Origin of the sequence: Rheinheimera sp. 1928-s (assembly GCF_029269265.1) — a bacterium.
GTDB lineage: Bacteria > Pseudomonadota > Gammaproteobacteria > Enterobacterales > Alteromonadaceae > Pararheinheimera.
This window is the reverse complement of the sequence record NZ_JARIXP010000002.1, coordinates 575,760-633,430: the sequence shown is the minus strand read 5'-3', so window position 1 is coordinate 633,430 and position 57,671 is coordinate 575,760. Positions and strand designations below refer to the sequence as shown.

Here is a 57,671-nt window from a genome sequence, read left to right as displayed (position 1 = left end):
GCTATTCATCCGGCTGTATCGGGCCAAATCACACTGGATTTAAAACAAGTTACGTTAAACGAAGCTTTTGCTGTGATAGAGCAACTCTATGGCTACCATATTCAGCAGGTCGGCTCCATTTATAAAGTGATGCCTGGTGGCTTGCGTACCGAAACCATACCGGTGAATTATTTGCTGATGCAGCGTTCCGGCAGTTCTTCTATTTCTGTGACAGCAGGTGGTATTTCTTCGTCGCAAGGCGGCAACAACAGTGGTAGTTCAGGCAACAATAACCAGAATAATAACAGCCAGAATAACAACAATCAGAATAACAACCAGAACGGTAACCAGAATAGTCAGGGTGGCCAGGGTAATGGCAGTTCAGTGCAAAGCACCAGCCAGACTGATTTCTGGAAAGATTTAAAAGAAGCTATTACCGGTGTGATGGGCTCAGGCCCGGATCGTGCTGTGGTGATTAGCCCACAGGCTGGCTTAGTCACAGTCCGGGGTTTACCTGCAGAAATAGAAGCTGTGCGTGCTTATCTGGGGCAGACTGAAGAAAGCCTGCAACGTCAGGTGATACTGGAAGTCAAAATTATTGAAGTGACGTTAAATGATGATTACCAGCAAGGTATTAACTGGAGCCAGATAGCAGGCACCATAGGCTCGACAGACATCAACTTCAGCAATAACACTTTTAGTCTGGGCAATAATATCACTGCTCAGATCGGTGGTCTGGGCAGTATAGGTTTTGACGGCGACGACTTTAGCGGTGTGATCAACCTGCTGGAAACCCAAGGCAATGCACAAGTGTTATCCAGCCCTCGTGTGACCGCTATTAACAATCAGAAAGCTGTGATTAAAGTGGGATCGGATGAATATTATGTGACAGGGGTCAGCAGCAGTTCAAACCTGACCGACACTACAGGCACAGGGACAGGCATCACTCGCGATGTTCCTATCCCGGAACTGGAACCCTTTTTCTCTGGTATAGCGCTGGATGTGACGCCGCAGATTAATGTGGATGGCGATGTCATTTTACATGTGCATCCTTCAGTTTCTGAAACGACTGAACTGAATAAATCCATTAATCTGGGTGGCACTAGTGCCTATACCTTGCCATCTGCTCAAACCAATATCCGCGAGTCTGATACTATTATTAAAGCCCGCAACGGTGAAATTGTGGTGATTGGTGGTTTAATGCAATCCACCATCAGCGACAGCGAGTCCAAAGTGCCGGTGCTTGGTTCCGTGCCTTTGCTGGGCAAGTTATTTACCAATATCAGCAAAATAGAGCGGAAAAAAGAACTGATTATTCTTATTAAACCTACTGTATCGTCAGGCAATGCTATGCAGCAACAGCTGAAGCAATCTGCTGATTTGATTGATCAATGGTATCCGAAGAACTGATTATGTTGTATTTACGCCACTTTGGTTTACAGCAAACCCCTTTTAGTTTGACTCCAAACACGGCGTTTTATGTCGACTTGCCCCAACATCATGAAGCCTTAGAAGTCTTAACCACAGCCTTGAATGTAGGCGAAGGGTTTATCAAAGTGACTGGTGAAGTGGGCACAGGCAAAACCATGTTGTGCCGGAAGCTGATGAACGAAGCTGCGGACGACTGGGTCATTGCCTATATTCCGGACCCTTATTTGTCACCAGTTGAATTACGCTGGGCCTTTGCCACCGAGTTGGGATTAAAGCAATCCGATACCATCGACAATCAGCAATTAGTACAGTTGTTGCAGCATTGCCTGGTTGCATTTGCGGCTGAAGGCAAAAGAGTGGTGCTGATTATTGATGAAGCACAAGCTCTGCCGGACGATACGCTGGAAGCCCTGCGTTTGCTGACCAACCTTGAAACTGAACAACGTAAGCTGTTGCAGGTGGTGTTGTTTGGCCAACCCGAGCTGGATAAACGTTTAGCCAGCTATAAATTTCGCCAATTACGCCAGCGCGTCAGTTTCTCCTATTTTTTACGGGGCATGTCCTATTACGAAGTGCAGGCCTATGTCAGTGCCCGCATCGATATAGCTGGTGTGCGCCAGCCATTGTTTTCGCCTGGCGCATTAAAAGCGATTTGGAAATACAGCAGAGGGATCCCACGTTTAGTGAATGTATTAAGTCATAAGGGCCTGATGCTGGCTTTTGGTGAAAATAAACTGCAGGTTGATACCAGGCATATACGTTATGCGGCAAAAGATACCGAAGATGTCAGAGATCATATGTCAGGTTTTAATCCTATATGGCAGGGAGTGCTGCTGTCTTTACTGATGATTACGGTTGCCACAGCCTGGCATTTCAGGGAGCTGTGGTTATGAGCGTGATCAATAAAATGTTGCGTGATTTAGACAAACAGCAACAACAGCAACAGCACAGAGGTTTTGCCAGTTTCAAACCTCAACGCAAAACACATTTACTGTTATGGGGCGCAGTGCCTCTCGCTTTATTCGCAGGCTGGTGTGGTCAGGCCTGGTATATGGAACGCTTTTCTATTAAAACCGAGCAGACGGTGACAGCTGCTGAAGTGCAAAAAGGGCAAGTGCATCCGTTAGCTGCTGTTAATCAGTTGGTCCCTGCAGCTCAGGGTCTTGCTGCTGTATCGAGCCCGGCCGAACAAGTTGTTAGTTTGCAGGATGTAGTCGCCAGCCGAATTTCACCAGAATTGGCCGCAGAGCTGGGTAAATCAAAGGCTAATATGCCCGAGGTTGTAGCTGAGCCTAAACTGAAACCCTTTGCCAGTCAGCCGGTCGCAGAAGAACGGGTAGTGCAAGTAGTTTTAGCTGAGCCTGTTGCTGCCAGCAGCACGGATTTTTTAGCCGATACTGTTGCGACAGATGAAGTTCAGATCTCCGAATTTGATCAAAGCAGTGACTTTGCCGCCGAGTCAGAGACTGTGATTGAACCTGACTGGAATGAGGCGCCGCAGCCGTCAGACAAACCCCGTTCTCTGGCGATTGAAAAAGTACAACTCAGCCCGGAGCAACAAAAAGATTTGCTGGTGCAAAAGGCAAAAAAGGCTGAATCTGTTGGCAATCTGAATCAGGCAGTCAATCACTGGCAGCAAATTCGTCAGTTGGAACCCCGATCCAGCCAGGCTTATTTAGAGTTATCGCGTTTGGCGCAAATTCAGCGCAATGATGCAGGCGCAGTACAGATACTGGAACAGGCCAATGCTGCTGGTATACAGGATCCTAAAGTCTCTATGGCATTAGCGGCCTTAGCGGTTAAGCAACAGGACTGGGTCAAAGCCCTGAGTTACTTAGAGTACGAGCCTGATATCTTTAACTACACTGATTTTTACGCCCTCAAAGCTGCAGCTTTGCAAAAAACCAATCAGCATGCGCAGTCAGTGCAGGTGTTTCAGCAACTGGCCAGGCAGCAACCAGAACAGGCGCGCTGGTGGTTGGGTATGGCATTAAGTTACGACGCCATGCAACAGAACGAGCAGGCATTGCTGGCGTATCGCCAGGTGGCAGGGAATGGTTTTGGCTTATCGGTAGCCAGCCTGGACTATGTAAAAAAACGCATCGCGGCGTTAGAGTGATTTTATGTTAAAACCCAGACTAAAAATGCGACTTGGTGACCTGTTGGTGCATGAAAACATCATCAGTGAACAACAACTGCAGCAAGCATTAGCACAGCAGCAAAAAACTGGCCGCAAGCTGGGTAGTAGCCTTATTGATATGCAGTTTTTAACTGAAGATCAGTTACTGCAGTTTTTGTCACAACAGCTGAAAGTAGATTTACTGGATATAGGCCAGCAGCAAATTGACCCTAAAGCTGTTGCCTTGTTGCCCGAAGTGCATGCCCGTCGTTTCCGCGCTTTAGTGCTGGAAGACAGGGGCAGCTCCGTGTTGCTTGGCATGAGCGATCCGGCCGATTTATCGGTACTCGATCAGATAGCGCCTATGTTGGCGCCTAAAGAAATTTCCATTGCGATAGTGCGGGAAAGCCAGCTGATCAGCGCTTTCGACCGCTTGTACCGTCGCACTAAGCAAATCGAAAACTTTGCCACTCAATTAAAAGAAGAGTACGCCGAAACCGATATTCTGGATTTCGGTGCTTTAAGCGACCCGACAGATAACGACAACACCATCGTCAAACTGCTGCAATCTATTTTTGAGGATGCTGTGCAGGTCCGGGCTTCGGATATTCATATCGAACCTGACGAAAAACTGCTGCGTATTCGCCAGCGTGTTGATGGTGTATTACAGGAAAACGTGCTGAAAGAAGTCAGCATAGTACCGGCCCTGGTGTTGCGCTTAAAGCTGATGGCGCAGCTGGATATATCGGAAAAGCGTTTACCCCAGGACGGTCGTTTCCAGATCAAAATTAAAGGCCGCACTATAGACGTGCGTATGTCGACCATGCCGGTGCAGTATGGCGAATCTGTGGTGATGCGTTTGTTGGATCAGTCGGCAGGTTTGCTGACGATGGAGCAAACAGGCATGCCGGATGCACTGCTCAAACGTTTACGTCGTATTTTAAAAACGCCTCATGGCATGATTCTGGTCACAGGGCCTACAGGTTCGGGTAAAACTACCAGTTTGTATGGCATGCTCAGTGAACTGAATAAAGAAGGTAATAAAATTATTACCGTCGAAGATCCGGTCGAATACCGTTTGCCCCGGATTAATCAGGTACAAGTGAATCATAAAATTGGCCTGACCTTCAGTAATGTGTTACGAACCAGTTTACGTCAGGATCCGGATATCATCATGGTGGGTGAGATGCGGGATCAGGAAACCGCAGAAATTGGTTTACGTGGTGCTTTAACTGGTCACTTAGTGTTGTCCACTTTGCACACCAACGATGCCATCAGCAGTACCTTACGTTTAATAGATATGGGCGCAGCCGAGTATTTGGTTGCCAGTGCGTTAAGAGCTATTCTGGCACAGCGGCTGGTTCGGCGTTTATGCTCCCATTGTAAAAAGCCTTACACGCCGGATTCTTCCGAAATCAGCTGGTTGCAGCATAAACATATAGCGCCGGGCCAGCAATTCTGGGCTGGCGAAGGTTGTCAGAATTGCAATCACACTGGCTATTCAGGCCGTATTGGTGTGTTTGAATTGCTGGTGATGAACCGTGAAATGGCAGATGCGTTGCGCCGCAGTGATGCTGAAGGTTTTGCTATAGCGGCCCGCACTAACGAAGGCTTCCGTCCTTTGGGAGATATGGCGCTGGATTATGCGATGCAGGGGCTGACCAGTATAGAGGAAGTCATTAAGGTTTCAGAATACCTTGAACTGGAAGAGCCTGTCAGCACAGTGACGGCAGAGCAGGTACTTAACTAATGGCCACCTTCAGCTACACAGCCAGAGACAGACAAGGTCAGTCCGTCAGCGGTAGCATTGAAGCCAGCAGTGAAACCGCAGTGGCTGATATGTTGCTGCAACGCAGTCAGATCCCTATCAAAATAAAAATGCAGGATGAAAAGCAGGCTAGTTCCGCTATTGTCTGGCCCTGGCAACGGGTCAGTATGACTGAGCTGATTATTTTTTCCCGCCAAATGTATTCGCTGATGAAGGCCGGCATACCTATTATCCGGGCTATTATCGGCTTAGCAGAAAGTACCAGCTCTACAGCGTTAAACACAGTGTTGCTGGATTTAGCAGACCAACTGGAGAAAGGCCGTACTTTGTCTGCAGCAATGGCGCAGCACCCGAAAATATTCAGTCGTTTAGTCGTTTCCATAGTGCATGTGGGGGAAAATACCGGTCGTTTAGACGAGTCCTTTTTACAACTTTCCGGCTATTTTGAGCAGGAAATGGAAACCAAAAAGCAAATTAAACAAGCCACGCGCTACCCCACTTTTGTGCTAATAGCCATCACCATAGCTATGGTGATTATGAACATCATGGTGATCCCTCAGTTTGCTTCGATGTTTGCCAAGTTTAATACTGAATTACCCTGGGCCACTAAAGTGTTACTGGCCAGTTCCAACCTCTTTGTGAATCATTGGCAAACAATGGCTGGGGTTGCGGTAGGGCTTTTATGGGCGCTGCGGCTGTATTTACAATCTGACAAAGGCCGTTATCAATGGAGCTACTGGAAGTTAAAAATGCCACTGATGGGTTCTATTTTAGTGCGAGCCACTTTAGGGCGTTTTAGCCGTAGTTTTGCAATGATGCTTAAAGCTGGTGTACCTTTAACTTCAGCCTTAACACTGGTAGCTGAAGCGGTCGACAACGATTATATGGCGGAGAAAATCCGTGAGATGCGAAAAAACATCGAACGGGGTGAAAGCTTATTGCGGGTTTCGGTGCAAAGTGACTTATTTACTCCCTTAGTACTGCAAATGTTAGCTGTAGGTGAAGAAACGGGGCAGGTTGACGAGATGTTGACGGAAGTAGCCTCATTTTACGAAAGAGAAGTGGCATACGACTTGAAAGGACTCACAGCAAAGATAGAACCTATTCTGATTTCAGTTGTATCTGCTATGGTGCTTATTTTAGCTTTAGGTATATTTACACCTATGTGGGATATGTTGAATGCCTATAAAGGTGGTTAGTAAATAATCGGTAAAAATGAAAAAAACAGAAGACAAGCTGATAATAGTGAGTAAAATGAGAGCTATTAGCGATAAACTAACAAATAAAAGTGTGGAGTTAACAAAATGAGACGACAAAGTGGTTTCACTATTATCGAAATTATCATTGTGGTGATAATCTTAGGATTATTGGCAGCTACTGCTTTACCGCGGTTTTTAAATGTCACAGAGCAGGCTGAACAGGCATCTATTGACGGTATAGCGGGTGGTTTTGCGTCTGCTATAGGTTTAGTGCGTGGTCAATGGGAAGTTGAAGGCCGTCCATCCAACAATATAGGTGTGGGTCAGACCGCAGTTACGATTGATGGTATTCAGATAGGCATTAACGTATTGACTGATGATCTTCCTGTATTAATTGTGCCGGGCTATCCAACTGGTTTACCAACTAATACGACAACAAACTTTACTACAGCTTCAATCACCAACCAGAGTTGTGTAGATGTGCTGAATTTAGTGTTACAAAATAGCCCGTCCGCTGTAGCAGGGACACCAGTACCGACGGCGAACCAATTATCCCAAAATGCACTATACGTTCGTGAGGGTACAGGGGATTTTGCTAACGTCTGTTTTTATATCCAGACTGCTGGTTTAACTGCAGTTCCTGCAGCAGCAGCCACAGCGTCTGATACCGGTTTAACCGGATCTAACCTGAACGGTTTCTTTTACAGACCAGCCACTGGTGAAGTACGGGTTTTTAAATTTAAAGCTTAATTTTTAGATTAAACAGAGGTAAGAAAGTATGAAAACTATCAATAAAACTCAACAAGGTTTTACCTTGGTTGAATTGATCATCGTGATCGTAATATTAGGTATTTTAGCGGTAACAGCAGCGCCAAGGTTTTTGAATTTCCAGGGTGATGCAAGAACATCTGTCGTTCAGGGGGTTGAAGGTGCTGTAAGAGCTGCAATTTCTTTAGTGAATGGCAAAGCTATTATCGCTGGTGCTACTAATGCAGAACCAGATGCTGCAGGTGATGCTGACACAAATGCGGCTAATACTATTGAAGGTGTGCGATTAACTTATGGCTACCCAAAACCAACTGATGGTGGTATTCGTGCTGCTATTGATTTCCCTAATGGCTGGGTAACAAGTGAAGACGCTACAACTAACCCGACACCTGCTCTTGCCGGATTTATTGCAGAAACTGTAGTAGGAACAACTACGACACATACCACCGCAGGTACTATCCGTATTGCAGCTGATTTAGCTTCATTACAAGACAACGGTTGTTATGTTCAATATGTCGGTGCTGGCAAAACTGTGGCAGGTGGTACCGCTACTTTGCCAATTATTACTGTTGAAACTGCTGGTTGTAACTAATAACGAGATATAGCCGTGAAAACATCTTACGGCTTTACTCTTATAGAGCTGATTATTGTAGTTATTTTACTCGGTATCATCTCTGCCACTGCTTTACCCAGATTTTTGGGTAAAGGCGGTGTTGAGGAGTCTACGACGCAGGACCAGATGATTTCTATCCTGCGCCGTATGCAAACTCAGGCCATGCAGCAGACTGATTCTGCTGCTTTCTGTCATCAGCTTATTCTTACTCAGTTCCAGTTAGGTTATCCGAATATTTTGCCTTGCGACCCAACTGAAACTAATACTCAACTAACCGCTGCTGCTAATCAAAACTCTGGCCTACAGTTTATGCGCCCGGCCAACAGCTCTCTTGGATTAAGCTTGTTTAATACTGCTTTACCTACGGGTGGAACAAGTCAAACCTTACCTTTTCTGTTTAGATTTAACTCTTTGGGGCAACCTGTAACTAATGCAGGGGCAGTGATCTCCAGCGGCTTGCGTATCGAAATTACTGATGTGTTGACCTACCGCATTTGTATTGAACGTGAGGGGTATATTCACTCATGTTAGCTTCGTCTTTGTCCTCATCAGGCAAGCAACAATCAGGCTTTACACTAATTGAGGTGATAGTTGGCATTGTTGTATTAGCTATTGCTTTAGTGGTGATTACCGGAGCTTTAGGGCCACTTTACAAAAGAAGTGCAGATCCCTGGCATCAGGTCCGCGCTGCCGAGCTTGGTCACAGTTTATTAAATGAAATTATGGCGCGTTCTTTTGATGAAAATTCGGACCGCTCTGGTGGCGAGTTCCGTTGCGGTGAGGCTGGCTATCAGGCTTGCAGCGATTTCTGTAACAATCCTGTTGCTGTGAATCTTGCTGAAAACGAGACTCGCGCCGGTTTTGACGATGTTGACGATTTTAATGGTCTGCAACTAAACGGCAGCGACATTGTTGGCAGTGCAGGTAGTTTAGCTTTGAGTAGTTTATATGTTGGTTATCAGGCTAATGTGGCGGTCAGTTGTGTTGGAACCGATGGCCAGGTAAATAATGAAGTGAAAGAAGTTATCGTCACTATTACTACCCCTTCTGGTGAAACTTTGGCGTTTTCAGCATACCGGAGTAACTGGTAATGACTAACAGCCGTAGCGTCGGTTTTACTTTGATTGAACTGATTCTGGTAATTATCGTGCTTGGTATAGTGAGCATTGCAACAACCAGTTATCTGGGATTAGGGGCTACAATGTATGCCGATGCTGCGGGCCGGGATCAGTTATTAAGTCAAAGTCGCTTTGCGGTGGAGCGTATTACCCGCGAGTTACGTAATGTGGTGCCCAATAGTGTCCGGACCTGGAGTGAGGGAAATGGCAGCAGGCAATGTATTGAATTCGCGCCTTTGCTTCAGGCCGGGCGGTATCAAGGTAGTGTAGCGACTGGCGCTGTCAGTTTATTTAGTGCCGCAGATGACTGGAATAATTTGGTTCAGCTCGCAACTACGACACCAGTTTTTATGACGGTATATCCGACCAATGCTCCTACAGATATCTATCAAAAGGAGCGGGTGGCTACTACATTGAATATGTCGGTAAATGGCGGTGATTCCAGAGTGCTTGATGTGACCTTTAGTTTTCCAGCCACTGTTCCAGACTCTCCTAGCCAACGTATGTATTTTATGAGAGCTCCTGTGGTTTATTGTATTGAAAATAATCAGCTGTGGCGTTATCAGCGCACGGATATAGTGAGCTCCCAAGCCGCTGCGAATTTACCCACTGGTGTATTAATGGCTGACGACTTAGATAATTCCCCCGTTACAGGCTTTTATGCAGCTAATAGTACTCTGGCATTTAGCTTTGAGAATAGTGTGGTGTTAACTCGTAATGCTGTAGTGCATATTCGTTTGGCATTCAAATCCGGCATTTCTGATAGTTTGGTGTTTAATCAGGAGATCCATATTCCCAATGTACCCTGATTTTTCTACTTTCCATCCAAAAAAACAACAGGGCAGCGCTCTGATCGTCGCTGTTTTTATTATTGTAGTGATGACGCTGTTGGTGGCTGCTTTATCTAAATTACTGACCAGCAGCTCTGAAAGTATCAGTTATGAAGTATTAGGCACCAGGGCCTTTTTTGCTGCTCAATCTGGTATGGAACAAGGACTTGCTCAGCTTTTTCCGCTAACAACACCATCCACCTACTGCGCTATTCCGCCGGCAGCAGACAGAATATCAGCAACTGATGTTGTAGTGTCCCTTTCGGGTAATGGGTTGCAGGGCTGTAGTTTTACCTTAAGTTGTGACGCTGGTCGTGCCAGCCCTGATGCGGCTGAAACTATTTATTACCAACTTACCAGCACCGGAACTTGTGGAGATCCTGCTTCTGTCCAAACCTCCCGCACTATAGAAATGGAAGTCTGGCAATGAGCATGCAGAGTTTTATTGTTAAAGTTGGGTTGGTGAATAAATGAGCAGAGTTCAGTTGTTTATACACTACTTTACTCGCATGGTGGTGGCGACGCTGCTGCTGGCTAGTCCTTCCGTTGTTGCTGCCACTATTAACTTTAATAACTCGATATTCCCTAATTTAACCGAGTTGAATAACAGCGGTACCTGCAGTGGTAGCTGGTCTCACAACTTTTTTAACCGGACTTTTACCTGTTCTGGCCAGATCAGTTTTCAAAGTGGTGATCAAATTACCACTAACAGCACCGCTGGTATTATTTTGTCTGCGAATGCCGGTATTTCCGCATCAAATAATGTGATTGGCAGTAGCAGCAACCGAATCAGTCTGGTCAGTAGTTATGGCCAGATCCAAATTTACGGTCAGACGCAATTGTATGGTCATATTCAGACTGAAAGTGGTGGGGTTTTAGTTCAGGGAACCAGCAATGCCGCAAGGGCGATGATTTCCGGCAATATCACTTCAGAGGCCGCAGTCAGCGTACAGAATCTGAATCAAACAGGTAATATTCAGGCTACTTATGGAACTCTGACTGTCACCAATGTCAGTTTAAGCGGGACCCTGACCACATCTGGAGCTGGCGCAGTAACGGGTAGCTCCTTAGGTGGCGCTGTCAGTATTCGTAATGGCTTGACAAGCTCAGCCAGTCAGTACAACTCCACCCTCACAATCAGCAATGGTGCTTTAAATACCAGCAATAGTACCTACAACGGCAATGTCATCGTGAACAGTAACATCACAACGAACAATGATGTGTTTTTAGCTGATGTCACCAGTACTAATGGTAGCTTGAATCTGACTGGCGGCTCTGTCACCGGTATGATCACCACCCCTTGCTGTGCTTTGACTACAAATAATACTAATCTTGCCGGAGGCGCTACTGTGCAGTCCGGTATCAGCATTACGGGTGGCACTATATCTGGCGACTACACTATGACGTCGGCGAACCCGGCAGTAGTGAATAATGTCACTATGACCAGCGGTACTATTACCAGTGCCAGCACTGTCACCATTAACAACAGTAATTTGGGCTCAGATACTTCTCCGGTATTAGTGACATCGGTTTCCGGCAATATTACCGTGAATAACTCACAGGTCTTTGGTGATTTAACCACGCCTGGCTACGGTGTGGTTCAGGTGAATGGTTCAAGTCAAGTGATCGGCTCCTGTGTGCCTATTGATGACCCTCTTTATGCTTGTGGTGGTGTTGCGTCGATCAGCCGGGAATCCTACTGGCGTTTTGATGAGACGATTTGGAATGGCGCCACTAATCAGGTGATCGACTCTTCGCTGGAAAACCGCCATGGTACAGCCAGAAACAGTGCTGTGGTGGCACAACTTTTTCCGTCTCCAGCCTCTTGTACTTATGGAGATTTTCAGGCTGTTGGCACTTCTGCACATCCTTTTGTTGAAATCAACAGAAACGCCTATTTCCATGACAGCGACGATTTTGGTTTTACCTTGTGGTTAAAAATGAGTGCAGCAGCTCAGGCTACCGGCAGTCAGACCATTATGGCCTACGGCGGTCCGGTCAGTGCTTCGAGCGGACGCTTTCAGTTAACCCGCGAGTCCGATGGCGATTTAAGATTCTCAGTCCGAATGGCTAACAACAACACACGTTTTGTCGAAACCAGTGGTACAACTATCTTTAATGATCAATGGCAGCATATTGCTTTTAGTTACAGCAGAAGCGAAAGAAGAATGCGGCTGTACGTCAATAATCAGTTGGTTGACGACACTCCAAACAGCAGTATAGGTACTGGTAATACCGAAAGAACCCCCAATGACGGTACTGGTAATTTTGCGATAGGCGCATTACCCGCCGGTACTTCAGGTATCCGTGGCCAAATTGATGAAGTACGGTTTTTTAATCGGGAGCTGAGGGTTGCCGATGTCAAAAATATGTATGAACAAGTCACCACCTGTATTAACGAATGTTTTACTGAAAACTTCAGTAACGATACTAACTGGTATCTGACACAGCGTAACAGCACCCCTCCTTCGTTAAGAACTGCTCCTAGTCGTTTGCGTTTAACTGAAAACAGTCAGAATCAGGCTACCTCTATTACGTTTAAACGGAGTTTCCCCGCTGCCGGCAATAAAATGACCATAGAGTTTGACCATTATGCTTATGGTGGTGGTACAAATGGAGCTGATGGTATTGCTGTGGTGTTGTCTGATGCTGCTATTAGTCCGGTTCCCGGTAGTTATGGTGGCAGTTTGGGTTATGCGCAGCGCACTAATGTGAATCCAACTCAAAGCGGTTTTGCCGGTGGCTGGCTGGGTATAGGTTTTGATGAATATGGCAGCTTCTCGCAGGCTACCGAAGGGAGAGTTGGTGGCACCACCGCGCGGCCTCAGGCTATTGGCGTCAGGGCAGCAAGTAGCACCAATTACTCCTGGCTGGGTGGTACAAATACTTTGTCACCGATATTGAGTTCAACTGGCAATACTCTGGCTCGTGGCGACAGATACAGAATTACTATTGATTCCAGAATCCTGAGCCCACAAACGGTTTCTTTTCAGTTGGAAAGACGGCTGGCTGGCGGCACCACATACAGCACCTTACTGACATCGGCGAATTTACTTGCTTCAGGTCAGCCTGCGCCTCCGGCTAACTTATTGCTGTCTTATACAGGTTCTACTGGCGACAACACCAATTTTCATGAAATTACTAATATTCAGGTGTGTACCCAGCAACCTTCAGTTCCGGTAGAAATTGGTTCTCAGTTGCACCATATTGAATTCAGTTATCCGGCGTCTCCTTTAACCTGTAATCCAACAGAAGTGACCATTAAGGCTTGCGCTAATGCGTCTTGCACTGAATTGTATACTTCTCCTGTGACATTAAACCTTGCCACTGTCGGAGGGAGCTGGGTTGGCGGAAACGCTGTAACCTTTACCGGGTCCACTACAAAAAGTCTGAGTAAAACGACACCAGGAAATTTCACTCTTGCCGTCACATCTTCCAGCATACAGCCAACTAATGCATTGCAATGTTTGCAAAATGGTGTTGCCGATGACTGTATTTTTACTGTTGCGGACAGCGGTTTTGTATTTGATGTGCAGGACATGATTGCAAACCAGTCACAAAATGTTTTGATCCGTGCTGTGCGCAAAGACAATGCCAGTCAGCAGTGTGTACCTGCATTCTCCAATACCACCAAACCAGTGAAATTCTGGTCTGGTTATATTGACCCTGTGGCAGCCGGCCGACCAGAAAGTCGTTCTGTGTTATTAGACACAGTCGCTGTTGCGCAGTCTGAAGTCGCGGCACAAACAAGAAATCTGAATTTTAATGCCAGTGGTCAGGCAACGGTGTCGCTGAACTATATTGATGCAGGCCAAATGCAACTTAATGCCCGCTATGATGGCTCAGGTGCCGATGCTGGGTTGGTGATGACAGGCTCTGATCAATTTATTGCCCGTCCAGCCGGACTTTGTGTGCAGGAAGGAAACACCAGTGTTACTCCGATCAGTTGTGCTTTACCTTATGCAAACTGCGCCGCATATAAAAAGGCTGGCGAAACTTTTCAGTTGTCTGTCATTGCTAAAGCCTCTGCCAATAACGGTGACTCTAATTTATGTTCCAACCCACTGAGTACTCCAAATTTCAGGATGAATACTGTTGGATTAAGTCATAATTTGCTGGCTCCATTGGCTGCTGATGGTGCCAGCCCTGGTACTGCAAGTTTAACGTCATACAATCACCTGGCTGCCCCTGGTGGAGTGACCACTGTAGCTCAATCTGTGTCTGAAGCCGGGGTCTTTAGCTTTACCGCAGCTCCTGTGACAAATGGTTATTTTGGCTACAGTATTCCTATTTCAACCAGTGCTGCAATTGGACGGTTTATTCCTGCATATTTCACCGCAACTCCGGGACCAGCAGAGATCCCAGCTCTTGACGACTGCACTAATTTCCACTATTTGGGTCAGGATATGAACTACCAGACAAATCCAACAGTGGTTTATGAAGCCAGAAATATGCAAGGTGCCACCACACTAAACTATGCTCATAGTTTTTTCCGGGCAGGCAACTGGGCTACAGATGCCACAGCCACGAATACCTCTTACACAGATGCTGCGGTGGATGTCAGCATAAGCTCTCCTGTGGCGGTGACTCGGGGAGATTTTAGTCTGAGCAATCAGAATAATGCCTATGATGGCCTATTCAGCCTTACGTTAACTGATGATGTGCTGAGGTACTTGAGGCCCGTGGAACCAGAATATCCGGCTCCTTTTTTGCCACAGTTGAAACTGGATTTAGCAGAGGATGCATGGGCTGATCAGGACGGTGTCTGTGTAAAAACATCAGATGCAGGCCCATGTTTGCCTGTGCAGATCAATGTCACTGCTCCTGTGCAAAAGTATGGCCGTTTAGTGCTAAAAGGTGGCAATGTGGCTGATGCTGCCGTTGCCCCAGCCTCAACTCTGGTGCCATTGGAGTTCAGAACTGAATTCTGGTCTGGTACAGCTTTTGTTGTGAATACAGAAGACAGCTGTACCGCTATAGATCCTGCTTCAATCAGTTTTGATACCCTAGGTTTGCCTGTTGCTGGCAATGGCTATAAGTTAAGTTCAGGTTTAACCGGATCTTCGGCGATCAGTGCAACAGTGCCAGCCGGGTTAACTGGAGTCTGGCCAGTATTTTATGCAGCGCCCTCTTGGTTGCAATACAACTGGCTGGAGGGGACTGCTGGTAACCCGTCATCCGAATTCAGTGTTGGCCGCTACCGTGGCAATAAACGCCAAATTTTCTGGCAGGAAAGGCTAAATTAATAAAAACGAGGGCAGATATTGAACGTGGGCGAAGACCAGCCCACGCCCTTGCATTTTTATATTCTCGTCACAACAAAACTTAAGTTCATCTGCCTTGTCTGACAACTAAATATTTGGCTTTTCAATGGCTTTGGTTTAATTTGGTAAAAACTAAAGATAAAGCTATTTTCTTGGCGTTTTGTTACTTAAAATAAGCGACATTTTCTTGGGCACCTTGTGTCACCACCTCTTAGTTAAAAGGATTAGTCTGTTCCATGTTAAATAAACTGCGTGGTCTGTTTTCAAATGATCTGTCGATCGACCTGGGGACAGCCAATACACTCATCTATGTAAAAGATCAGGGCATAGTCCTGAACGAGCCTTCAGTAGTTGCTATTCGTCAGGAAAGAACTGGCGGACCTAAGAGTGTTGCGGCCGTCGGCCACGCCGCCAAGCGTATGCTTGGCCGTACTCCTGGCAATATTAAAGCCATTCGTCCAATGAAAGACGGTGTAATTGCCGACTTCTATGTGACTGAAAAAATGCTGCAGCATTTTATCAAACAAGCGCATAGCAACAGCTTCCTGCGTCCAAGCCCACGTGTACTGGTTTGTGTACCTTGTGGTTCTACTCAGGTTGAACGCCGAGCTATCCGTGAATCAGCTCAGGGTGCAGGCGCCCGTGAAGTCTACTTAATTGACGAGCCAATGGCCGCTGCTATAGGTGCAGGTTTACCTGTGTCTGAAGCTACTGGTTCTATGGTGGTCGATATTGGTGGTGGTACTACTGAAGTTGCTATTATTTCTCTGAACGGTGTGGTGTATTCCTCATCAGTTCGTATTGGTGGCGACAAGTTTGACGACGCCATCATCAACTATATCCGTCGTAACTACGGCATCCTGATTGGTGAAGCCACAGCTGAACGTATCAAAACAGAAATAGGTTCTGCTTACCCAAGCGACGAAATTCTGGAAATTGAAGTACGTGGCCGTAACCTGGCTGAAGGTGTACCTCGCAGCTTTACCATGACCAGCAACGAAATTTTAGAAGCTTTACAAGAGCCTTTGGCTGGTATCGTTTCTGCTGTTATGGTTGCACTGGAACAGTCTCCGCCAGAACTGGCTTCAGATATTTCTGAACGCGGTATGGTATTAACAGGTGGTGGCGCTTTATTGCGTGACTTAGATCGCCTGCTGATGGAAGAAACCGGTATTCCTGTGGTTGTAGCTGATGACCCGCTGACCTGCGTAGCTCGTGGCGGTGGTAAAGCTTTAGAAATGATCGACATGCATGGCGGTGATGTGTTTAGTTACGACTAACAAGTCAGTCCTGAATGAAACCTATCTTTGAGCGTGGCCCATCTCTGCCAATACGGCTGTTTTTTGCAGTCTTATGCAGCGTTGGGCTGATGACGCTGGATCGATTTACCGACAGCTCCACACAGTTGCGTAGTTATTTAACTGCAACTGTGAGCCCTTTGTATTATCTGGCCAATTTACCCCAGGCCATGATGTCTGATGCTTCCGAACAATTTATGTCTCACCAGCGTTTACTGGAGCAAAACCAGAAGCTGCGTGAAACTTTGCTGCGGCAAAATACCCAGATGCAACGCCTGCAATTTTTACAGCAGGAAAACGACAAACTACGTTCCCTGTTAGGTTCTGTGCCTGTTGCCGAAAGTAAACGTTTGGTGGCTGAAGTATTGGCGGTCTATAGCCATCCGTTCAGTAACCAAATTGTGATTAACAAAGGTAGCAACGATGGTGTAGTGGCACAGCAGCCGTTGATTGATGACTTGGGTGTATTGGGGCAGATTGTCAGCGTGGGGCCTACCAGCAGCCGGGCTTTACTGATTTCTGATACCACTCATGCTATCTCGATGCGGGTTGAACGCAACGGTGATCATGTGGTGGCTGAAGGTTTAGGCCAGGCTGACGAAGTACGGCTGATGCATATTCCACACAGTGCTGATATTCAGCAGGGCGATAAGCTGATTACCTCTGGTCTGGATGGTGTTTTTCCTGAAGGCTATCCTGTGGCTGAAGTGGTGCGTATCAGTCGCAATGCACAGCAGCCTTTTTTACAGGTGTATGCCAGACCTTATGCTCAGTTGGACCGCATTCGTTATGTGTTATTAGTCTGGCCGAAAGCTAAACCGGAAATTGACGAGAAAATAGCGCCGCCTGATGCCGAAGCTGCTGCAGTGGCAGGAGATTTCTGATGGAAAAGTCGCATCGTTTAATTCTGGTGTATTTGTCCCTGATGTTTGCGTTGGTACTGGCTGTCGTGCCACTGCCAGCCATTGTTAAGTTATTCCGGCCCGACTGGCCTTTACTGGTGCTGTTCTACTGGGCTTTGGCTTTGCCATTTCGCGTCAGTATAGGCACAGCTTTTGTTACAGGTTTTTTACTGGATGTATTGGTCGGCACCGTGCTTGGCGTGAATGCGCTGGCTTATTCAGTCATTATTTATTTCTGCTCGGCGCATCATTTAAAAATCCGTAACTTCTCTATTTTGCAGCAAAGCTTAGTCATAGCGTTGTTTTTAGCTTTTTATCACTATTTTATCTTTTGGCTCAGTCATTTCTTAACAGGTGTGGTCTTTACTATGGCCTATTTATGGCCCGTAGTGACAGGAGCTGCGGTCTGGCCATGGATCTTCTGGTTACTACGTCGTATCCGCCGCCAGTTTAAAATTCATTGAGTACCGCTATGATAGCCCTTGCCTCTGCTTCACCTCGTCGCCGTGAATTATTAGCTCAGTTACAGCAGGATTTTGTGCTGGTCAAAGGCAACATAGATGAAACTCAACTGGACGGCGAAACTGCTGATCAGTACGTGTTGCGTTTAGCAGAGCAAAAAGCTCAGGCAGGTTTTGCCAGTCAAAATACTCCACTTCCCACCTTAGGTGCCGATACCATAGTGCAGGTGGATGAATTAGTTTTAGGTAAACCTGTTGATCTGGCTGATTTTCAGCGCATGATGAGGTTATTATCGGGCCGTAGCCATTGGGTAAAAACCGCAGTGGCTATTGCAACAGCACAGGGGCTGCTTAGCACCACTGTCGCGACTAAAGTCTGGTTTAAACAGCTGTCCGAACAGGAAATACTCTGGTACTGGACTACAGGTGAACCTGCAGATAAAGCCGGTGGTTATGGTATTCAGGGCCTGGCAGGTCAGTTTGTTCAGCGTATAGATGGCAGTTATTTTGCTGTGGTAGGTTTGCCTTTGTATGAAACCGCACAGCTGTTACAGACTCTGAAGGATAGGCCATGAGCGCAGAATTACTGATCAACGTCACCCCAAGTGAAACCCGGGTGGCTTTGATTGAAAACGGTGTGTTGCAGGAAGTGCATATTGAACGCCAGGCTAAACATGGACTGGTTGGCAATATTTATATGGGCAAAATCAGTCGTGTTTTGCCTGGTATGCAGGCCGCTTTTGTCGATATAGGTTTAGATAAAGCCGCCTTTTTACATGCCTCTGATATTGTCACTGCAGGCTTAAACATTGCTGACGCTGAACTCAAAGCTGGTCCGGTGAAAGATATTCGGCTGCTGGTGCATGAAGGTCAGTTTCTGCTGGTGCAAGTGGTGAAAGACCCGCTCGGCACCAAAGGCGCACGTTTAACCACTGATATCACCTTGCCAAGCCGCCACCTGGTGTTTATGCCGGGTTCTGCTCATGTCGGCGTATCGCAGCGCATTGAAAGTGAAGCCGAACGTCAGCGTTTAAAAGATATTGTCAGCACTTGTCTGGATGAAAGCGGTGGTTACATAGTTCGTACAGCGGCTGAAGGCGCTGGTGAAGACGAGCTGCTGCACGATGGAAAGTTTTTACAAAAACTCTGGGCCAAAGTACAAAAACGTAAAAAAAATGCCCGTAAAGAAACCATGTTGTATGAAGAACTGACATTGGCCTACCGGATTTTGCGTGATTTTGTCGGCTCTGATTTAGAACGAGTGCGCATTGACAGCAAGCTGACTTATCAGCAATTGCATGCTTTTACCGAAGAATTTGTGCCTGAGATGACAGCCCGGCTGGAGTATTACCCGGGCGAGCGTCCTGTGTTTGATTTATTTGATGTTGAAAACGAAATTCAGCGTGCGCTGGAACGCCGCGTGATGCTGAAAAGTGGTGGTTATCTGATGATCGACCAAACCGAAGCCATGACTACTATAGACGTCAATACCGGTGCTTTTGTTGGCCATCGCAACTTAGAAGAAACCATTTTTAATACCAATATTGAAGCCACCCAGGCCATAGCCCGCCAGTTGCGGTTACGAAACCTCGGCGGCATTATTATTATCGACTTTATCGACATGCAAAGCGAAGAGCATCAAAAGCGCGTCTTGCATAGTTTAGAAGTGGCCTTGGGCCGGGATAAAACCAAAACCAATATTCATGGTTTCTCAGCTTTGGGTTTAGTTGAAATGACCCGTAAACGCACCCGTGAAAGTCTGGAACATGTATTGTGTGGTGAATGTCCTATTTGTGCCGGCCGTGGCAGTTTAAAAACAGTAGAAACCGTATGTTTTGAAATTTTACGCGAAATAGTGCGGGTAAACCGGGCTTATGTGGCAGATAAATTTGTGGTGTATGCTTCACCTGCGGTAAAAGATGCCTTAATTAATGACGAATTTCACAGCATGGCTGAACTCGAAGTCTTTATTGGAAAACAAATCAGCGTCGTGATCGAACCTCAATACGGTCAGGAACAATTTGATGTGGTGATGATGTAGTGCGGACTGTAAAACAGGCCTGGTTTTATTGCTTACACAAAATTTGGATTTTTTTTGCTATCTTCGTCGTGTTGATGGCCACATTAGTCTCAGCTCTGCGTTTTGGCCTGCCGTACGCCCCTGGTTATAAAACCGACATCGAAGACTGGATCAAAGCTGAATACGGCACTGAAGTGCGAATTGGCGCTTTGTCAGCTGGCTGGCAGGGGACTGGTCCGGCTTTGGTATTGCAGCAACTGCAAGTATTGGACAGCAATTTTCAGCCGCAATTAACCATAGAAGAAACTGGCATTCGGCTGGATTTCTGGCGATCAATGCGCACTATGAAACTCAGTGCTGCTCATTTTGAACTGACAGGTTTAACTTACAGAGTCGATGCGCAGCGTTGGTTAGGTACTGGTGTCGCCGCTCCTTCGGACAATCAGCCGTTATTTGATGCCTTGCAGGATCTGTTTTTTAAGCAGCTCCAGCATTTTTCTGTACTCGACAGCCAACTGGTGTTTAACAATGCTCAGGATGAAGATATCCGGCTGGATATTAAAGCGCTGAACTGGCAAAACGAAGGCGAAAGGCATCAGGGCTGGGGTGAGGTGTCTGTCGCTGATGTGACGGCTAATACATTGTCTTTTATTATCGACTTAACAGGTGAGCCGTCTAAAGCCAATGGTCAGTTGTATCTGGCTAGTCAGCAACTGGATCTATTGCCCTGGTTCCAACAGTTACTGCCTCAAACCCGTAAGCTCAATAGTGCCAAATTAAACTTTGCCGCCTGGGGTGATATTAAAGCCGGTAAGTTGCAACAAATTGATGTGGCCTTGTCAGATAACAATGTGGGTTGGTTAAAAGACGGTGTCTGGAACAAAGTGGCTTTGTCAGATGGGTATTTACGCTGGTTGCCCAGAGCAAAAGGCTGGAGTTTAAGTTCCAGCCCTATGACGCTGAGTAACAGCAGTCAAAGCTGGCCTGGTTTGCAATTGCAACTCAACCAGAATGAGCTGGGTTATCAGGCGTCACTGCAAAACCTGCAATTGGGCATTGCCCGGCCTTTATTGGAATTATTTTCTGATGGCTCTGAACAATTACAGTCGCTGTTAGCCTATCAGTTAGATGGCAAAATCGAACGACTGGATTTATTAACCGAAGACGAACAGTGGTATTTAGCCGGTCAGTTTAATGAGTTGTCGTCTGCTCCTGTGGCTGATGTGCCGGGTGTCAAAGGCTTTACGGGCTCTTTTGTTGCTTCGCCGCATTTTGGCTGGCTGGGCTTAAAAGCCAAAGACGGTGCACTTGAGTGGGGCCAGGCTTTTAGTCAGAACTGGAGCTACAAAGGCGCTGAATTAGAACTGGCCTGGCGCAAAAGGGCTGGTCACTGGCAAATTCTGGTGCCTTATCTGAGCTTATGGCAAGACGCTTTTAGTCTGGAAGCTGAGCTGGTGGTGAATCTGGACGATAAGCCTAATATGGATTTAGTCGCAGAGCTGCATGGTGTGCCTGTGCAAAATGCCGAACATTTTTTCCCGAAATTCTATATGCCTGCATCGGTGATCAACTACCTCAAACCTGCACTGGTCTCTGGTGATGTCAGTTCAGGCAAAGTGCTGTGGTCTGGCGATTTTTCCGCTTACCCTTATGCTGAAAAAGAGGGCGTATTTCAGGCGCTGGCTGATGTGACCAATGCTGAGTTTTTATTTGATCAAAACTGGCCAAGCTTAACTGAATTGTCAGCTGAACTGTTTTTTGAAAATGCGTCGATGTTGATCAGCAGCAAATCAGGTTATCTGGTCGACGCCCCTGTTGAACAAGGGGTGCAAGTCGGAATTCCTGATTTGTATAACGCCGACAACTTAATTATTGATATTAAACAACAGCTGCTGGCAGAGCAGGTCACCACCCTGATGCAGGCTTCACCTTTGCACGACTCAGTGGGCGAAACCTTGGCCTATTTAGGGGTGACGGGGCCGGTGAAGGGCGATGTGCGTCTGACCATAGGTTTAGAAGAACCCACTGTGGATGTAAAAGGGGCGATCGACTTCGAACGCAATGGCTTGTCTTTATCCGCCCCTGTTTTAGTCGGTGAGAATCTGACTGGTCGTCTGGAGTTTCATAACGACATACTGACCGCCGATGATTTACAGCTTTTTATCAGCAATATTCCGCTGCAGTTTGGCTTTCGTGGCGAACAGCAGCAAGACAACTACAAAGTATCCTTATTGAGTCAGGGCTTACAAAATAGCCAAGAGCTGCTGCTGAATTTAGCGCCGCAACTGGAACACTTTGCCAGTGGCCCGCTGAACTGGCAGTTTAAACTTGATCTAGTGCTGGCGGGAGAAGGTTATACCTACCAGGCTGATTTAGCATTGGATTTAACCGACACTGAATTAATGTTACCCAAACCGCTGGCGAAAAAGCCTGGCCAGGCTGGTACTGTATTCTGGTCCTCCAGTGGTAGCCAGGATAATTCGGTGATCGCGTTAACTTATCAGGACCTGGTGTTTTTTGACGCCAGTTATGTGCATGCGCAGGGCCAGATTGGCAGAGCTCATCTAAGTTTGGGGTCTAAGGAAAATTCCGGTTTTGCCGACGGTTTCACCATCAGCGCTAATCTGGATAAAACAGACTTTTTGCCCTGGTTTGAACTGGTTCAGCAGCAAGTTAGTCAGCAGTCTGATGAAGCAGGCTTGCTTCCCGCTTTAACCTCGGTCAAGGCCAGTGTCAATACACTGACTGTGACGGAGGATATTCAGTTTGACCAGGTACAACTACAGATAAAACCAGAAGCTGATGTTTGGGTGGCGGATATAGCCGCGACTCAAACCAAAGGCCAGTTAAAACTGCCAAGAGATTTGATGGCTCAGGGTATAGAGGCCAATCTGGAGTTTTTAACTTTATTTCCGTATGACCCACAACAGGCCGAAGCAGAAGCTTTAACTGCCGAAGAGGCCATGGCCAAACTGACCAAAGAGCAGCAAATTGCCAAAGCTCTGGCAGAGGTCGTCAAACCAGAACCTATGCCATGGCTGGCTGATTTACCGCCATTAAAACTGGAGTGCAAAAGTTGTGTGTTTGGACCTTTTGATTTGGGCCAACTGAGTATGCAAACCGAATCTGACGGCGAGCGTTTAACTATTCATAGCTTTGAATCTCGTTACAAAAAGCATCAGTTGAGTATCAAAGGTCTGTGGCAAAAAGATACAGAAGCAGGTGTCACTACCTTATCGGCAAAGTTAACCAGCCCTGATTTTGGTCAGTTAATGAAAGACTACCATTTAAGTGCAGCTATAGCGGGCAGTCCGGCCGAAGTACAAATAGATAACTTAAGCTGGGCCGGTGGTCCAACTCAGTTTAACTACGCGACTTTAGGCGGCAAACTGAATTGGAAACTAGGCGAAGGCTCTCTGTCAGAAGTCAGCGACAAAGGCGCGCGCTTATTATCTGTGTTTAGCCTGGGTTCTTTAGTGCGAAAGCTGAAACTGGATTTCAGGGATATTTTCTCTAAAGGTTTTTTCTACACTGAAATGAAAGGCGATTTGCAGCTGGATAAAGGTGTGGTTCATACCAATAATACGCTGGTTGATGGTGCTGCCGGAAAAATAGAAATTCAGGGTTATGCTGATTTAGTCACGCGTCAGCTGGATTATCAGATGGCGTTTTTGCCAAAAATCACCTCCAGTTTGCCTGTGCTGGTGGCCTTGTTGCAGTTTAATCCGGCGACTGGTTTAGCGGCTTTGGCTTTAGATGAACTGGTTGAATCGGCTGAAGTGGTCTCCAAAGTGAATTTTGTCGTCACAGGTAATTTTGACCAGCCGGAAGTCGTGGAAGTGGCGCGTCATACCACAGAGATTGAAGTGCCGCGTTCAGAGCTGTTAAAAGCTGAGCAGGAAAAACGTTTACGTTTGCAGCAGGACCAAGAGTTACAAAAGAACCCTGCCAAACCATCTGCGAACCTACCCAACAAGGAAAAAGCCAATGGCTAAGCTCTGGCGTTTATCCGCTGTGCAGCTGACCAGTGGTCCTGATCCTTTGGCTAATCTGACTAAAGTTGATCAGTTACTGGCGCAGCTACCGCAATCCGGGCCACATCTTGCCGTATTGCCAGAAGGTGTGGCTGTGTTTGCCGGGCCTGATGGGCTAAATCTGCAACTGGCCGAACCTTTAGGTACCGGTCCGTTGCAAAGCGCTTATGCGGCTTTAGCGAAAAAACATCAGCTGTATTTACTGGTCGGCACTTTACCAACCCAAACTTCTGATCCAACACGTTTTGCTGCCAGTAGTCTGTTGTATAACCCTGCTGGCGAATTGATTGGCGATTATCAGAAAATCCATTTATTTGATGCCTTAGTCAATGACAGCAGCAAGCAATATCTGGAATCTGCCACTACTATGCCGGGTGACAAATTAGCTTTGGTACAGCTTGATGAGCTAAAACTGGGCATGCTGATTTGTTACGATATGCGTTTTCCAGGATTAGCTCAGGCTTTAGCGGCTCAGGGTATGAATGTCATGGCTGTGCCTTCGGCTTTTACTACAGTGACAGGGGAGGCACATTGGCATACCTTATTAAGAGCCCGTGCCATAGAAACCCAGAGCTTTGTTATAGCGCCAGCTCAAGTGGGCACACACATCAATGGTCGACAGACTTATGGCCATAGTTTAATTATCGATCCATGGGGCCGCATTCTGGCAGAAGCCGATGGCAGCAGCGAAATGGTGCTGAGTGTCGAAACAGATTTAGATCTTTGCCAACAGCTGGCAGAGAAAATGCCGTTAAGGCACCACAACAGATTTCAAAGTGAGTTCAAAGCATGAGTAACGTCGAACACAACCTGTTAAGCGCCAGTGATTTAAGCGCCAGTGATTTACAACAAAGCTTAGGCTTTTTGTTTGCGCACAAGCTGGATTACGCCGACCTGTATTTCCAGTCCAGTGTGCATGAATCCTGGGGTTTGGAAGATGGTCTAGTCAAAGACGGCTCCTTTAATATCGAGCGTGGTGTTGGTGTGCGCGCCATCAGTGGTGAAAAAACCGGTTTCGCTTATGCTGATTCCATTTCTGCAGCAGCCTTAAAACAGGCAGCAGAAGCAGCTCGTGGTATAGCAGGTGCGGGCAAACAAGGTTCAGTGCAGGTCTTTAAGCAACAAACTCAACCACAAATTTATTTGCCTTGCGAGCCACTGCAAAGTTTAGACAATACCGCCAAGGTTGAGCTACTGAAGCAGATGGAAGTGTATATCCGCAGCCTCGATAGCCGCGCTGAACAAGTGGCTGTCAGTTTGTCCGGTGTGTACGAAGAAGTCTTAGTGGCTGCATCAGACGGCACTTTTGCTACAGATATTCGTCCTCTGGTGCGGTTAAACTGTTCAGTACTGCTGCAACACAATGGTCGCCGTGAACGCGGTGGCAGTGGTGGTGGTGCCCGTACCAACTATCAGTATTTCCTTGAAGACGTCAATGGTTCGCCACGTTGGCAGGGTTATGCCCGTGAAGCTGTGCGTATGGCTCAAGTCAACTTAACTGCTGTTGATGCACCAGCCGGCACTATGCCAGTGGTGTTAGGTTCAGGCTGGCCTGGCGTGTTATTACACGAAGCGGTAGGCCATGGTCTGGAAGGGGACTTTAACCGTAAAGGCTCTTCTACTTTTGCTGGTCGTGTTGGTGAGCAGGTCGCTTCAAAACACTGCACTATTGTTGATGACGGTACTTTGGCTCATCGCCGTGGTTCATTGAATATCGACGACGAAGGCACAGCCAGTCAATACAATGTATTGATCGAAAACGGTATTTTAAAAGGCTATATTCAGGATAAACACAACGCCATGCTGATGAATGTGGCGCCAACAGGCAACGGCCGTCGTGAGTCCTTTGCCCATTTGCCTATGCCTCGTATGACCAATACCTACATGCTGGCGGGTGAATACGACCCGCAGGAAATTATTGGCAGCGTGAAAAAAGGTATTTATGCGCCGAATTTTGGTGGTGGTCAGGTCGATATCACGTCAGGCAAATTTGTGTTTTCAGCCTCGGAAGCTTATCTGATTGAAGATGGCAAAATTACCACGCCAATTAAAGGTGCAACCCTGATTGGCAATGGCCCTGAAGCTATGCAGCAGGTGTCTATGGTGGGTAATGATTTAGCGCTGGATGCTGGTGTTGGAGTCTGTGGTAAACAAGGTCAAAGCCTGCCTGTAGGGGTGGGACAACCGACATTAAAACTGGATGCCATGACGGTTGGTGGCACTGCGTAACTTAGTTCAGACGAAAAACACTAGGACTTTGTGCCGTTTTACGGCAAGATCCAGTCCATTAAAATTAAGCGCTGACTGAGAATTTCGCCTGCTATGTTACAAACTTTGTTAAACAGACGTCGTCTGGCCAAATTGCCAAAAACAGATCTGGTGGCAGAAACCGTTTCTGTGTTGTGGTCGGCTGCTGAGTACAAAAGTACAGTGCTGGATCTGATCCAGCGTGCGCAACATCGTATTGTGATCACCGCCTTGTATCTACAGGCTGATGAAGCGGGTGAACAAATTCTGCGGGCTTTATTTGCTGCTAAACAGCAAAAACCTGATTTGCAGGTCACAGTCTATGTTGATTACCACCGTGCCCGCCGTGGTCTGATTGGTCAGGAAGGTGCAAGAACCAACAACGACTTTTACCGTGAAATTGCTAAAGACTACGACCTGCCTATACAAATTATCGGTGTGCCGGTTAAAAAGCGTGAGCTGTTTGGTGTCTTGCATTTAAAAGGTTTTGTCTTTGATCAAACCCTGCTCTACAGCGGCGCTTCACTGAATAATGTCTATCTGGCGGAACAACACCGTTACCGTGCCGACCGTTATTTAGTGCTGCAAAATCAGGAGATGACAGACGCCATAGTACAGGCGCATCAGCAGTTGTTTGGTGATGAAGAACAAACACCAGAGCTGTTGGATGACGAAGACTATGTCAGTCAGGCGGTGAAACGTCAGTCACGTTTATGGTTAAAACATGCCAAAGCTACCCGTTATCAGTATGCAGATAAAAACGATTCCGCCTTACGTGCCTCACTGCTGATAGGCTTAGGCCGTCGTAATAACGAACTGAACAGTACTGTACTGGCGTTGCTTTCTGTGGCGCAGCAGGATGTATTGATCTATACCCCTTACTTTAATCCACCCATAGCTTTAGCCCGCGCGCTGCGTAAGTGTTTAAAACGTGGTGTTACAGTGACTGTGGTAGTGGGTGATAAAACTGCCAATGACTTTTATATTCCGCCAGGTCAGCGCTTTAGCAAAATTGGTGGTTTACCGTATTTCTATGAAACTATTTTGCGTAAGTTTGTACGGGCGAATCAGAAGTTTATCGACGCTGGTTTGCTGCATGTCAAACTATGGAAACACGAAGATAACAGTTATCACCTTAAAGGCTTAAGTGTCGATGGCGTAAAGCATCTGTTTACCGGTCACAATCTGAACCCACGGGCTTTTGCTTTGGATTTTGAAAACGGCATTTATGTCGAAGACGATCTGCAACAGTTGAAGGCTTTATTGGAGCAGGAAAAACAGGTGATCACAGCCCATAGCAGTGAAATTGTGCATTATTCAGAAATTGAAACGGTGCGGGATTATCCGGAAGTGGTGCAAAAGCTGTTAAGTCAGCTGCGTCGTATAGGTGCGGATTTAGTGGTGAAGCGGTTGATATAAAAATGGGGTCAGATCACATTATTCGCCAAGCGAATAATGTGATCTGACCCCATTTTTTAGTCTTCTAAAATAGCTGGTTTAATCAGCTGGAACAGTTCGCGGAAGGCCTTAGGTGGCAGATCCTTTTCCTGTTCTCTTTTTGCATTACGAATAAGTGCCCGTAACTGCTGAACGTCTACATCAGGGAAAGCTTCAACAAATTCAGTTAATGCGTCCGGATTGGCAATCAGTTTATCGCGCCAGGTTTCCACTAAATGGAATTTACGGGTCGCCGCCTGATTGGTGTTTCTAAGCACAGCTAAAGCACGCTCAATAGGTTCCAGATCACGGGTACGCATTAAACGACCAATAAACTGAATATGACGGCGCAGCGCTTCGTGTTTTTTCGACAGCTTATCAGCCAAAGCCAAAGCGTCTTTTAACTCATCATCTAAATCTAACTTAGCACGTGCTGCAGGGCTTAAAGCCACCAGGTCTTCACCCAGTTTCTGCAGCGCAGTCATCTCTTTTTTGACTTGGGTTTTACTTTTACCATGCTCAACATCCCAGTCGTCGCCATGGGTAAAGTCGGTCATATCGGCCATACGATTCTCTTACCATCTTGTTTAATGTGGCAAGTATACCCGATCTGCCGCCTAATAGCAGCGCTCGCTAATGATGCTTGCGACGGCAGGATGCACTATGGACTTGCCTCCGTTGGGCAAAAAGAACTAAGGTCGGTTATTGCTTTGTCAAAATGAACAGCCCGAGGCCAATTTGTTTAAACTATTTACACTACTTTGCAGCATCAGCCTGTTAAGCACAGCAGCTTTTGCTACGCAGTTCACTGTAAAGGATCATGATAAGTTTGTTATAGGCTATGTGTTTCCATCCGACAACAGGCTGAACCCCGATAGCATTGCTGCAGAAAAAATGACGCATATCAATTATGCATTTTCCACTATCGAACACGGCAAACTCGTGGAAGGTTTCGCTTTTGACCGCGACAATTATATGGATCTACAAAGCCTGAAAAAGCGTAATCCGCAGCTTAAAATTCTTACCTCAGTTGGCGGCTGGACCTGGTCTGGCGCTTTTTCTGAAATGGTACTGACGCAAAGCAGCAGACAAGTTTTTATAGGAAGCGCTGTCGACTTTGTGACACGGCACCAGTTGGACGGTATTGATATCGATTGGGAATACCCCGGATTAGCGGGGGCTGGTAACCCACACCGCGCAGAGGACGGCAGAAATTTCACCTTACTGCTCAAGGATCTCAGAAAGGCGCTTACTCAATTATCTACTCAACTGCAACGGCCGATACTGTTAACAATTGCCAGTGGAGGTTTTCCTGCCTACATAGCAAAAAGTGATATAGCAAACTGGCACCCTTATCTGGATTTTATCAATATCATGGCATACGACTTTAACTTTCCGGCTGATGGTGCCAGCACCGGCCACCATGCTGCTTTGTACACCAACCCAAAGGACCGCAGCGGTTTATCGGCCGATGCGGCTGTACAAGACCATGTAGCTGCTGGAGTACCCGCCAGCAAATTGGTTATAGGAGTTGCCTTTTATGGCCGCAGTTGGTTCAAAGTAACGACTAAAGAGCGGGGGCTTTATCAGCAGGGTTATACAGGTGAAACCGACTTAGGCGGCAGTTGTCACGATTTAGTCACTAAGCTGATTGATAAGCAAGGGTTTGAGCGACATTGGGACCCTATCGCCAAAGCCCCTTGGTTATGGCATGCCAAACGTCAGATTTTCATTAGTTATGATGACCCTGAATCCATCAGTGCCAAAAGCCACTATGTAAAACAACAAGGTCTGCGCGGTATTATGTTTTGGCAATACAACTCTGATCATAAGAATGAGTTATTGGATAGCATCAATCAGAGTTTGGCAGCACCAGTGCCCAAGCCCGCCACTGCGGACCATTGAGCTAAACAAAGCGCTTTTGCTTGCCTTGCGGCAACTCCAATTCGTTGAGAACTATGATAAGCTGGCGCCAAATCTTGGCAGTCAAAACAGAGCATTCTGACAGGTACACAGATGAGTCAAACCGAAGTTACAATCTGGCAAGAAATCGCCGAAGTAAAAGATGCGGTCAGCCAGGTGCTGGCGCATGCAAAACAATTAGGTGCCAGCAGCGCCGAAGCCTCTATGAACCGCACCCGTGGTTTAAGTGTGGAAACCCGCCATGGCGAAGTGGAAACCGTTGAATTTAATCAGGACGGTGGTTTAGGCATCAGTATTTATGTCGGCCAGCGCAAAGGTTCTGCTTCTACTGCGGATTTAAGCCCGGCGGCTTTAAAACGCACAGTCGAAGCTGCTATTGATATAGCCCGTTACACTTCTGAAGATCCGCATGCGGGTTTAGCTGAAGCGGCCTGGTTGGAATTATCACCACCGGATCTGGATTTATTTCACCCAGCTTCTGTGTCTACCGAACAAGCCATTGAATGGTGTAAAGCTTCAGAAGAAGCAGCTTTTGCTTATGATACCCGTATCACCAACTCTGAAGGCGCATCGTTTTCCTCACATCAGGGCTTAAAAGTCTATGGCAACAGCCATGGTCAACTGGTCGGTTACCCGAGCAGCCGCCATAGCTTAAGTTGTGTCGTCATTGGTGAAGACGGCGACGATATGCAGCGCGACTATAGCTACACAGTGGCCCGTGAATTAGGTGCTTTACTAGACCCGGCTCAGATTGGCCGCGAAGCTGCACTGGAAACAGTGCAACGATTAAATGGCCGTAAACTCGGCACGCAAAAAGTGCCGGTGATTTTCCGTGCTGATATCGCCAGCAGTATATTTGGTCATTTGGTGTCTGCGATCAGTGGTGGCAGTATTTACCGAAAATCCAGTTTCTTGCTGGATAAAGTCGGCCAACCTGTGATGTCCGACAAAGTGACTATTATTGAGCGCCCGCATTTAAAACAAGCTTTAGCCTCCAGTCCTTTTGATGGCGAAGGTGTGAAAACCCGTGATTTAACAGTGCTGGATAAAGGCGTATTAAATACTTACCTGACCACCAGTTATTCGGGCCGTAAGTTGGGTTTACCAAGCACGGGTCATGCCGGTGGTATTCATAACTGGTTAGTACAACACGGTGATGCCGACTTAGCTCAGCTGTGCCGCGATATGGGCACTGGTTTGTTGGTGACAGAACTGATGGGGCAAGGCGTCAATACAGTGACGGGTGACTACTCACGTGGTGCTGCAGGTTTCTGGGTTGAAAACGGCCAAATTCAGTTCCCGGTTTCTGAAATCACCATAGCCGGTACTTTGCAGCAAATGTTTATGGATATTCAGGCCATAGGCAAAGATGTGGACCCTCGTGGTGGCGTGCTGACAGGTTCAGTATTGATAGGTCAGATGCAAATCGCTGGTCACTAAAATAAAAAGGGGAGGCTCACATTGTTAACAATGTGAGCCTCCCCTTTTTTAATTGTTAGTTAATACCGGTTTTTAAACCACGGCGGATTAACAGTGCATCTGTAGTTGGTTCCTGACCACGGAAGGCTTTATAGGCTTCCATTGGGTCTTTACTGTTACCTATAGACAGAATGTTTTTACGGAAGTTAATACCGTTTTCCAGCTTCAGACCACCCTGGTTTTGCACATGGGCATAAGCGTCAGCCGCCAGAATTTCACTCCACATATAAGCGTAGTAACTGGCAGAGTAACCACCTGAGAACACGTGAGCGAAGAAGGTTGATTTGTAACGTGGCGGCACAGCCGTCAGGTCTACACCATGTTTTTTCAGTGCTTCAGCTTCAAACTTCTGTACATCCTGCAGTGGTGCATCAGCTGGCAGAGAATGCCATTCCATATCTAACAGTGCAGCAGACATATACTCCAGAGTGTCAAAACCCTGGTTGAAGCTGCGTGACTTCATGATTTTTGCCAACAGTTCAGCAGGAATAGCTTCGCCTGTTTTGTAGTGTTTGGCGTAGTTGCCAATCACATCAGGGTGAGCTGCCCAATCTTCCTGGAAGGTCGATGGGAATTCAACGAAGTCACGTGATACTGAAGTACCTGACAACGATGGGTAAGTTACGTCAGAGAATAAACCATGCACAGCGTGACCAAATTCATGGAACATAGTAGTTACATTGTCATAGCTCACCAGTGTAGGTTCACCAGCTGGGCCTTTAGGAATGTTCATCACGTTTACGACAACAGGCTTCTGATTTAACAGCTCACTTTGTCTGACAAAAGAACTCATCCAGGCGCCACCACGTTTGCCGTCACGGGCGAAGTAATCAGCATAAAACAATGCAATGCTGCTACCGTCAGCGTCAAAAACTTCATAAGCTTTTACATCCGGGTGATATACAGGTAAATCCGGACGTTCTTTCATCGTAATACCAAACAGCTTGTTCATGGTGTAGAACATACCGTCTGTTAATACACGCTCAAATTCAAAGTACTCACGCACTTGAGCTTCATCTAAATCGTATTTGGCTTTACGTACTTTCTCAGCGTAGAACTCCCAGTCCCATGGCTGTAATTCAAAATCACCGCCAGTTTCTTTGATCATCGCCTGAATAGCTTCAGCTTCTTTTTTGGTGTTTTCCACTACAGCCGGAACCATAGAAGCGAACATATCCATCACAGCTTTTGGTGTTTTAGCCATAGTAGGTTCTAACTGGTACGTAGCCCAGTTGTCATAACCCAACAACGCAGCGCGTTCAGCACGTAACTGAGCCAGACGTGCAACTATAGGCTGGTTGTCTGTTTCGCCAGAAGTACCGCGGTTTGCTGATGCTTCCCATACTTTTTTACGTATTTCACGGTTTTCCAGTGAAGCCAATGCAGGCTGACGGGTGGTGTTGGTAATTTCAATAATGAATTTACCTTCTTTGCCTTTGGCTTTTGCACCTTCGGCTGCAGCAGTAATTTCTGCTTCAGATAAACCTGCTAATTCTTCTTTGGTGTCGACATAAACAGCGATCTGATCTTTCATTGCCATCAGGTTTTGCTGATATTTGTTGGTCAGAGTGGACTGCTCTTCGTTTAACGCACGGATCTTCGTTTTTTGTTCTTCGGTTAAGTTAGCACCGGCGCGAACAAAGCGCTCGTAATAATCTTCCACTAAACGAGTGGCTTCACCGTCTAAACCTAAGGTGGCGCGAGTGTCGTATAAAGCTTTGATACGGGCAAACAATTCTGGGTTCAGGTTGATGTTATCTGAATGCGCAGCAAATTTAGGTGCCATTTCAGCCTGAATTTTCTGAATGGTTGGGTTGCTGATAGTGCCTGTCATGTTATAGAAAGTTGTAGAAGCACGGCCTAACAGCTCTCCGCTTTTTTCCATAGCGACAATGGTATTGTCAAAAGTGGCTGCTTCGGTATTACCTGCAATAGCCAGGATCTCAGCCATATGCTGTTTGATCCCTTCTTCCATGGCTGGTTGGTAATGTTCAACTTTAATTTTATCGAATTCTGGGGCTTCGTATTGCAGAGTACTTTTTACGAATAATGGATTGCTCAGAGCTCCTTGCTCCGCTGCTGGTGCTGCAGTTTGTGTTTGCTCAACTGCTGCAGTGGTTTTAGCTTCTTCGGCTGGCTTAGAGCAGGCACTTAAAGCGACGGCTGCGCCAATAGCGCTGGCGATTAAGGTCTTACGCATGGATCTTTCCCTCTGGGTATTTTGGTTGCTTTTTTGTTATGGATTTACACTAAAAATCATCAACTTTTAACTGGTCGAGTATGCCAAAAGCAGGGCTGAAAGAACAGGTTTTGCAGTAAATGACCTGATTAGTGGGATGAGTGGTCATACTTTGTGATTTGATGGCGTTTTACAGGAAAGCCCTGCTGCAGATTTAACCGCAGCAGTTTGGTTCTGCAGTTTATTTCAACTTGTGCCCTTTGATCGCGTAAAACAAAATCATGCCGTAACAAGGCAACAGCAACCAGTACGCGTTTTGATTGCCTTGTTGTTGTGCCAAATAGCCATAAACCAAAGGAATAACAGCGCCACCTGCTATGCCCATAATCAGTAAAGCTGAAGCTGTTGCTGTTAATTTACCTAAACCTTCCAGCGCCAGCGGCCAGACTGCGGGCCACACCAGTGCATTGGCTAAACCTAATAACGCCAGATACAGCACCGGGTCCGGTACTGCCGGAATGCTTAGCCAGCCCAGCAAAAATTCGGACAAAGCAAAAGACTGCAGATCACTGCTTAATACACCAGCCGTAAAAGCAATACCAGCCACAGCTGAAGCTATTAAGGCCTGTTGCTGACTCAGCCAGTTGGGGATCAGCGCTATGCCCAGCAGATAACCCAACACCATAAAGGCCATAGTGTAGGACGTTAAGCTGCCAAAATGTGCCAGCCCTAAACCCTGACCAAACAAACCTATGGTGTCGCCTGCTATCACTTCGACTCCTACATAACAAAATAAAGTCAGAGTACCCAAAAGCACCTGCGGGTATTTCAGCACAGCGCGCCATTCAGTGTTTTTATCAGCAGGGGCGTCCAGTTGTAGCTCTGGCAAAGGGGAAAAATGCACAAAAGCCATCAGGCCAATTAATACCGCAGCCATCAACAGATAAGGCTGAACCAGACGGCCAGATAAATCGGCCAGCAGCGTGGTTTTTTCATCTGGGCTAAGCAGGGCTAAAGCTGAATCACTAAAAGCATCCATACCCGTTAAAATCCAGGCACTGAACAACAATGGCACTATAAAACCTGCGCCTTTATTCACTATGCCCATCAGGCTGATGCGCATGGCGGCACTTTCGCGTGGACCAATACAAACAATGTAAGGGTTAGTGGCGGTTTGCAGAATAGTCAGGCCTGTGCCGAGCACAAACAAGGCCAGTAAAAACAATTCAAAAGTGGCACTAAAAGCCGCCGGAATAAATAACAAAGCGCCTGCTGCCATAACAGCTAAACCTATAATCATGCCTTGTTTATAGCCAAAACGGGTCAGTAAACCCGAGGTGGGTAAAGCCATGACAAAATAAGCGATATAAAATACAAAGGTCACCAGCAAGGCCTGAAACTCATTGAGCTGACAGGCAATTTTCAGAAAAGGGATCAAGGCCCCATTCAGCCAGGTGACAAAACCAAACACAAAAAACAGTATGCCTATCAGGATCATAGGCAATAGGCTGCTATGCCGCGTCTGTGACACAGCGTTAGAGTTGTTCATAAATTTCCCCGTTGTCCCCGTCGTACTTGAAGCCGCAGCTTTGTTGACTGCGCTACTCGCCCAGTCACATAGGACTGCTATGCTCCTGGGGTCTCGCTCACTTGCCGCCTCGCTGCAACATCAATTACTTAGGGGAGTATTGTTATTAATTAGGCGGTGTTACCCGCTATCCAGCTTTGTTGGATTTGATACTTGTTATTCATCCAGATTAAATCGGCCTGAGCGCCGGGCTTGATTTGGCCTCTGATTTTGCTCTGGCCAATAAAATCAGCAGCTGTGGCTGTTGCCATTTGAATGGCTGTGGCTAAATCCAGTTGCAGCTGTTCTTTGGCATAACGTACCGCACTGGCCATATCCAGCACTGAACCTGCTAAAGAGCCTTCGGCATTGGTCAGTTTTAAACCCTGGCGTGTGACTTTGCCGTCAAAAAACTCAAACTCGGTTTGGTCTGTGCCTACAGGCGACATGGCATCTGTCACCAATACTAAACGTTCAGCGCCTTTGGCCTGATAAGCCAGTCGTGCTGATAAAGGATGCACATGTTCGCCATCCAGAATAATGCCGCAATAAGCCCGTGGATCGGCAAGGGCTGTGCCCACCATACCTGGCTCACGAGAGGTTAAACCTGACATGCCGTTGTACAAATGCGTAAAGCCTGTAGCCCCGGCGTCTAAAGCGGCCAGTACTGTATCGCTGTCTGCGTTAGAGTGACCTAAACAGACGATAACGCCAGCATCACAAAGGCGACGAATGTGCTCCGGGCTGACCGCTTCAGGTGCTATGGTCAGCATACGCACACCTAAATCTGTGCGCTGATACAACTCCAGTTCAGCCGCAGATAAAGAGCGTAAATGTTGGGTCGGGTGACAACCTCTTTTTGCCAAAGACAAATGCGGCCCTTCAAAGTGAATACCAATAATACCGGGCTCGGCGCGAGCTAAAGCTGCAGCTACCGCATCGGCGGCTTGTTGCATGCTGCTGATATTGTCGGTGATCACAGTGGGCAACATAGCTGTGGTGCCAAAAGCACGGTGCGCAGCCATCATCAGGCGCAAAGCTTCGACAGTGGGTTGCTGGTTAAACAAAATGCCTCCACCGCCATTAACCTGGGTATCAATAAAACCTGGTAATAACATACCGTCTGGTAATTCCAACACAGTGACACCAGATTCGGCAGTGCTGCTGATCTGCTGAATCACGCCATCGGCAATCAGCAGGTATTGCTGCTGTTGCCAGCGACCTTCAATCAAAGCGCTGTGGGCGTGCAGATAAAAAGGCTCAGACTTCATAGCTTTGTCCTTCGGTTAAAGCTTTGCCTAATAAAGCAGCACCACGTACGCCACTGGCGGCGCCCCACTGAGCTTTTTTAAATTGTGGCACTGCAGCTCCGGCAAATAAATATGCAGCTGTCGCTTTAGGTAAAGCGGCAATAATTTCGGGGATATCGGATAAACCACCACCCAGCACAATCAGATCCGGGTTTAAGCTCAGTATCTGATTGGCCATCACAGAACCTAAAGCGCTGATATAGGCCTCGAAGGTACGAATGGCTGCGGGCTTTTCGGCGCGGTAATCGGCTAACCACTGGTAAGTGTCGGCCTTCTGGCCACTAAAATACTGATACAAACGCGCCAAACCTGTGCCCGAGATATAAGGTTCGTTACAGCCGGTTAAGCCACAACCACAGCTAAACAGCGGCAAATTAAACTGCTGTACTACAGAAGCAGCTAAGCCCTGATGACCGTATTCACCTGCTAAACGCTGGGCACCCTGATAGAGTTTGCCGTTCAGGCAAAAACCACCACCAGCACCAGTGCCCAAAATAAAACCCAGTACTTTGTGGTGTTGTTGGCCCGCGCCCAGCACAGCTTCGGATAAAGCAAAGCAGCGGCAATCGTTGCCTATAGCAACAGGGCGCTGCAACAAAGCAGTTAAGTCTTTGGCCACTGTTTTGTTGGTTAAACAAGGCACATTACTGGATAACACAGTGCCGTCTTTTCTAATCACGCCGGGCAAAGCTATGCCTAAAGTGCCAGGGCTTTGACACAAAGCATCGGCCTTTTGAATTTGTTGTAATACAGTCTGCAAAAACTCATCGTAGCTTTGTTGAGGGGTGGGCACCCGCCAGCTGTGCTGCAATTCAAACTTTGCATCCAGCACCGCCAGCTCTATTTTTGTGCCGCCTATATCCAGTCCGTACCACATGGCTTAGCCTTTAAAAGGATATAAAGTTACACCTTGCACCACACGATTCACCTGACCACCAGGGCAAGGATTATCAGGGGACACCTTTAATTGCAGGGCTTTGTAAAAAGCCAGAGCCTGGCACCAGACAATAAAAGGCAAGGTCAGCCAGACATCAGCCAGGCAACTGTCTCCACCAAGCTGAGCTTCGGACAATACTGCGCTGTCGAGCGCCAGATTATCCCGTTGCAGTTCGGCCAGCAGATCCTGGTCGTACAAACAGCTATAAGGATCAGAGCTTTGCAGTAACAAGATCTGGGTCTCTTTGTTAATCAATGATTTAGGGCCATGGCGAAACCCCAGCGGGCTTTCAAAACTACTGATCACCTGGCCTGCAGTGAGTTCCAGATACTTCAGCGCGGCTTCCTGCGCTATAGCTTTCAGCGGGCCACTGCCTAAAAACACCATACGCTGACAAGGTTGTTCCGCCTGCGCTTTAATCTCCGGCAATTTATGCTGCAGTACTTGATCGGCCAGTGCGCAGGCCTGTTCAAATGCGCTATGGTTTGGGACAAAGGTCAGCAGAGTAGCCAGATACATAGAGCTGAAACTGCTGGTCATAGCGAAACTCTGATCATGACTTTGTTCAGGCAACTGATACACAGCACTGCACTCAGGATGGCGTTTGGCGTAAGAGGCCAGTTTGCCATCTGCATTGCAGGTGATCATCAGATGTTGCACAGCTGGCACTAACTGATCGGCCAGCTCTACAGCAGCCACACTTTCAGGGCTATTGCCGGAACGGCCATAAGACACCAGTAAAGTTGGCAGTCGGGCATCTAAATACAACGACGGGTGGCTGACTAAATCTGTGGTGCTGATGGCTTCTACTTTTTGCGTGGCAAAAGGCAGTTGCTGCTGCAGAAATGCTGCCAGCGCTGCACCTATATAAGCCGAAGTGCCAGCACCGGTTAAAATAATTCGCAAATCAGTTTTAGCCAGTAAAGGCTGTAAAAACTGCTGTAAAGCGGCTTGTTTTTGCTGATGCTCTTGCTGCACCTGCCGCCATAAATCGGGTTGCTGCTGAATTTCACGGGCAGTCCAGTAGCCACCGGCTTGCTCCAGCTCAGTACTGCTAAGCTGTAAAAATAAATTCTGCGTTGACATTAAATACTCCTGGTTGTCGCAGCTAAAGCACAGGCGTTGGCGTAGCTGGCCAGTACCTGATCAATATGGTGGATCACTAAATCTTCCACCTTGTTGGCTACTGTGCCTCTTAATACAGCCTGATAAGAGGCAGGTAAAAACTGGCTAAGCAGTGGCAAAGGCAAGGGGGCTGACAAATTACTGAACAAGGTGTCGATGGCCCGCTGTAATTCAGTTTCAGGCCAATAATACCGAATGCGATCGCTAAAGCTGTACAGCAACTGCCATTGCTGCGATGAGTCAGTGTAGAACTTTTGCCAGTATCCGGTATTGTTTTGCATCAGAGCTTTGCAACGGGTCCGAAGCTGCGAGCTTTGTTCCGGAGCTACCAATTCATCTTCAATAAAACTTAGAACAAATAAAGCTTCCCGCAGTGCAAAGGTCAGGCCCGGGCCTACTTTCAAAATCGCAAAATGGCCTTGCACTAAAGCGTTTAACTGTTCAGGCAACTGATAATCAGTGGAATGCGCTTCATACACCAGGCCAGCTTGGGTCTGAATATAAGCACTTAAGGCCTGACTGGCGGGGACATCAAACAGATGCACCTTGCTGTTATCAAACTCAACGCCGGGTTGTACCACTAAAGCTATAACTTTTTGCCAGACATCATCACCTAAGCCCGCCGCAGTAAAAGCCGCTTTATGGGTATTCAGCGTATGTTGTACCGCCTGAACCGGGGTTGGTGCTAGTTCGTGCTCCAGTTCTGTCACGCCGCCTGGTGCTGGTACTTCTGTGCCTATCACATAACAGAGTGATTGGTCCGGTGCACGGTGCTGTTCTGCTACTTTGCATAACCTTGCGGCCCGTGTCGCTATCACTTCATCGGACAAAGCCGCAGGATCATCAGCACAGGCCATACTGGTGTCTAAATGAATTTTGCTAAAACCCGCTTCTACAAAAACGGCAATCAGCTGTTCAGCTTTTAGCATCGCCTGTTCTGCCGGCTCTTTACACCAGACCACAGGGCCTAAATGATCACCACCAAAAATCAGTTGTTGTTGCTGCACCCCTTCGGTTTTAGCCAGTTGCCTGACATAAGCGATAAAGTCAGCGGGCAACATACCGGTGTAACCACCAAACTGATTAACCTGATTGGCGGTGGCTTCAATCAAGAGTACAGAATTGTCGGCTTTGGCTCGGCGCAAGGCCGCTGTTAATACCAGAGGCTGAGCTGAACAGACCGAATAAATGCCTCTGCCCAATCCCTGTTTATTTTGCTGCAAAATCTGCGATAAGGCGCTCATGCTTAGCTTTTCCCTACAATGCCAAGTGGCGTACCGTTTTGCCAGGCACCACGGGTAAAGTCAGGGAAGTCTTTGGAGTTGCTGCGATCGGAAACCGAAGCCACAGACAAAGGCAATACAGCTGACCAGGCGGCGCCGTCGTAGACATCCTGATCCAAAGCTTCACCGTTACGCAGGCAATAAATCATCCGCCAGCACATTAAAAAGTCCATGCCGCCATGGCCGCCGTTGCGTTCAGCTTCTTTGCCCATACGGACCCACAAAGGGTGATCGTATTTGTCATACCAGGGTTCCATGTTGGTGTCCCATTCATGGAAATTGCCACTGCCGCCGTTTTCTAATGCAATGCGGTTAGGGAAACCGGCAAAAACGCCGTTCGTGCCCTGGATCAAGTTATGTCTGGAATAAGGCCGTGGTGTGGTGGTGTCATGCTGGATCATAATGGTCCGGCCTTGGACTGTCTTAATCACGCTGGTATTGATATCACCGTGAATGTATTTCAGCTTATTACGTGGGTGATCGGCCGGGAATTCACGTTTGGCATAAGCGGCGCGGCCTAAAGCCGGTGAGCTGACCGAACTTAAATAGTCAAAGCGGTCGCCTCTGTTGATATTCATATACTGGGCTACAGGGCCTAAACCATGAGTGGGGTACATATTGCCGTTCAGCTGGGTATGATACAAAGTGCGCCAGGAGCCGGTTTTACGGTCCATTTCTTTCATTTGCCAGCGTAATTCGTGAATATAAGCCGCTTCAGCATGCAGCAGGTCGCCGAATAAACCCTGACGGACCATATTCAGTACCATCAGTTCATCACGGCCATAGTTGACGTTTTCCATCATCATGCAGTTCAGCTGAGTGGCTTCAGCCGTGTCGACCAAATCCCACATTTCTTCTAAAGTTAAAGCCATAGGCACTTCAACAAAAGCATGTTTACCAGCCAGCATGGCTTCTTTGGCCATCGGATGGTGCCATTTCCATGGGGTGGCAATCACCACAATATCCACGTCCTGACGGTTTAAAAGTTCACGGTAGGCATAATCACCATTGCTATAAAACGCAGCTGTGGTATTGCCATAGTCGGCTAGTTTTTTACGGGCACGGTCCAGTACTAAAGAGTCCGGATCACAGATCGCAGTAATACGGGCACCTTCAATTTTATTGAAGTGATCGACATAACCAGTGCCACGTTCACCCACACCAATTAAACCAACCCGTACTTCGTTCATTTTTGGTACCACTAAACCCATCACCGATTTGCCTTTTGGCTTGGTGGTGATACCTGTGCTGCTGCCAGCCTGAGCGCAAGATGCCAAAGCGCCTAAAGCTGCTGTTGCCATAGAGGCTTTTAAAAATGAACGACGATTAAATCCAGACATACTCTTTCCTTCCCCGTTTGTAATTTAGCTACAAGTTAGTTTTATCTATGATGTGTAGGTGCACACCTTGTTTTGTTAAATAGTCTGCGTATTGCTCTGGTATTCCGCTGTCGGTTACCAGGCTGTGAATGTTGGCGCTGCCGCAAATCACATGAAAAGCCCGTTGATCAAATTTGGACGAATCCGTCACCACAATAATTTCGTTAGCTATGTCACACATCAGCCGGTTTAAGCTGGCTTCTTTTTCAAAGTGGGTGGTTAAACCTGCTTTTAAATCAAAACCATCCACCCCTAAAATCAGTTTGTTGAAGTTGTAATCACGCAGGCTTTTTTCTGCCACGTTGCCGTAAAACGACATCGACTTTTTGCGTAATAAACCGCCGGTTAGCATCACTTCCACTTCTTCTTTTTGTGCCAGCTCCATCGCAATGTTTAAACCGTTAGTCATCACTATCAGATCTTTATGGTCGGCTAAATGCGCTGCCACCTGCTGTGTGGTCGTGCCTGAATCCAAAATCACTCTGTCGCCATCACGGATCAACGCTGCCGCTGCTGCACCCAGTTGTTGTTTTAACGCCGAATAACAATGGCGTTTTTCTTTTAACGACAACTCGCGGCTCAGCTCGCTGTTAATCAAGGCTCCACCACGGGAACGTACCAGTAATTTTTTCTGATCCAGTACCGCCAAATCACTGCGTATGGTCACTTCAGATACTGCAAAACGATCGGCCAGCTCTCTGACTGCCACTTTGCCCAGTTGCTGTGTCAGCCGGACTATCTCTTGTTGCCGCTCAATCGTATTTAAGTTGTCCATTTATCTTCCTGTTCATGCACTTTTTGATGCGCTGAACATAACATGCCGTTTTTGGTTTCGAAAGCTTTCGAAAGTCAGTGTCGTTGCACCTGCTTTAGCGAAAGACCTTGATTTATCTGGCCTTCTGGCTGGTTTCAGGCCGCTTTGGCTGCTTTCAGTTGAATTTAGCATGGCATGAAAAGAAAATAAATAAAAGTTTTTTTGTGCTTCGATGTTGATCATTGATGTTTTTTAGCGCTATAAGTAAATAATCGCAAGTTAAATAAATCTTCGTTAGCTTGTGAATTTGCGAAAACTATAAAAATTACCAGAGCGGGGAATACATGAACAGGATCACAGCAAAACCAGCCATGCTTAGTCTGGCTATCAGTGCCGCCTTAGCTGGCTTTAGCTGGCAGCTTGCTGCAGAGCAAACTGAAAGCAACACAGCAGAAACTGCAGCAGTGCAGGCAGATAAAAAAGCGGAGGCAAAAAACGATAAAGACATTGAAGTCATTCAGGTGTCTGGCATTCGCAGCAGTATTAAAGAGTCTTTGTTTCAAAAGCAAAATGCCACCAGTCTGGTGGATTTAGTGGTATCGGATGACATAGGTAAGTTTCCGGATGAAAACTTAGCTGAAGCCTTGCAGCGTATTCCGGGTATCACCATTACCCGAAACGGTGGTGAAGGCCAGAATATTCTGGTGCGTGGTTTGGGTGGTGGTTACAACATTACTACCTTAAATGGTCGCAAGCTGGCGTCTGAGTATGCAGGCCGTGATTTTAACTTCGACACCATAGCGTCAGAACTGGTCAGTGTGCTCAGGGTGTATAAATCCCCTGAAGCTCAGCTGCCTGAAGGTGGTATTGGCGCTGTGATTGATATTGAAACCCGCAAGCCGCTGGATATGGATGGCACTACTATTTCGGCATCCGCCAAAGGGATTTACGAATCACGCACTCAGGATACACATCCGCATGCGTCTTTTATTTATGGCCAGAAAAACGAAGATGACAGTTTCGGTGCCTTGTTCTCTGCTGTCTATTCAAAGAAAACCTTAAGAGCTGATACCTATTCAGCCTCAGGTTTTTTTGATGAAGACGAAGGCTGGGGTGTCGACAGCGCTGGTGTGCCTGTAGATACCAACAACAACGGCACTATAGATGCGGGCGAAACTTATGCTTCTAAGATCCCAAGTTATATGTATTTTGCTAATGCGCAGGATGTGCGGGAACGTTTAGGTGCAACTCTTGCTTTGCAGTGGCGACCCACAGATCAGTTGGATATTAACTTCGACAGCCTTTTCTCCCGCTACAACACAGACGGCAACAGGTATCAGATTGGTTTTGTAAACTATGATGAAACTCACACGCCAGGCACGCCGCTGTTTAGTGATGCTACTTTTGATGAGATGGACAGAGTCATCAAAATGCGGCAGACCGGTGAAAACACCATGGTGGAGCTGTTGAATATCAGTTCACCCCGCAAAACCGATACCTATCAGTTGGGCTTCAATACGAAATACCAGTACAACGAACAATGGTCTTTTACTCTGGATGCGGCTTATTCCGAAGCCAAAGATCAAAACGCTGGTGATAATCGCTTTATTGTGGCCCGCGGTTTTGTGGATTCAATTGACATTGATTACAGTTCAGGCAACAAATTACCGGATGTGGTGATAAGCCCTGGCCTGACCGCAGAACAAGACTATGGAGCGCACTACAGCTATAACTCAGGCACTGGTGTAACTGACAAAATAGGTGACTTCAAACTGCTGAGTACCTATACGCCACAGGATGGGCTGATCACGAAAGTAGATGCAGGCCTTACTTATGTCAATCAAAGCAAAGGTCAGAACCAGTATGCTTCAGCCAATGCCAGTCAGTTCAGCCGGGGTGGCTTTTATTTAAGTCGTGACGGTTACGCTTTTGATGACAGTACCGTATTTCAGAAGGGCGAATTTGAGTTATTCCGAATTCCGGCAGATGTCTTTGTTCCTGCTAATTTTGATAACTTCCTTGAAGGTGAAACCAGCTTATCACCATCCCCTTGGCCAAGTTTTGATTACGACAAACTGCTGGCTTATTACCGCGGTATCAATGCTGAAGCTGCAGATAAAAGCATAGTTGCAGTACAAAACAAGGCTGGTAGTTATGAAGTTGAAGAAGCGGTCAGTACAGCTTTTGTACAGGTGACGATGGAACCTGAATTGTTTGGTTTAACTTCGATGCTGAACTTAGGTTTACGCGGCAGTAAAACCGATGTGACCTCTACAGGTTTTGGTTATGACCTGAGTAAAGTGCAACTGGACAGCTTAGGGCAACCTATTAATAACGACTGGCGTCAGGTATTGCCAGTCAGCTACGACGACAGCTACAACAGTATTTTACCCAGCCTGAACTTTAAACTGAATTTAACCGATGAGCTCTTGCTACGCTTCTCTGCTGCTGAAGTTCTGAGTCGTCCGTCACTGTATTATCTGCGCTCCTGGGCTGCCCCTAATTTCACTACCAGAGAGCAAAACCTGCCCACTCTGGCTTTGGGCAATCCCGGGGTAAAACCAGAAGAAGCTAATCAGGCCGATTTAACTTTGGAATGGTACTACGGTGAAAGCAGTGCTCTAAGTGGTGGTGTGTTTATGAAAGACATTAAATCATTTATTGCTGAAGAGAAATTTGCCGCCAATGTTCAGGGGACAGACTATTTGGTGACTACCGCTGTAAACGGAGAATACGGCGCTAAAGTGCAAGGTTATGAAGTGGCCTGGCAACAATCGCTGCAGGAGTTTTTACCAGAACCTTTTAATGGCTTAGGTTTCCAGCTGAATTACACCTATGTCGACAGCAGCTACGACGATCCGGAATTAAAAGCCAAAGATCTGCCGTTTCAGGGCATGTCGAAAAACTCCTACAACGCTGTGGTTTACTATGAACAGTATGGAGTTCAGGCTCGTTTAGCTTATAACTGGCGCTCTAAATTTGTCACTAATCCGGAAGATTGGGGTGGTGCATCCTGGATAGCGGATTACGGCCAGCTGGATGCCAGCATCAGTTATGACTTTATGCACGGTCTGACCGTTTTTGCTGAAGCCAGTAACTTAAGCAACAGCCGCTACTGGGGTTATGTCAAACGTGAAGATCAGGTCAACTATCTCGAGCGTTTTGGTACTCAGCTTGCCGTGGGTATCAGGGGCAGCTTCTAACTTTATCCTGATGAAATCAATGGAAACGAGAGGCGGGCGCGGATAAACCGCGCCCCTAGAAAAGCTGGATAACAGTCAAGGATAAACCTATGATGCGATATTTAATGACCCTGCCGGGGCTTATTTTTTTATCAGCCTGTGGCGGCAGTTCGGCGGAACAAGTTGCTGTTGCCACGCCTGTGCAACAACAGCCTTTGCCTTACCAGTTAAGTCTGGCAGCCAACAGCTGGGTTGAAGGGGATGCAGAAGCGACGGGCGCTATAGTGACAGAGCTAGGGATCAGGAACTGGCAACATGCCGATGATGTGTTGGCTGTGTATTTGTATCTGCCGCAAACAGGTGAGCTGGATTTAGCTTTAACAGGGCAGGTGGCGCAAGGTGAATCTAAACTGGAAGTCAGTTTAAATGAGCAACGCCATACTTTGACTTTAACTGGCTCCAGCAGCAAGCAACATGCTGTTGGCCGTTTTCAGGTGACTCAAACTGGTTATCAGAAAATTTTGCTGCGTGGGGTCAGTAGCAGCGGTCAGACTTTTGCTGAATTAACACAATTGAATTTTGGTGGTTCAGCCGCAGCGAACGCCAGTTATATTAAAGATGAGGTGTATTGGGGGCGGCGTGGGCCTTCGGTACATTTAACCTATCAATTGCCTGAAAACAGCACAACACGCTGGTTTTATAGCGAAATGGAAATTCCGTCTGGTAGCGATACCTTAGGCAGTTACTTTATGGCCAATGGTTTTGCCGATGGTTACTTTGGCATTCAGGTGAATTCTGCTACAGAGCGGCGGGTGCTGTTTTCGGTCTGGAGCCCTTATGAAACAGACGACCCAAGCAGTATTCCTGAAGAATTTCAGGTGAAATTACTGCGTAAGGGCGCGCAAGTACAAACCGGGGAGTTTGGTAACGAAGGTTCAGGCGGCCAGAGTTTCCTGCGTTATTTGTGGCAAACCGACACCCGCTACCGCTTTTTGCTCAAAGCCGAACCGCAAAACGACAATCACACTCATTACAGCGCCTGGTTTTATCCGCCAGAGTCTGGTCAATGGCAACTGATCGCCAGTTTTAGTCGGCCAGATACGCAGCGCAACATAGAGCGGCCCCATTCCTTTTTGGAAAACTTTATCCCGGAAACCGGAGATACAGGCCGTAAGGTGTATTTCCCCAGCCAATGGTTTGCTGATGCAGCAGGCAATTGGACGCAAAACCGCAGTGCACGTTTTAGTGTCGATGGCACAGGCGGCAGCGGCAACCGACTGGATTTCAAAGGCGGTGTAACAGAGCAGGGCTTTATGCTGCAAAACTGTGGTTTCTTTAGCGACACCACAGCAGTGGGTACTTCATGGCAATTGCCAGTCAGTCACTCTGTACCACAAATCGATTTTTCGGCTTTGCCTTAACTAAGGAGTCAGAGTGCAAGCTCTGACTCAGGTTTCGCTTCCCTGTTAAATTGGGTCTGCTTTTAAAAACTGGATTAAATCCCGGCTTAAGCGGTCTTTTTCTGTGGCAAATAAGCCATGGGGTGCGCCATCGTATTCAATCAGTTCAGCGTCCGGAATAAAGTTACGGATTAGGCGTGACGAACTTTGAATGGGTACAGTGGCATCTTCGGTACCATGGATCACTAACACAGGTACCTGTATGGCTTCTAAATCTGCCCTGAAGTCAGTGGATGAAAAAGAGTTCAGGCACTGCAAGGCGGAACGTAAACTGCCTTGCATCGCTATGCCTTGCATCCAGTCTAAGTATGCGGAGCTGACCGGGTTGGACAATATACTGACGCCAAAAAACTTCTGAAAAAACGCAGTGTAAAAGTGGGGCCTGTCGGTTTTTAATGCCAAAGCTGTTTGTTCAAAGGTGGCTGCATCCGTGCCGCTTGGATTGTCCGGTGTCAGTAAACGAAAAGGTAAGACGGAGGAAATCAGCGCAATTTTAGTGACTTTTTTACCTTCAAAACGTGACATATAACGTGCTACTTCGCCTCCACCCATAGAAAAGCCAACCAGGGCTACGTCATTTACTGCAGTGTGGTTGATCAGTGCAGCTAAATCGTCGGCCAGCGTATTGTAATCGTAACCATGCCAGGGTTGGGAAGAGCGGCCAAAACCTCGTCTGTCGTAAGCAATCACTCTGTGACCGGCGTTGACCAGAGCTATAGCTTGATCTTCCCAGCTGTCTGAAGACAAAGGCCAGCCATGGATCAAAATTACAGTGCTGCCACTGCCCCAGTCTTTGTAATAAAGCCGCGTATTGTCTTTGGTGGTGAAATAGCTCATGTCGTACTCCGTGTGATGGGCAGATCACAGAGCATGGACTGATTTTAACCACAGATCTGTGGGCTAAGGCACAAAGCAAGCCACGGCTTTGAGTTTTGCCACCAAATGGGATATGGTGTCTGAAGTATTATTCTCTTTCCCATTTCAACAAGACGGAGGTTATTTTGTTCAAAACAGCAATAAAGTCGCCGTCTTATCACGCTGCTTTCTTTACCGTCTTCCATTCTTAAGCCGGCTCCATCTTTATGGGGTCGGCTGAGCTTTAGGCTATCCACAATTTAATGTTTTGACTATGTAAATTCCGGAGTCTGGAATGACTATCTTTATTAAAAAAACATCGGCTAAAACCGATGTTTCGGCGCTATTTTTTATGGCCAGTTCGGCTATTCACCCTTTACCGCCCTGGCAACTACAGCACGTGTTGCAACAGCTGGGCGCTGTTGCGAACCACAAACGCAAAGCTCTGAGCGAAACCGGCATAGTGCCTGGCTGTTCAGTGCGGTTGCTGGATTTGTCTGATCAGACGGAATCCTGGATCACTCTGGTTTACCCACAACAAGCAAAACCAGAACAAGGCTTTATTTCGGTGTTATCCCCTTTAGGCGCGGCTTTATTGGGGAAAAATGTGGGGCAGGTGGCTGAAGTTCAGCTGTTTCGTCGCACTTTGCGTTTTATGTTGTGTGATCTGATGTCAGTCAAACAACCCCCTGCTTTTACTTTTACCCCTTCTGTACAGGAGAAACTTATGAATCAAACTTTACCTGACCCCGCCTTACCTGAATTGCTGTTATCCAGTCTGGATCTGGATCGTTTAGATGCGCTGTTAAGCCGATTGCCACCTACAGATCCAGCCCGTTTAGGACTGGAGCAAGAACTGGAACGAGGCGCTGTGGTAGAACCCGAAGAGATGCCAAAAGATGTGGTCACTATGAACTCCACAGTACGGCTACGATTACTGAAAACAGGCGAAGAACCTTGCCTGACACTGGTGTATCCAAAAGACCTGGATGCGGCAGGCGATAAAGTCTCAGTGCTGGCTCCTGTAGGTTCAGCTTTGCTTGGCTTACGTGAGGGCGATGAAATTCACTGGCCTATGCCTGATGGCGACATTCAACCGATTCAAGTACTGCAACTGCTTTACCAGCCAGAGCGAGCCGGACAATTGCACCGATAAATCAGCGCTGTCGTATGGCGATGGTTAAACCATTGCATCAGTTAAGCGCAGAGCTTTGGCAAGGCGCTCTGTGGGATAATAACCACAGAGCTGTCCTGAAGGAAAAACGATTTGAATACTGCATATTTTTTTGGTCTGAAACGAAATATTTTCGCTTTTGTTGTTGTAGTGACCTTAGCCGCCTGTGCACAACCTGACAGCGAAAAAGTGTTGCTGGAAGGCAAAACTATGGGCACCACCTACCATGTCACCTATATCAGCCAGCCTGGCATGCCGGATCAACAGCAGGTGCAGGCTCAGATTGACCAGGCATTACACGAGGTGAATCAGGTGGCCTCTACTTATATCAAAGATTCTGAGTTGTCCTTGTTTAACAGCAGTGATTCGACAGAGCCGCGTGAAGCTTCAGAAATGCTACGGCTGTTAGTTGCAGAAGGGATCCGACTGGCGCAGCTGACCGATGGTTATCTGGATATTACTGTAGGTCCTTTGGTGAATTTATGGGGTTTTGGCCCCACGCACAGACCCGAAAAAGTACCGGATGATGCCGCCATAGCCCTGGCCAGAACACAAATTGGAGCACAGCATCTGAAGCTGGATGGCAGCAGAGTTTATAAAACCAAGCCACAGCTTTATGTCGACTTATCCACTATTGCCAAAGGTTATGGTGTTGATTTGCTGGCAGAAGTGTTAGAACAGCAAGGCATCAACAACTTTCTGGCTGAAATTGGCGGTGAAATTCGTGTCAAAGGCAGCTCTCTGGAAAACAAAGACTGGACTGTAGGACTGGAAAAACCTGTGGCTGAAGGTCGTGTGTTGCAACGCCTGATCCGGCCTAAAGACAATGCTGTGGCTACCTCGGGCGACTACCGTATTTTCTTTGAAGAGAACAAACAGCGTTATTCGCACTTAATAGATCCTAAAACCGGCAAGCCAGTCACGCACATGATGTTGTCCGCTACAGTGATCCATCCGTCCTGCATGACAGCGGATGGCTTATCAACGGCTTTTATGGTGATGGGTCCGGAACAAGCCTTGGAACTTGCTAATCAACAGCAAATTGCCGCCTTGTTTATTGTTAAAAACCAACAAGGTGAATTTATAGAGCTGTACTCAAAGGCCTTTGAACCCTACCTATAACCTTAAATTGGGGTCAGAACACATTAGTTATGCGTAACTAATGTGTTCTGACCCCTTTTTTATGGCTTGAGCAGTGATAGGCTTAAGGCTATGATGCGAGCAGTTCTTATCGAGGGCTTTATGCCAAAACCTATGCTCCGCTTGCTTGTATTGATGCTGATTATGCTGAATCACGCCGTTTCGGCCTGTGAAAGCATTGTTATGCATTTGCCGCAGGAGGATCATCCTTTTTCTTTATTCGACAATTCCAGTCACAATGAACATCAGCATTGCGCTACGCAAGAAAGTGCCCAACAAAGCGCAGAAGATGCTGCAGGACACGAAGCAGAACATAACGACAACCATCATCCCACTCATGCTCATGTTGCCTGCTATATAGCCGAACTTTATTCTGTATCTGCAGATCCTGTGGTGCACAAAGCATCAGGCTTAGCTCAATATGCGATGATCACCACCAGCTATACCCCCTTAGTACCTCCACCCAACGCTTAAAGTCTTCAGTTAAACATCCGTTTTTTACTTTTATTTAAATGATCTACTGGAGCATAGTTATGACTATGAATTCCGGCCATGCGGCTTCTGTGCTGCTGGCCTTAGTGTTGCTGTGGGCTATGCCTGCTTATGCGACAACACTTACTATTGAAGAAGCGTTAAAGCGCACTTTAGTGCAAAGCCCTGGCTTGCAATTGTACCCCTATCAGCAGCGTATCCATGATGCCGCCGCTATCAGTGCCGGACAACGGCCTAACCCTGAACTGAACCTGGAACTGGCCGATGTGCTGGGCACAGGCGACAGCACGGGCTTTAAAAATGCCGAACTGACCTTAAGCCTGAGTCAATTGATTGAACTGGGTGATAAACGCCAGCAACGGCTTGAGCTGACCCAATGGCAAAGCAAATTAACTGAACAGCAATACCAACTGGATAAAGTGGATGCGCTGGCGGCCACTATGCGCTCTTTTCTGCAGCTGTTGCATCAGCAGGCTTTGCTGCAGTGGACAGAGCAAAAAATGGCGACTGAACAGCAAATGCTTGAAGTGGCTAAACAGCGAGCCAAAGCGGGCAATGTGACAGATGCAGATGTCACCCGATTGGAACTGAAAGTGCTGCAAAGCCGGATGGAGCAAAAAAGTCTGCTGGCTGAAAAGCGGGTTAACCTGCGTCTGTTAGCGAGTCACTGGGCAAGTCAGCCTGATTTTAATGCGGTATCTGGTGATTTAAGCCTGCTTCCCACTTGGCCTGTTTTGGCGGATGTACTGACCCAATTACAACAAGCACCGCAGTTGCAGTGGTGGCTGACGCAAAGCAGGGTGCTGGATAGCCAGTTGCAGTTAGCCAAAGCTTTAGGTCAGGCTGATTTAACCTTGGGGGCTGGTATTCGCCGCAATGAACAAAGCAACGACAATGCCTTTGTACTGCAGGTCAGTATGCCGCTTACCCTGGAAAACCCCAATAGAGGCGCTGTGTTGGCAGGTGAAGCTTTGGCTGAACAAACAAAGCTGCAGCAGCAACAGACTATGCAGCAGCTGCAATTGCAAACAGAGCGTACTTATCTGCAACTGACTCAGCTAAGCGAGCACATCCTTGATTACCAAAAAGCTGTGCTCCCGCTGGCGCAACAACTACTGGATCAGATGTCGGCCGGTTATCAGCAAGGTGTGTTTGATATGACGGACTTACTCTCAGCGCAGCAGGAAATTTTGTCAGCCAAACGTAACGTCATTGACCTGCAATACGCTTTGCATCTGCAACTTTTAGAGCTGGAACGCCTGACCGGTTTACCTATGGTGGTGAAAGGTCCACAAGCCTTAACTCAGCAACGCAACAGGTCCACTCTCCCTTTACAGCAGGAGCTTTCTCAATGAATTTTTTCCGCTTTTTAACCATTTTACTCTTAAGTGTGTGCCTGGGTTTTACTGCTTTGGTTGTAGCTCATGGTGATGACCATAGTGATGATCACGACGAACATGGCTCAGAGCAGGAGCATGCCGAAGCCGCCAAAGGCCCACAGGGTGGTCGTTTACTGACTCAGGATGACTTTGCTGTAGAAGTGACCATCTATGAAACTGAAGTTGAGCCTGAGCTGCGTCTATATGGGTATCAAAACGGCAAAGCCATAAAAGCCAAGGAGCTAAAACTAGAGGTCACTTTGCAGCGGTTGGGTGAAGCTGCAGAAGTGATCAACTTTAGTCCTGAGCTGGATTATTGGCTTGGCGATACAGTCATTCGTGAGCCTCATTCCTTTGAAGTGGAAATAAAGGCCAGTTACCAGGGCAAAAACTATGAATGGCATTATGACTCCTTTGAAGGCCGTATTCAGTTGTCAGAGCGTTCTATTCAAAAAGCCGGTATAGAGCTGGAGCAAACAAAAGCTGGCCAAATTCGTACTCAACTGCATTTATTCGGAGTCGTAGCAGCTATACCAGAGCAGCAGGTGCAGCTTGGTGCTGCTTATGCTGGCTTGGTGCAACAACTGACGGTGAAAGTGGGCGATAAAGTGACGAAAGGCCAGTTAGTGGCAACAGTGCAAAACCCGGCCAGTTTAAAAAGTTACTCTGTTTATGCGCCTGTTTCAGGTGAAGTAACGGCTAAATACGTCAGTGTTGGCAGCAGAGTCTCTGAACAGCCGCTGCTAGAAATCAGTGATTTTTCCTCAGTCTATATCGAAATGTCAGCTTTTCCTTCTGATACAGAAATGCTCAAAGTAGGTGATGGCTTTTTGGTAAAAGACTTACATGGTCATCAATCGGCACTAAGCCAAATCAGTTATATAGCGCCACAAATGACAGGTGGCCATATTGCCCGGGCTCGTGGTGTAGTGGCAAACCCAGACGGGCATTGGCGGCCCGGTATGCATGTCAAAACGGACGTCACGGTCGCCACTATCGATGCGCCTTTAGTGATCAACAAAGCTGCTTTGCAACAGTGGAATGGCAAAACCGTAATTTTTATTCGCCACGGCGACAACTTTGAAATTCGTATGCCGCAATTAGGTCGCGCCGACGATACACAAGTGGAAGTGTTATCCGGTGTGCCGCTGGGTGTGGAATATGCCACAACCCATAGTTTTATCCTCAAAGCCGACCTGATGAAGTCTGGCGCCAGCCATGATCATTAAGGGGTTGTCATGATAAATAATATCCTCAAAACAGCATTGGCAAGGCCAGTGCTGATCATGCTACTGACGCTGTTATTGGCCGCAGCAGGGCTCTGGCAAGCATCGCGTTTACCTGTCGATGCAGTGCCTGATATCACCAATGTGCAGGTGCAAATTAATACAGCTGCAGAAGGTTTTTCTCCACTGGAAACCGAGCAGCGTATTACTTACCCGATAGAAACTGCGATGGCAGGTTTGCCGCAGCTGGAATATACCCGCTCTTTATCCCGTTATGGTTTATCGCAAGTGACAGTGGTATTTACCGAAGGCACTGATATTTATTGGGCCAGACAACAAGTGTCGGAGCGGCTGCAAAATGTCAGAAACGAACTGCCAGCTGATATAGATCCGGAAATGGGGCCTATAGTCTCAGGCCTTGGCGAAATCTTCTCTTACACCGTCAAAGTGGTACCTGACGCCAAAAAAGCCGATGGCTCTGCTTATAACCCAGAAGATTTACGCACTATTCAGGACTGGGTAATACGGCCTCAGCTACTCAAAGTACCGGGTGTCACCGAAATTAATACCATTGGCGGTTATGTTCGCGAATATCAGGTAGCGCCTGATTTGATCAAACTGCTGGCCTTTAAACTGACGCTGGATGATTTGGCGCAAGCTTTGGAGCAAAACAACAGCAATGTAGGCGCTGGTTATATAGAGCGTAATGGTGAGCAGTGGTTGATCCGATCGCCGGGCCAACTGAAATCCTTAGAAGACATCGAAGCACTGGTGATCGCCAAACGTGACGATGGCCCGGTAAGAGTCAAAGATGTCGCCGAGGTGGCGATTGGCAAACAACTTCGTACCGGCGCAGCCACTCAGGATGGTAACGAAGTGGTGCTTGGCACAGTGATGATGCTGGTGGGGCAAAACAGCCGCACTGTCTCGCAGCAAGTGGCGAGCCGTCTTCAGGACATCAACTTACGTTTGCCCCAAGGTGTGCTGGCCGAAGCCAATTACAACAGAACTACCCTGGTGGATAAAACCATCAAAACAGTCGAAACCAATCTGCTGGAAGGTGCTGTGCTGGTGGTAGTGATCCTGTTTTTGTTTTTAGGCAATGTCAGGGCAGCACTCTTAACTGCTTTGGTTATCCCATTAAGTATGCTGTTTGCCATCAGTGGTATGGCGGCCAATAAAATGAGTGGCAACCTGATGAGCTTAGGGGCTATTGATTTTGGCCTGATTGTCGACGGTTCTGTGATAGTGGTGGAAAACTGCTTACGCCAACTGGGTTTAGCTCAGCATCGACAGGGCAGGTTACTGAACTTGAAAGAACGTTCTGCCGTGGTCTTAGCCGCCACCAAAGAAGTGATGACACCCGCTATGTTTGGCGTCTTTATTATTATGCTGGTGTACCTGCCCATTTTTGCCTTAAGCGGTGTAGAAGGCAAAATGTTCCAGCCTATGGCTTTTACTGTAATAGCGGCGTTATTGGGCGCTTTAATTCTGGCCATTACTTTTATTCCAGCCTCTATTGCCTTGTTTGTCAGTGGCAAAATTTCGGAAAAAGAAAATGCCTTAATGCTGGCACTTCGCAAGGCTTATCAACCTTTGCTGGTGCTGTCTATTAAAACACCCATAGTAGTATCGATAGCCGCAGTGCTTCTGATGTCGGCAGCACTTTGGCAAGCCAGTAAAATGGGCTCGGAGTTTTTGCCTCAACTGGATGAAGGCGATATTGCTATGCATGCTTTGCGTATTCCGGGCACCAGCTTAACCCAGTCGGTGTTGATGCAAATGCAATTGGAGGCGGAAGTAGCCACTCTGCCTGAAGTAGACAGGGTATTCTCCAAAATTGGCACGCCGGAAGTTGCCACAGATCCTATGCCGCCTAATGTGGCCGATACTTTTATCATTCTAAAAAACCAGCAGGACTGGCCGAACCCGGATAAAAGCAAAGCCCAGTTTGAAGAGGAACTGCGACAATTAGTGGAGCAAATTCCGGGCAATAAATACGAATTTACCCAGCCGATAGAAATGCGTTTTAACGAACTGATTGCCGGAGTTCGGACCGACGTGGCGGTACGTGTTTATGGTGATGATCTCGACGTGCTGACAGAAGTGGGTGAGCAGGTTGCTGCAGTGCTCGCTGCAGTGCCGGGCGCTGAAGATGCTCGGATGGAACAGGCGGCGGGTTTGCCTTTGCTTTCCATAGAACCTCAGCGCGATCACTTAGCTTTGGTTGGTATGGATGTGGCGCAAATGCAGCAGCTGATCCAAACCGCTATTGGTGGCCGTCAGGTGGGGCTAATGTACGAAGGTGACAAGCGCTTTAAGTTGGTGTTGAGGTTACCGGAAGAGTTGCGACAAGACCCAGCAGCCTTAGCCCGTATTCCAGTCACTTTGCCTGTCGATGACTCGCCTGAGTTGCGTTATGTACCTTTGGGAGAAATAGCCACTATTAAAGAAATCACAGGCCCAAATCAAATTAACAGGGAAAGTGGTAAACGTAATGTGGTGGTGACAGCCAATGTCACAGGCCGGGACTTAGGCAGTTTTATTGCCGAAGTACAGCAGCAAATGAATGCTTTGCCATTGCCAGATGGGTATTGGCTGGATTACGGCGGTACTTTTAAGCAATTGCAGTCAGCGACAGAGCGTTTAAGCATAGTGGTGCCTTTAACGCTGCTGCTGATCATCGGCTTGCTGTATGGCGCATTAAATTCAGTGCGGGATACTTTAGTGGTGTTCAGTGGTGTGCCGCTGGCACTGACAGGCGGAGTATTTGCGTTGCTGCTGCGTGATATGCCACTGTCAATCTCTGCTGCTGTAGGTTTTATTGCCTTATCAGGTATAGCTGTGCTGAATGGCATAGTGCTGGTCAGTTTTATCCGCCAGTTACGGGATCAGGGTTTGGAGCTTTTGGCTGCACTGGAGCAAGGCGCTCTATCGAGATTGAGACCAGTACTGATGACTGCACTTGTGGCCAGCCTGGGTTTTGTTCCTATGGCTTTTAACACAGGCACTGGAGCTGAAATTCAGCGGCCTTTGGCCACTGTAGTGATAGGCGGCATTATTACTTCTACTTTGCTGACCTTGCTGGTGCTACCGGCTTTATATCGGCTGGCCAACTTCAGAAAATCCTAAAATAAAAATGGGGTCAGAACACATTAGTTACGGATAACCAATGTGTTCTGACTTCAATTTAAATCAATTACAGCTTGGTTACGTCGGTTTTGCTGACATTGCAGCTGGCGCTGTTCCAGTATTCTTTATCTTTTACCGATTTACCCTGGCCTTTTTTCACCCCGGTGTAGTGCTCACAAACAGGTGGTTTACCTGCTGCATAATCTTTAATTTTCAGATTGCGGATAGTGGCCACGTCTTTGTAGTTGCTGTTGACACCGGCAATGCTGTCAATTTTTCCATTCACTGTCACACCTGAAATGGTCAGATAACGTGGGCCACCATTATCTGTGCAATCGCCACAAGATCGCCATAATTTGCCGTGTTCGCCGGTCAGGGTGAAGTTACCTGTCAGTACAGTGGTGCTGTTTTTTGAGTTGTGTTGAAATACTTTATCTGGTTTGCCGCCCGGGCCATTGGCACTGTTAAAAGCCATACCGCCTTTCACCGTCATTGTTTTACCGTTGTTGGTGGCGGCATCTTCACAAATGTCTTCCCAGACTACATTTTCAATAGTGCAGTTGCCACTGCTGCAATGAATACCATCTGCGCCACCACTGGCGGAAATACGCAGGTTTTTCACTGTCGCGTTTTTCAGTGTGATCACTGGCTTTTGGCCTTCATTATCATTGGCACAGCTGCTGCCTACAGTCACACCACCACAGTCCACGGTTTCGTTGGTAAAGGTAGCTCCTGCTTTGCAGCGGCTGGAATTGGCTATAGTGGCAAAAGCTTGATAGCTTAATGCAGGTACTGTGGCAGATAAGTTGGACAGATGTTCCTGGCCATCAGCATCAATCACTTTTAACCAATACCAATAGTCCTGATGTGGGTCAAAGTTGTGGTCTTCCGCCACTTGTTGATAGGGGTCTAATACTGAAATACGTTCGGCCTGTTCAAACACACTGCTGGTGCTGCGATAAATTTCCTGTCGGGTCACAGCTGTAACTTCTGTTGACCAGCTAAGGTAGGTTTTGTCGGTTTTTTTGGTCAGCATCAGAGTGGTATTTAACTCAGCTTGTGCTGCTACAGACAGTGACAAAGGCAATAACAAGGCACAAGACAGTACTTTGATCGAGCGGTGTAATAAGTTCATAGAACCTCCGGTTGTTGTGTTCCCGGCCACGGTACATTGTTTGTTAACAATAAATAAACTATTCGCTAACTTAATGCATTAAGTTTCCACTGGTGGAATTTTTTGGTTGAACGGAAATGACTACATTCAGACTGCAACTTGCGCAGCTGAGCTTACTTCATTATCTAAATCAGTAATTTGTCGTTAAGATGTTCAGCAGATAAGCAGATGCTCACTGGCATCACGCGAACAGGCTGGCAGTTTTATCGCCGTCTAAATGCTCCGCTCTAACAGGTTCTTTTATGCAGCAATGGTTTAATGCCTCTTTACAGCGAAAAATCAGTGGTTTACTGGTGGTTCTGCTGTCCTTTTTATTTGTTGTTATTCTCTACTCCATTTTTAAACTCAAACTGATCAGTGCAGAAATGCATGAGGTGGCAGAAATTGATGTGCCCTTGACTGCAATGGTCAGCGAGCTGGAAATGATCCAGTTGAAGCAGCATTTATTCATTGATCAATTTCGTTTAAATGCTAAACAAGCCAGAGTTGAGTTAAAACCAGAACAAGTTTTTGCCGCGCAACGTGAGGCATTGAAGACTCTGCTGGATAAAACTGAGCTGGTGTTGAACAAAAGTTTGCAGCAACATCAGGTTCGTTTTGCAGCRGCTGAGCATCAGCAAATTCTGGTCAGCATCCAACAGTTTCATCAGCAAAGTGACAGCTTTGAGCAACACCTTGAGTCGGCCTTGCAACAAGGGCATACCACAGAGAAACATTGGCTAAAGTTTGAAGAAGAAGCAGCTCTTCTGGACCAAAGCATTATGTCGATTTTGCAGCATATGGAAAAATTAACGCTCGAAGCCAGCCGTTATACCGACAAACATCAAAATGAATTTATGTTGGTGAACACAGGCCTTGGTTTTTGCGCTTTTGTGATTGGCTTGTATCTGACTTTTTATATACTGCAAATTTTTCGTCGCCGTATTGGCCGTATTCAGGCCGAAATTAAAAATGTGCAACAGTCGATAGAGCTTGGTGAACCTATCAGTAGCCCGGTTTTTCATCAGCCTGACCATCAGGATGAGCTGACAGA

43 protein-coding genes (2 of these 43 cut by a window edge) are annotated in these 57,671 nt (G+C 47.1%); 32 read left to right on the top strand and 11 right to left on the bottom strand.

All coding sequences use genetic code 11. The features are described 5' to 3' along the window. The 21 genes from mshL to pssA form a co-directional block, all read left to right on the top strand. On the top strand, positions 1-1,389 hold the 3' portion of the coding sequence (gene mshL, locus P3C17_RS07675) for a pilus (MSHA type) biogenesis protein MshL (RefSeq protein ID WP_300928856.1). It extends 300 nt beyond the left edge of the window; 1,389 of the gene's 1,689 nt are visible here — the last part of the coding sequence; its start codon lies off the left edge, out of view; its stop codon occupies positions 1,387-1,389. Next, positions 1,371-2,303 carry an AAA family ATPase gene (locus P3C17_RS07670; protein WP_300928855.1) on the top strand — a complete coding sequence of 311 codons (933 nt, stop codon included), beginning with the start codon at positions 1,371-1,373 and terminating at the stop codon, positions 2,301-2,303. Before mshL ends, P3C17_RS07670 begins: the two co-directional genes overlap by 19 nt. Then, positions 2,300-3,529, top strand: a complete 1,230-nt coding sequence (locus P3C17_RS07665) for a hypothetical protein (protein ID WP_300928854.1) — start codon at positions 2,300-2,302, stop codon at positions 3,527-3,529. The genes P3C17_RS07670 and P3C17_RS07665 overlap by 4 nt, the downstream gene beginning before the upstream one ends. Positions 3,530-3,533: 4 nt before the next feature. Further along, positions 3,534-5,279, top strand: coding sequence for a type II/IV secretion system protein (locus P3C17_RS07660; protein WP_300928853.1), 1,746 nt, complete (start codon positions 3,534-3,536; stop codon positions 5,277-5,279). Then, entirely contained in the window at positions 5,279-6,496 is a 1,218-nt protein-coding gene (locus tag P3C17_RS07655; RefSeq protein WP_300928852.1) for a type II secretion system F family protein, read from the top strand. The genes P3C17_RS07660 and P3C17_RS07655 overlap by 1 nt, the downstream gene beginning before the upstream one ends. 105 nt (positions 6,497-6,601) lie before the next feature. Further along, the gene (locus P3C17_RS07650; RefSeq protein WP_300928851.1) at positions 6,602-7,246 is read left to right on the top strand and encodes a prepilin-type N-terminal cleavage/methylation domain-containing protein; all 645 of its coding nucleotides are present in this window, start codon (positions 6,602-6,604) and stop codon (positions 7,244-7,246) included. A gap of 28 nt (positions 7,247-7,274) precedes the next feature. Beyond that, positions 7,275-7,856 (top strand): prepilin-type N-terminal cleavage/methylation domain-containing protein, encoded by a 582-nt coding sequence (locus P3C17_RS07645; protein ID WP_300928850.1) that lies wholly within the window; start codon positions 7,275-7,277, stop codon positions 7,854-7,856. Between the two features lie 15 nt (positions 7,857-7,871). Then, a complete protein-coding gene (locus P3C17_RS07640) occupies positions 7,872-8,408 on the top strand; it encodes a prepilin-type N-terminal cleavage/methylation domain-containing protein (protein ID WP_300928849.1) in 537 nt (178 codons plus the stop codon). Continuing rightward, positions 8,402-8,968 carry a prepilin-type N-terminal cleavage/methylation domain-containing protein gene (locus tag P3C17_RS07635; protein WP_300928848.1) on the top strand — a complete coding sequence of 189 codons (567 nt, stop codon included), beginning with the start codon at positions 8,402-8,404 and terminating at the stop codon, positions 8,966-8,968. The genes P3C17_RS07640 and P3C17_RS07635 overlap by 7 nt, the downstream gene beginning before the upstream one ends. Beyond that, complete coding sequence (locus tag P3C17_RS07630; RefSeq protein ID WP_300928847.1) at positions 8,968-9,804, top strand: type II secretion system protein; 837 nt, start codon at positions 8,968-8,970, stop codon at positions 9,802-9,804. The genes P3C17_RS07635 and P3C17_RS07630 overlap by 1 nt, the downstream gene beginning before the upstream one ends. Further along, positions 9,794-10,255, top strand: coding sequence for a pilus assembly PilX N-terminal domain-containing protein (locus P3C17_RS07625; RefSeq protein WP_300928846.1), 462 nt, complete (start codon positions 9,794-9,796; stop codon positions 10,253-10,255). Before P3C17_RS07630 ends, P3C17_RS07625 begins: the two co-directional genes overlap by 11 nt. A gap of 40 nt (positions 10,256-10,295) precedes the next feature. Next, a complete protein-coding gene (locus P3C17_RS07620) occupies positions 10,296-15,071 on the top strand; it encodes a DUF6701 domain-containing protein (RefSeq protein ID WP_300928845.1) in 4,776 nt (1,591 codons plus the stop codon). A gap of 254 nt (positions 15,072-15,325) precedes the next feature. Then, positions 15,326-16,369, top strand: coding sequence for a rod shape-determining protein (locus tag P3C17_RS07615; RefSeq protein WP_046521342.1), 1,044 nt, complete (start codon positions 15,326-15,328; stop codon positions 16,367-16,369). A gap of 14 nt (positions 16,370-16,383) precedes the next feature. Further along, complete coding sequence (gene mreC, locus P3C17_RS07610; protein WP_300928844.1) at positions 16,384-17,271, top strand: rod shape-determining protein MreC; 888 nt, start codon at positions 16,384-16,386, stop codon at positions 17,269-17,271. After that, positions 17,271-17,753 carry a rod shape-determining protein MreD gene (gene mreD / locus P3C17_RS07605; protein WP_300928843.1) on the top strand — a complete coding sequence of 161 codons (483 nt, stop codon included), beginning with the start codon at positions 17,271-17,273 and terminating at the stop codon, positions 17,751-17,753. The genes mreC and mreD overlap by 1 nt, the downstream gene beginning before the upstream one ends. Positions 17,754-17,761: 8 nt before the next feature. Continuing rightward, positions 17,762-18,325 carry a Maf family protein gene (locus tag P3C17_RS07600; RefSeq protein ID WP_300928842.1) on the top strand — a complete coding sequence of 188 codons (564 nt, stop codon included), beginning with the start codon at positions 17,762-17,764 and terminating at the stop codon, positions 18,323-18,325. Further along, the gene (gene rng, locus P3C17_RS07595; protein ID WP_300928841.1) at positions 18,322-19,791 is read left to right on the top strand and encodes a ribonuclease G; all 1,470 of its coding nucleotides are present in this window, start codon (positions 18,322-18,324) and stop codon (positions 19,789-19,791) included. Before P3C17_RS07600 ends, rng begins: the two co-directional genes overlap by 4 nt. Continuing rightward, a complete protein-coding gene (locus P3C17_RS07590) occupies positions 19,791-23,765 on the top strand; it encodes a YhdP family protein (RefSeq protein ID WP_300928840.1) in 3,975 nt (1,324 codons plus the stop codon). Before rng ends, P3C17_RS07590 begins: the two co-directional genes overlap by 1 nt. Next, complete coding sequence (locus P3C17_RS07585) at positions 23,758-24,597, top strand: carbon-nitrogen hydrolase family protein (RefSeq protein ID WP_300928839.1); 840 nt, start codon at positions 23,758-23,760, stop codon at positions 24,595-24,597. Before P3C17_RS07590 ends, P3C17_RS07585 begins: the two co-directional genes overlap by 8 nt. Continuing rightward, positions 24,594-26,033, top strand: a complete 1,440-nt coding sequence (gene tldD, locus P3C17_RS07580) for a metalloprotease TldD (RefSeq protein ID WP_233079816.1) — start codon at positions 24,594-24,596, stop codon at positions 26,031-26,033. Before P3C17_RS07585 ends, tldD begins: the two co-directional genes overlap by 4 nt. 93 nt (positions 26,034-26,126) lie before the next feature. Further along, positions 26,127-27,470: a CDP-diacylglycerol--serine O-phosphatidyltransferase gene (gene pssA, locus P3C17_RS07575; protein WP_300928838.1), complete on the top strand. Its 1,344-nt coding sequence runs from the start codon at positions 26,127-26,129 to the stop codon at positions 27,468-27,470. 56 nt (positions 27,471-27,526) lie between these two features. On the opposite strand, the gene yjgA is transcribed toward pssA, so the two are convergent. Next, on the bottom strand, positions 27,527-28,054 hold the full coding sequence (gene yjgA / locus P3C17_RS07570; protein ID WP_300928837.1) for a ribosome biogenesis factor YjgA: 528 nt from the start codon (positions 28,052-28,054) through the stop codon (positions 27,527-27,529). Between the two features lie 277 nt (positions 28,055-28,331). Here yjgA and P3C17_RS07565 point away from each other — a divergent pair, with 277 nt between their 5' ends. Together P3C17_RS07565 and pmbA are read left to right on the top strand one after the other, a co-directional pair. Further along, complete coding sequence (locus P3C17_RS07565) at positions 28,332-29,393, top strand: glycoside hydrolase family 18 protein (RefSeq protein WP_300928878.1); 1,062 nt, start codon at positions 28,332-28,334, stop codon at positions 29,391-29,393. A gap of 111 nt (positions 29,394-29,504) precedes the next feature. Further along, a complete protein-coding gene (gene pmbA / locus P3C17_RS07560) occupies positions 29,505-30,851 on the top strand; it encodes a metalloprotease PmbA (RefSeq protein ID WP_300928836.1) in 1,347 nt (448 codons plus the stop codon). A gap of 55 nt (positions 30,852-30,906) precedes the next feature. Here the strand turns inward: pmbA and P3C17_RS07555 are convergent, their stop codons facing one another. The 8 genes from P3C17_RS07555 to agaR all read right to left on the bottom strand — a co-directional run bounded on the left by P3C17_RS07555 (position 30,907) and on the right by agaR (position 41,445). Then, a complete protein-coding gene (locus tag P3C17_RS07555; RefSeq protein WP_300928835.1) occupies positions 30,907-33,090 on the bottom strand; it encodes a M3 family metallopeptidase in 2,184 nt (727 codons plus the stop codon). 220 nt (positions 33,091-33,310) lie between these two features. After that, a complete protein-coding gene (locus P3C17_RS07550) occupies positions 33,311-34,618 on the bottom strand; it encodes a sugar MFS transporter (RefSeq protein ID WP_300928834.1) in 1,308 nt (435 codons plus the stop codon). A 149-nt stretch (positions 34,619-34,767) separates the two neighbouring features. Continuing rightward, positions 34,768-35,907, bottom strand: coding sequence for an N-acetylglucosamine-6-phosphate deacetylase (gene nagA / locus P3C17_RS07545; protein ID WP_300928833.1), 1,140 nt, complete (start codon positions 35,905-35,907; stop codon positions 34,768-34,770). Next, entirely contained in the window at positions 35,897-36,823 is a 927-nt protein-coding gene (locus tag P3C17_RS07540) for an ROK family protein (RefSeq protein ID WP_300928832.1), read from the bottom strand. The genes nagA and P3C17_RS07540 overlap by 11 nt, the downstream gene beginning before the upstream one ends. Positions 36,824-36,826: 3 nt before the next feature. Further along, the gene (locus P3C17_RS07535) at positions 36,827-37,969 is read right to left on the bottom strand and encodes an SIS domain-containing protein (RefSeq protein ID WP_300928831.1); all 1,143 of its coding nucleotides are present in this window, start codon (positions 37,967-37,969) and stop codon (positions 36,827-36,829) included. After that, a complete protein-coding gene (locus tag P3C17_RS07530) occupies positions 37,969-39,252 on the bottom strand; it encodes a class II D-tagatose-bisphosphate aldolase, non-catalytic subunit (protein ID WP_300928830.1) in 1,284 nt (427 codons plus the stop codon). Before P3C17_RS07530 ends, P3C17_RS07535 begins: the two co-directional genes overlap by 1 nt. Positions 39,253-39,254: 2 nt before the next feature. Beyond that, a complete protein-coding gene (locus P3C17_RS07525; RefSeq protein ID WP_300928829.1) occupies positions 39,255-40,631 on the bottom strand; it encodes a Gfo/Idh/MocA family oxidoreductase in 1,377 nt (458 codons plus the stop codon). A gap of 28 nt (positions 40,632-40,659) precedes the next feature. Next, positions 40,660-41,445, bottom strand: coding sequence for a transcriptional repressor AgaR (gene agaR, locus P3C17_RS07520; protein WP_300928828.1), 786 nt, complete (start codon positions 41,443-41,445; stop codon positions 40,660-40,662). Between the two features lie 323 nt (positions 41,446-41,768). Here agaR and P3C17_RS07515 point away from each other — a divergent pair, with 323 nt between their 5' ends. Both P3C17_RS07515 and P3C17_RS07510 read left to right on the top strand, forming a co-directional pair. Then, positions 41,769-44,627 (top strand): TonB-dependent receptor, encoded by a 2,859-nt coding sequence (locus P3C17_RS07515; protein WP_300928827.1) that lies wholly within the window; start codon positions 41,769-41,771, stop codon positions 44,625-44,627. An 89-nt stretch (positions 44,628-44,716) separates the two neighbouring features. Next, positions 44,717-46,027 carry a DUF3472 domain-containing protein gene (locus P3C17_RS07510; protein ID WP_300928826.1) on the top strand — a complete coding sequence of 437 codons (1,311 nt, stop codon included), beginning with the start codon at positions 44,717-44,719 and terminating at the stop codon, positions 46,025-46,027. A gap of 45 nt (positions 46,028-46,072) precedes the next feature. Here P3C17_RS07510 and P3C17_RS07505 read toward each other — a convergent pair whose 3' ends face one another. Beyond that, positions 46,073-46,903, bottom strand: a complete 831-nt coding sequence (locus tag P3C17_RS07505) for an alpha/beta hydrolase (protein WP_300928825.1) — start codon at positions 46,901-46,903, stop codon at positions 46,073-46,075. 313 nt (positions 46,904-47,216) lie between these two features. Here P3C17_RS07505 and rnk point away from each other — a divergent pair, with 313 nt between their 5' ends. From rnk to P3C17_RS07470, 6 genes are all read left to right on the top strand, one after another. Beyond that, positions 47,217-48,077, top strand: coding sequence for a nucleoside diphosphate kinase regulator (gene rnk, locus P3C17_RS21245; protein ID WP_346015655.1), 861 nt, complete (start codon positions 47,217-47,219; stop codon positions 48,075-48,077). A gap of 111 nt (positions 48,078-48,188) precedes the next feature. After that, positions 48,189-49,217 carry an FAD:protein FMN transferase gene (locus P3C17_RS07490; protein ID WP_300928824.1) on the top strand — a complete coding sequence of 343 codons (1,029 nt, stop codon included), beginning with the start codon at positions 48,189-48,191 and terminating at the stop codon, positions 49,215-49,217. 90 nt (positions 49,218-49,307) lie between these two features. Next, positions 49,308-49,709, top strand: a complete 402-nt coding sequence (locus P3C17_RS07485; protein ID WP_300928823.1) for a hypothetical protein — start codon at positions 49,308-49,310, stop codon at positions 49,707-49,709. A gap of 59 nt (positions 49,710-49,768) precedes the next feature. After that, a complete protein-coding gene (locus P3C17_RS07480; RefSeq protein ID WP_300928822.1) occupies positions 49,769-51,082 on the top strand; it encodes a TolC family protein in 1,314 nt (437 codons plus the stop codon). Next, on the top strand, positions 51,079-52,335 hold the full coding sequence (locus P3C17_RS07475) for an efflux RND transporter periplasmic adaptor subunit (RefSeq protein ID WP_300928821.1): 1,257 nt from the start codon (positions 51,079-51,081) through the stop codon (positions 52,333-52,335). Before P3C17_RS07480 ends, P3C17_RS07475 begins: the two co-directional genes overlap by 4 nt. Before the next feature lie 9 nt (positions 52,336-52,344). After that, positions 52,345-55,464, top strand: a complete 3,120-nt coding sequence (locus P3C17_RS07470) for a CusA/CzcA family heavy metal efflux RND transporter (protein WP_300928820.1) — start codon at positions 52,345-52,347, stop codon at positions 55,462-55,464. A 67-nt stretch (positions 55,465-55,531) separates the two neighbouring features. On the opposite strand, the gene P3C17_RS07465 is transcribed toward P3C17_RS07470, so the two are convergent. After that, on the bottom strand, positions 55,532-56,599 hold the full coding sequence (locus tag P3C17_RS07465; protein WP_300928819.1) for a pectate lyase: 1,068 nt from the start codon (positions 56,597-56,599) through the stop codon (positions 55,532-55,534). 281 nt (positions 56,600-56,880) lie between these two features. On the opposite strand from P3C17_RS07465, the gene P3C17_RS07460 reads away from it, so the two are divergent. Next, positions 56,881-57,671 carry the 5' portion of a GGDEF domain-containing protein gene (locus P3C17_RS07460; RefSeq protein ID WP_300928818.1) on the top strand. Its footprint extends 562 nt past the window's final position, so only the first 791 of its 1,353 coding nucleotides appear in the window; the start codon lies at positions 56,881-56,883; its stop codon lies off the right edge, out of view.

What these genes read in the sequence shown, in the direction of transcription:
- P3C17_RS07515 (WP_300928827.1), top strand. Translation starts at nt 41,769, where the DNA reads ATGAACAGGATCACAGCAAAACCAGCCATGCTTAGTCTGGCTATCAGT.
- P3C17_RS07530 (WP_300928830.1), bottom strand. Translation starts at nt 39,252, where the DNA reads ATGAGCGCCTTATCGCAGATTTTGCAGCAAAATAAACAGGGATTGGGC.
- P3C17_RS07510 (WP_300928826.1), top strand. Translation starts at nt 44,717, where the DNA reads ATGATGCGATATTTAATGACCCTGCCGGGGCTTATTTTTTTATCAGCC.
- P3C17_RS07630 (WP_300928847.1), top strand. Translation starts at nt 8,968, where the DNA reads ATGACTAACAGCCGTAGCGTCGGTTTTACTTTGATTGAACTGATTCTG.
- pmbA (WP_300928836.1), top strand. Translation starts at nt 29,505, where the DNA reads ATGAGTCAAACCGAAGTTACAATCTGGCAAGAAATCGCCGAAGTAAAA.
- tldD (WP_233079816.1), top strand. Translation starts at nt 24,594, where the DNA reads ATGAGTAACGTCGAACACAACCTGTTAAGCGCCAGTGATTTAAGCGCC.
- P3C17_RS07660 (WP_300928853.1), top strand. Translation starts at nt 3,534, where the DNA reads ATGTTAAAACCCAGACTAAAAATGCGACTTGGTGACCTGTTGGTGCAT.
- mreD (WP_300928843.1), top strand. Translation starts at nt 17,271, where the DNA reads ATGGAAAAGTCGCATCGTTTAATTCTGGTGTATTTGTCCCTGATGTTT.
- P3C17_RS07670 (WP_300928855.1), top strand. Translation starts at nt 1,371, where the DNA reads ATGGTATCCGAAGAACTGATTATGTTGTATTTACGCCACTTTGGTTTA.
- P3C17_RS07655 (WP_300928852.1), top strand. Translation starts at nt 5,279, where the DNA reads ATGGCCACCTTCAGCTACACAGCCAGAGACAGACAAGGTCAGTCCGTC.
- rnk (WP_346015655.1), top strand. Translation starts at nt 47,217, where the DNA reads ATGACTATCTTTATTAAAAAAACATCGGCTAAAACCGATGTTTCGGCG.
- P3C17_RS07465 (WP_300928819.1), bottom strand. Translation starts at nt 56,599, where the DNA reads ATGAACTTATTACACCGCTCGATCAAAGTACTGTCTTGTGCCTTGTTA.
- P3C17_RS07470 (WP_300928820.1), top strand. Translation starts at nt 52,345, where the DNA reads ATGATAAATAATATCCTCAAAACAGCATTGGCAAGGCCAGTGCTGATC.
- P3C17_RS07650 (WP_300928851.1), top strand. Translation starts at nt 6,602, where the DNA reads ATGAGACGACAAAGTGGTTTCACTATTATCGAAATTATCATTGTGGTG.
- agaR (WP_300928828.1), bottom strand. Translation starts at nt 41,445, where the DNA reads ATGGACAACTTAAATACGATTGAGCGGCAACAAGAGATAGTCCGGCTG.
- P3C17_RS07505 (WP_300928825.1), bottom strand. Translation starts at nt 46,903, where the DNA reads ATGAGCTATTTCACCACCAAAGACAATACGCGGCTTTATTACAAAGAC.
- P3C17_RS07645 (WP_300928850.1), top strand. Translation starts at nt 7,275, where the DNA reads ATGAAAACTATCAATAAAACTCAACAAGGTTTTACCTTGGTTGAATTG.
- P3C17_RS07540 (WP_300928832.1), bottom strand. Translation starts at nt 36,823, where the DNA reads ATGTGGTACGGACTGGATATAGGCGGCACAAAAATAGAGCTGGCGGTG.
- P3C17_RS07485 (WP_300928823.1), top strand. Translation starts at nt 49,308, where the DNA reads ATGATGCGAGCAGTTCTTATCGAGGGCTTTATGCCAAAACCTATGCTC.
- rng (WP_300928841.1), top strand. Translation starts at nt 18,322, where the DNA reads ATGAGCGCAGAATTACTGATCAACGTCACCCCAAGTGAAACCCGGGTG.
- P3C17_RS07475 (WP_300928821.1), top strand. Translation starts at nt 51,079, where the DNA reads ATGAATTTTTTCCGCTTTTTAACCATTTTACTCTTAAGTGTGTGCCTG.
- mreC (WP_300928844.1), top strand. Translation starts at nt 16,384, where the DNA reads ATGAAACCTATCTTTGAGCGTGGCCCATCTCTGCCAATACGGCTGTTT.
- nagA (WP_300928833.1), bottom strand. Translation starts at nt 35,907, where the DNA reads ATGAAGTCTGAGCCTTTTTATCTGCACGCCCACAGCGCTTTGATTGAA.
- pssA (WP_300928838.1), top strand. Translation starts at nt 26,127, where the DNA reads ATGTTACAAACTTTGTTAAACAGACGTCGTCTGGCCAAATTGCCAAAA.
- P3C17_RS07555 (WP_300928835.1), bottom strand. Translation starts at nt 33,090, where the DNA reads ATGCGTAAGACCTTAATCGCCAGCGCTATTGGCGCAGCCGTCGCTTTA.
- P3C17_RS07620 (WP_300928845.1), top strand. Translation starts at nt 10,296, where the DNA reads ATGAGCAGAGTTCAGTTGTTTATACACTACTTTACTCGCATGGTGGTG.
- P3C17_RS07665 (WP_300928854.1), top strand. Translation starts at nt 2,300, where the DNA reads ATGAGCGTGATCAATAAAATGTTGCGTGATTTAGACAAACAGCAACAA.
- P3C17_RS07625 (WP_300928846.1), top strand. Translation starts at nt 9,794, where the DNA reads ATGTACCCTGATTTTTCTACTTTCCATCCAAAAAAACAACAGGGCAGC.
- P3C17_RS07615 (WP_046521342.1), top strand. Translation starts at nt 15,326, where the DNA reads ATGTTAAATAAACTGCGTGGTCTGTTTTCAAATGATCTGTCGATCGAC.
- P3C17_RS07525 (WP_300928829.1), bottom strand. Translation starts at nt 40,631, where the DNA reads ATGTCTGGATTTAATCGTCGTTCATTTTTAAAAGCCTCTATGGCAACA.
- P3C17_RS07635 (WP_300928848.1), top strand. Translation starts at nt 8,402, where the DNA reads ATGTTAGCTTCGTCTTTGTCCTCATCAGGCAAGCAACAATCAGGCTTT.
- yjgA (WP_300928837.1), bottom strand. Translation starts at nt 28,054, where the DNA reads ATGGCCGATATGACCGACTTTACCCATGGCGACGACTGGGATGTTGAG.
- P3C17_RS07535 (WP_300928831.1), bottom strand. Translation starts at nt 37,969, where the DNA reads ATGTCAACGCAGAATTTATTTTTACAGCTTAGCAGTACTGAGCTGGAG.
- P3C17_RS07480 (WP_300928822.1), top strand. Translation starts at nt 49,769, where the DNA reads ATGACTATGAATTCCGGCCATGCGGCTTCTGTGCTGCTGGCCTTAGTG.
- P3C17_RS07550 (WP_300928834.1), bottom strand. Translation starts at nt 34,618, where the DNA reads ATGAACAACTCTAACGCTGTGTCACAGACGCGGCATAGCAGCCTATTG.
- P3C17_RS07600 (WP_300928842.1), top strand. Translation starts at nt 17,762, where the DNA reads ATGATAGCCCTTGCCTCTGCTTCACCTCGTCGCCGTGAATTATTAGCT.
- P3C17_RS07585 (WP_300928839.1), top strand. Translation starts at nt 23,758, where the DNA reads ATGGCTAAGCTCTGGCGTTTATCCGCTGTGCAGCTGACCAGTGGTCCT.